The sequence below is a fragment of the Paraburkholderia guartelaensis genome (assembly GCF_004353905.1).
Classification (GTDB): domain Bacteria; phylum Pseudomonadota; class Gammaproteobacteria; order Burkholderiales; family Burkholderiaceae; genus Paraburkholderia; species Paraburkholderia guartelaensis.
The window spans coordinates 56,428-112,962 of record NZ_SMOD01000021.1 but is presented as its reverse complement, the minus strand read 5'-3'; the positions used below and the strand labels follow the sequence as shown (position 1 = coordinate 112,962).

Annotated in this window: 49 protein-coding genes and 2 riboswitches (2 of these 51 cut by a window edge); of the genes, 24 read left to right on the top strand and 25 right to left on the bottom strand. The window is 67.2% G+C overall.

Annotated features, from left to right (window positions below):
* Positions 1 to 1,267 carry the 3' portion of a sodium:solute symporter family protein gene (locus tag E1N52_RS25595; RefSeq protein ID WP_133185608.1) on the top strand. Its footprint begins 209 nt before the window's first position, so 1,267 of the gene's 1,476 nt are visible here — the last part of the coding sequence; its start codon lies beyond the left edge, outside the window; the stop codon is at positions 1,265 to 1,267.
* Between the two features lie 61 nt (positions 1,268 to 1,328).
* On the opposite strand, the gene E1N52_RS25590 is transcribed toward E1N52_RS25595, so the two are convergent.
* Together E1N52_RS25590 and E1N52_RS25585 are read right to left on the bottom strand one after the other, a co-directional pair.
* Positions 1,329 to 1,946 (bottom strand): glutathione S-transferase family protein, encoded by a 618-nt coding sequence (locus E1N52_RS25590; RefSeq protein WP_133185606.1) that lies wholly within the window; start codon positions 1,944 to 1,946, stop codon positions 1,329 to 1,331.
* 13 nt (positions 1,947 to 1,959) lie between these two features.
* A complete protein-coding gene (locus E1N52_RS25585) occupies positions 1,960 to 2,325 on the bottom strand; it encodes a YciI family protein (protein WP_069266232.1) in 366 nt (121 codons plus the stop codon).
* 102 nt (positions 2,326 to 2,427) lie between these two features.
* On the opposite strand from E1N52_RS25585, the gene E1N52_RS25580 reads away from it, so the two are divergent.
* Positions 2,428 to 2,874, top strand: a complete 447-nt coding sequence (locus E1N52_RS25580) for a MarR family winged helix-turn-helix transcriptional regulator (protein WP_133185604.1) — start codon at positions 2,428 to 2,430, stop codon at positions 2,872 to 2,874.
* Here E1N52_RS25580 and cobM read toward each other — a convergent pair.
* Genes cobM through cbiE form a run of 3 tightly spaced genes read right to left on the bottom strand, consistent with a single transcriptional unit; the run spans position 2,871 to position 5,571 of the window.
* Positions 2,871 to 3,608: a precorrin-4 C(11)-methyltransferase gene (gene cobM / locus E1N52_RS25575; RefSeq protein WP_133185603.1), complete on the bottom strand. Its 738-nt coding sequence runs from the start codon at positions 3,606 to 3,608 to the stop codon at positions 2,871 to 2,873. The genes E1N52_RS25580 and cobM overlap by 4 nt on opposite strands.
* A complete protein-coding gene (locus tag E1N52_RS25570; protein WP_133185601.1) occupies positions 3,605 to 4,348 on the bottom strand; it encodes a cobalt-precorrin-6A reductase in 744 nt (247 codons plus the stop codon). Before E1N52_RS25570 ends, cobM begins: the two co-directional genes overlap by 4 nt.
* A complete protein-coding gene (gene cbiE, locus E1N52_RS25565; protein WP_133185599.1) occupies positions 4,345 to 5,571 on the bottom strand; it encodes a precorrin-6y C5,15-methyltransferase (decarboxylating) subunit CbiE in 1,227 nt (408 codons plus the stop codon). Before cbiE ends, E1N52_RS25570 begins: the two co-directional genes overlap by 4 nt.
* Positions 5,572 to 5,695: 124 nt before the next feature.
* A riboswitch (cobalamin riboswitch) is annotated at positions 5,696 to 5,889 on the top strand.
* A gap of 96 nt (positions 5,890 to 5,985) precedes the next feature.
* Here cbiE and cobG point away from each other — a divergent pair.
* Genes cobG through cobJ form a run of 4 tightly spaced genes read left to right on the top strand, consistent with a single transcriptional unit; the run spans position 5,986 to position 10,419 of the window.
* Positions 5,986 to 7,371 carry a precorrin-3B synthase gene (gene cobG / locus E1N52_RS25560; protein WP_133185597.1) on the top strand — a complete coding sequence of 462 codons (1,386 nt, stop codon included), beginning with the start codon at positions 5,986 to 5,988 and terminating at the stop codon, positions 7,369 to 7,371.
* Positions 7,364 to 7,990 (top strand): precorrin-8X methylmutase, encoded by a 627-nt coding sequence (locus tag E1N52_RS25555; protein WP_133185595.1) that lies wholly within the window; start codon positions 7,364 to 7,366, stop codon positions 7,988 to 7,990. The genes cobG and E1N52_RS25555 overlap by 8 nt, the downstream gene beginning before the upstream one ends.
* Positions 7,991 to 8,722, top strand: a complete 732-nt coding sequence (locus E1N52_RS25550; RefSeq protein ID WP_133185593.1) for a precorrin-2 C(20)-methyltransferase — start codon at positions 7,991 to 7,993, stop codon at positions 8,720 to 8,722.
* Positions 8,710 to 10,419 carry a precorrin-3B C(17)-methyltransferase gene (cobJ, locus tag E1N52_RS25545; RefSeq protein ID WP_205965664.1) on the top strand — a complete coding sequence of 570 codons (1,710 nt, stop codon included), beginning with the start codon at positions 8,710 to 8,712 and terminating at the stop codon, positions 10,417 to 10,419. The genes E1N52_RS25550 and cobJ overlap by 13 nt, the downstream gene beginning before the upstream one ends.
* Positions 10,420 to 10,430: 11 nt before the next feature.
* On the opposite strand, the gene E1N52_RS25540 is transcribed toward cobJ, so the two are convergent.
* Entirely contained in the window at positions 10,431 to 11,981 is a 1,551-nt protein-coding gene (locus tag E1N52_RS25540; RefSeq protein ID WP_165979445.1) for a sensor domain-containing diguanylate cyclase, read from the bottom strand.
* A 191-nt stretch (positions 11,982 to 12,172) separates the two neighbouring features.
* Here E1N52_RS25540 and E1N52_RS25535 point away from each other — a divergent pair, with 191 nt between their 5' ends.
* Positions 12,173 to 13,183, top strand: coding sequence for a flagellar brake protein (locus E1N52_RS25535; protein WP_246089219.1), 1,011 nt, complete (start codon positions 12,173 to 12,175; stop codon positions 13,181 to 13,183).
* A gap of 7 nt (positions 13,184 to 13,190) precedes the next feature.
* Here the strand turns inward: E1N52_RS25535 and E1N52_RS25530 are convergent, their stop codons facing one another.
* The 4 genes from E1N52_RS25530 to cobW all read right to left on the bottom strand — a co-directional run bounded on the left by E1N52_RS25530 (position 13,191) and on the right by cobW (position 19,803).
* Positions 13,191 to 13,715, bottom strand: coding sequence for a vWA domain-containing protein (locus E1N52_RS25530; RefSeq protein ID WP_342777890.1), 525 nt, complete (start codon positions 13,713 to 13,715; stop codon positions 13,191 to 13,193).
* 140 nt (positions 13,716 to 13,855) lie between these two features.
* Positions 13,856 to 14,893 (bottom strand): magnesium chelatase ATPase subunit I, encoded by a 1,038-nt coding sequence (locus tag E1N52_RS25525; RefSeq protein ID WP_133185589.1) that lies wholly within the window; start codon positions 14,891 to 14,893, stop codon positions 13,856 to 13,858.
* A complete protein-coding gene (cobN, locus tag E1N52_RS25520; RefSeq protein ID WP_133185587.1) occupies positions 14,890 to 18,684 on the bottom strand; it encodes a cobaltochelatase subunit CobN in 3,795 nt (1,264 codons plus the stop codon). The genes E1N52_RS25525 and cobN overlap by 4 nt, the downstream gene beginning before the upstream one ends.
* 27 nt (positions 18,685 to 18,711) lie before the next feature.
* On the bottom strand, positions 18,712 to 19,803 hold the full coding sequence (gene cobW / locus E1N52_RS25515; RefSeq protein WP_133185585.1) for a cobalamin biosynthesis protein CobW: 1,092 nt from the start codon (positions 19,801 to 19,803) through the stop codon (positions 18,712 to 18,714).
* 213 nt (positions 19,804 to 20,016) lie between these two features.
* A riboswitch (cobalamin riboswitch) is annotated at positions 20,017 to 20,285 on the bottom strand.
* Between the two features lie 143 nt (positions 20,286 to 20,428).
* Here cobW and E1N52_RS25510 point away from each other — a divergent pair.
* Genes E1N52_RS25510 through bluB form a run of 4 tightly spaced genes read left to right on the top strand, consistent with a single transcriptional unit; the run spans position 20,429 to position 23,513 of the window.
* Positions 20,429 to 20,920 carry a cobalamin biosynthesis protein gene (locus E1N52_RS25510; protein ID WP_246089218.1) on the top strand — a complete coding sequence of 164 codons (492 nt, stop codon included), beginning with the start codon at positions 20,429 to 20,431 and terminating at the stop codon, positions 20,918 to 20,920.
* On the top strand, positions 20,920 to 21,522 hold the full coding sequence (gene cobO, locus E1N52_RS25505; protein ID WP_133185648.1) for a cob(I)yrinic acid a,c-diamide adenosyltransferase: 603 nt from the start codon (positions 20,920 to 20,922) through the stop codon (positions 21,520 to 21,522). The genes E1N52_RS25510 and cobO overlap by 1 nt, the downstream gene beginning before the upstream one ends.
* Positions 21,523 to 21,526: 4 nt before the next feature.
* Complete coding sequence (locus E1N52_RS25500; protein WP_133185583.1) at positions 21,527 to 22,837, top strand: cobyrinic acid a,c-diamide synthase CobB; 1,311 nt, start codon at positions 21,527 to 21,529, stop codon at positions 22,835 to 22,837.
* Positions 22,821 to 23,513 carry a 5,6-dimethylbenzimidazole synthase gene (bluB, locus tag E1N52_RS25495; RefSeq protein ID WP_133185581.1) on the top strand — a complete coding sequence of 231 codons (693 nt, stop codon included), beginning with the start codon at positions 22,821 to 22,823 and terminating at the stop codon, positions 23,511 to 23,513. Before E1N52_RS25500 ends, bluB begins: the two co-directional genes overlap by 17 nt.
* Before the next feature lie 7 nt (positions 23,514 to 23,520).
* On the opposite strand, the gene E1N52_RS25490 is transcribed toward bluB, so the two are convergent.
* The 8 genes from E1N52_RS25490 to ribA form a co-directional block, all read right to left on the bottom strand.
* Positions 23,521 to 23,901: a VOC family protein gene (locus tag E1N52_RS25490; protein WP_133185579.1), complete on the bottom strand. Its 381-nt coding sequence runs from the start codon at positions 23,899 to 23,901 to the stop codon at positions 23,521 to 23,523.
* A 99-nt stretch (positions 23,902 to 24,000) separates the two neighbouring features.
* Positions 24,001 to 24,627: a DUF4136 domain-containing protein gene (locus E1N52_RS25485; protein ID WP_165979444.1), complete on the bottom strand. Its 627-nt coding sequence runs from the start codon at positions 24,625 to 24,627 to the stop codon at positions 24,001 to 24,003.
* Positions 24,628 to 24,723: 96 nt separating this feature from the next.
* Entirely contained in the window at positions 24,724 to 27,132 is a 2,409-nt protein-coding gene (locus E1N52_RS25480; protein ID WP_133185575.1) for a CHASE2 domain-containing protein, read from the bottom strand.
* A gap of 26 nt (positions 27,133 to 27,158) precedes the next feature.
* Positions 27,159 to 28,454, bottom strand: coding sequence for a FecR family protein (locus tag E1N52_RS25475; RefSeq protein WP_246089217.1), 1,296 nt, complete (start codon positions 28,452 to 28,454; stop codon positions 27,159 to 27,161).
* 125 nt (positions 28,455 to 28,579) lie between these two features.
* On the bottom strand, positions 28,580 to 29,278 hold the full coding sequence (locus E1N52_RS25470; protein WP_133185573.1) for a response regulator transcription factor: 699 nt from the start codon (positions 29,276 to 29,278) through the stop codon (positions 28,580 to 28,582).
* 253 nt (positions 29,279 to 29,531) lie between these two features.
* Positions 29,532 to 29,918 (bottom strand): peptidase, encoded by a 387-nt coding sequence (locus E1N52_RS25465; RefSeq protein ID WP_246089216.1) that lies wholly within the window; start codon positions 29,916 to 29,918, stop codon positions 29,532 to 29,534.
* A 774-nt stretch (positions 29,919 to 30,692) separates the two neighbouring features.
* On the bottom strand, positions 30,693 to 31,640 hold the full coding sequence (locus tag E1N52_RS25460) for an SH3 domain-containing protein (protein ID WP_133185570.1): 948 nt from the start codon (positions 31,638 to 31,640) through the stop codon (positions 30,693 to 30,695).
* Between the two features lie 81 nt (positions 31,641 to 31,721).
* Positions 31,722 to 32,369: a GTP cyclohydrolase II gene (ribA, locus tag E1N52_RS25455; RefSeq protein ID WP_035513597.1), complete on the bottom strand. Its 648-nt coding sequence runs from the start codon at positions 32,367 to 32,369 to the stop codon at positions 31,722 to 31,724.
* A gap of 276 nt (positions 32,370 to 32,645) precedes the next feature.
* On the opposite strand from ribA, the gene E1N52_RS25450 reads away from it, so the two are divergent.
* Entirely contained in the window at positions 32,646 to 33,092 is a 447-nt protein-coding gene (locus tag E1N52_RS25450; protein WP_133185568.1) for a CBS domain-containing protein, read from the top strand.
* A 369-nt stretch (positions 33,093 to 33,461) separates the two neighbouring features.
* Here the strand turns inward: E1N52_RS25450 and E1N52_RS25445 are convergent, their stop codons facing one another.
* Positions 33,462 to 33,803, bottom strand: coding sequence for a DUF4148 domain-containing protein (locus E1N52_RS25445; RefSeq protein WP_028205576.1), 342 nt, complete (start codon positions 33,801 to 33,803; stop codon positions 33,462 to 33,464).
* 216 nt (positions 33,804 to 34,019) lie between these two features.
* The gene (locus tag E1N52_RS25440) at positions 34,020 to 34,640 is read right to left on the bottom strand and encodes a DNA-3-methyladenine glycosylase (protein ID WP_133185566.1); all 621 of its coding nucleotides are present in this window, start codon (positions 34,638 to 34,640) and stop codon (positions 34,020 to 34,022) included.
* Between the two features lie 163 nt (positions 34,641 to 34,803).
* On the opposite strand from E1N52_RS25440, the gene E1N52_RS25435 reads away from it, so the two are divergent.
* Positions 34,804 to 35,196, top strand: a complete 393-nt coding sequence (locus E1N52_RS25435) for a thioredoxin domain-containing protein (protein WP_133185564.1) — start codon at positions 34,804 to 34,806, stop codon at positions 35,194 to 35,196.
* Between the two features lie 7 nt (positions 35,197 to 35,203).
* On the opposite strand, the gene prpR is transcribed toward E1N52_RS25435, so the two are convergent.
* Positions 35,204 to 37,258, bottom strand: coding sequence for a propionate catabolism operon regulatory protein PrpR (prpR, locus tag E1N52_RS25430; protein WP_246089215.1), 2,055 nt, complete (start codon positions 37,256 to 37,258; stop codon positions 35,204 to 35,206).
* A gap of 215 nt (positions 37,259 to 37,473) precedes the next feature.
* Here prpR and prpB point away from each other — a divergent pair, with 215 nt between their 5' ends.
* The 4 genes from prpB (at position 37,474) to prpF (ending at position 43,511) form a co-directional block, all read left to right on the top strand.
* Complete coding sequence (gene prpB, locus E1N52_RS25425) at positions 37,474 to 38,364, top strand: methylisocitrate lyase (RefSeq protein WP_133185563.1); 891 nt, start codon at positions 37,474 to 37,476, stop codon at positions 38,362 to 38,364.
* 49 nt (positions 38,365 to 38,413) lie between these two features.
* Positions 38,414 to 39,580 carry a bifunctional 2-methylcitrate synthase/citrate synthase gene (gene prpC, locus E1N52_RS25420; RefSeq protein ID WP_133185561.1) on the top strand — a complete coding sequence of 389 codons (1,167 nt, stop codon included), beginning with the start codon at positions 38,414 to 38,416 and terminating at the stop codon, positions 39,578 to 39,580.
* A gap of 84 nt (positions 39,581 to 39,664) precedes the next feature.
* Positions 39,665 to 42,262, top strand: coding sequence for a Fe/S-dependent 2-methylisocitrate dehydratase AcnD (gene acnD / locus E1N52_RS25415; protein WP_133185645.1), 2,598 nt, complete (start codon positions 39,665 to 39,667; stop codon positions 42,260 to 42,262).
* Positions 42,263 to 42,320: 58 nt separating this feature from the next.
* On the top strand, positions 42,321 to 43,511 hold the full coding sequence (gene prpF / locus E1N52_RS25410; RefSeq protein ID WP_133185559.1) for a 2-methylaconitate cis-trans isomerase PrpF: 1,191 nt from the start codon (positions 42,321 to 42,323) through the stop codon (positions 43,509 to 43,511).
* 117 nt (positions 43,512 to 43,628) lie between these two features.
* Here prpF and E1N52_RS25405 read toward each other — a convergent pair whose 3' ends face one another.
* Complete coding sequence (locus tag E1N52_RS25405; RefSeq protein ID WP_133185557.1) at positions 43,629 to 44,492, bottom strand: peptidoglycan DD-metalloendopeptidase family protein; 864 nt, start codon at positions 44,490 to 44,492, stop codon at positions 43,629 to 43,631.
* Positions 44,493 to 45,212: 720 nt separating this feature from the next.
* Here E1N52_RS25405 and E1N52_RS25400 point away from each other — a divergent pair.
* Positions 45,213 to 46,310 (top strand): OpgC domain-containing protein, encoded by a 1,098-nt coding sequence (locus tag E1N52_RS25400; RefSeq protein WP_133185556.1) that lies wholly within the window; start codon positions 45,213 to 45,215, stop codon positions 46,308 to 46,310.
* Between the two features lie 126 nt (positions 46,311 to 46,436).
* A complete protein-coding gene (locus E1N52_RS25395; RefSeq protein ID WP_133185554.1) occupies positions 46,437 to 47,291 on the top strand; it encodes an alpha/beta hydrolase in 855 nt (284 codons plus the stop codon).
* Positions 47,292 to 47,334: 43 nt separating this feature from the next.
* Here E1N52_RS25395 and E1N52_RS25390 read toward each other — a convergent pair whose 3' ends face one another.
* A complete protein-coding gene (locus E1N52_RS25390) occupies positions 47,335 to 48,402 on the bottom strand; it encodes an AI-2E family transporter (protein WP_133185552.1) in 1,068 nt (355 codons plus the stop codon).
* Positions 48,403 to 48,785: 383 nt separating this feature from the next.
* Between E1N52_RS25390 and E1N52_RS25385 the strand changes: the two genes are divergently transcribed.
* Entirely contained in the window at positions 48,786 to 49,085 is a 300-nt protein-coding gene (locus tag E1N52_RS25385; RefSeq protein WP_069266348.1) for a DUF3331 domain-containing protein, read from the top strand.
* A gap of 25 nt (positions 49,086 to 49,110) precedes the next feature.
* Here E1N52_RS25385 and E1N52_RS25380 read toward each other — a convergent pair whose 3' ends face one another.
* Positions 49,111 to 49,602, bottom strand: coding sequence for a thioesterase family protein (locus tag E1N52_RS25380; RefSeq protein WP_133185550.1), 492 nt, complete (start codon positions 49,600 to 49,602; stop codon positions 49,111 to 49,113).
* Positions 49,603 to 49,837: 235 nt separating this feature from the next.
* Between E1N52_RS25380 and E1N52_RS25375 the strand changes: the two genes are divergently transcribed.
* Positions 49,838 to 52,390, top strand: coding sequence for an adenosylcobalamin-dependent ribonucleoside-diphosphate reductase (locus E1N52_RS25375; RefSeq protein ID WP_133185548.1), 2,553 nt, complete (start codon positions 49,838 to 49,840; stop codon positions 52,388 to 52,390).
* Positions 52,391 to 52,400: 10 nt separating this feature from the next.
* Here the strand turns inward: E1N52_RS25375 and E1N52_RS25370 are convergent, their stop codons facing one another.
* Entirely contained in the window at positions 52,401 to 53,312 is a 912-nt protein-coding gene (locus tag E1N52_RS25370; RefSeq protein WP_133185546.1) for a LysR family transcriptional regulator, read from the bottom strand.
* Positions 53,313 to 53,443: 131 nt separating this feature from the next.
* Between E1N52_RS25370 and E1N52_RS25365 the strand changes: the two genes are divergently transcribed.
* The 3 genes from E1N52_RS25365 to E1N52_RS25355 form a co-directional block, all read left to right on the top strand.
* Positions 53,444 to 55,228 (top strand): acyl-CoA dehydrogenase family protein, encoded by a 1,785-nt coding sequence (locus E1N52_RS25365; RefSeq protein ID WP_133185545.1) that lies wholly within the window; start codon positions 53,444 to 53,446, stop codon positions 55,226 to 55,228.
* Entirely contained in the window at positions 55,225 to 56,457 is a 1,233-nt protein-coding gene (locus E1N52_RS25360) for a CaiB/BaiF CoA transferase family protein (protein ID WP_133185543.1), read from the top strand. Before E1N52_RS25365 ends, E1N52_RS25360 begins: the two co-directional genes overlap by 4 nt.
* Before the next feature lie 67 nt (positions 56,458 to 56,524).
* Positions 56,525 to 56,535, top strand: the beginning of a protein-coding gene (locus E1N52_RS25355; protein WP_133185541.1) for an MFS transporter. It continues 1,306 nt past the right edge of the window; 11 of the gene's 1,317 nt are visible here — the first part of the coding sequence; the start codon lies at positions 56,525 to 56,527; its stop codon lies beyond the right edge, outside the window.

The following is a 56,535-nucleotide window of genomic DNA, read 5'->3' as shown; positions in this document are numbered from 1 at the left end:
GCCCGTCTACTACATTCTGGCTTACGGCACGCTTGCATATATCCTCTCGTACTGGATGCTGCCGCCCGTATGGCGCTTCGCCAAGCAGCACCGGCTCGTCTCCCAGCCGCACTTCTTCGCGCGCAAGTATCAGAGCCCCGCGCTGGGCGTGCTGGTGGCGTGCGTGGGCGTGCTCGCGCTCGTGCCGTATCTCGTCCTGCAGCTCAAGGGCCTCGGCATCATCGTGACGACGGCCTCGTATGGCGCGATCTCCTCCACGGCGGCGATCTGGATCGGCGCGGCCGTGGTCACGTGCTACGTGATCGTTTCGGGCGTGCGCGGCTGCGCGTGGAACTCGGTCGTGAAGGACACGATGATTCTCGCCATCGCCGTGTTCCTCGGCATTTACCTGCCGATTCACCACTATGGCAGCCTGAGCGAGATGTTCCGCGCCATCGACGCCGCCAAGCCCGGCTTCCTCACGTTCCCGGCGAAAGGCCAGAGCGTGACGTGGTTCCAGTCCACCGTGCTGCTCACGGCGCTGGGCTTCTTCATGTGGCCGCATACGTTCATGTCGGTCTACACCGCGAAAAACGAGCGCATCTTCCGCCGCAACGCGATGATCCTGCCGCTCTATCAGCTCATCTTGCTGTTCGTCTTCTTCTGCGGCTTCGCGGCCGTGCTCAAGGTACCGGGCCTCAAGGGCGGCGACATCGACCTCTCGCTCTTCCGTCTCGCGCTGCAAACGTTCGATCCGTGGTTCGTGGGCGTGATCGGCGCGGCGGGCGTGCTCACCGCACTCGTGCCGGGCTCGATGATCCTCACTACGGCTTCGACGCTGCTCGCCAACGACATCTATCGCGGCGGCCTCGCGAAGAGCGCGGACGACGCGCAAGTCGCGAAGCTCGCGCGCATTTTCGTGCCGGTGATCGCGCTCGTGGCGGTCGGCTTCACGCTCAACGGCGGTGAAACCATCGTCGCGCTGCTGCTGATGGGCTACAACTTCGTCACGCAGCTGTTTCCGGCGATGGTGTGCAGCCTCTCCGCGCGCAATCGCGTGACGAAGCAAGGCGCGTTCTGCGGTATCGTGGCGGGCGTGCTCGTGGTGATCGTCACGACACTCACACACGTAAGCGTGGCTCAGTTGATTCCGTTCGCGCCGGACTCGCTCAAGGACGTCAACATCGGCTTCCTTGCGCTGTTCGTGAACGTGATCGTGCTTGCGGTGGTGAGCACGGTGACGCAGCCGCGCACGCATGTGGATCATGAGCACGCGCGGGCGCATTGATTTGGCGTAACGCGGTAACCAGGCGGCCCAATCGGCGAGATCCGATTGGGCCGTTTTCCATTTACGCGGCCTTGCGCGCTTCGGCTATGCGCTGCGGCGCCTCGGGGCGCGCGTAGAGCCGTTCGAGATACGCCTGCAAACGCGGGAAGCCTTCCAACAGTTGCACTTCGTTGGCCCAGTCCATCAGATAAACGGTCACGCAGTCGGCGACAGAGAGCTTGTTGCCGACGATGAACTCGCGTCCTTCAAGGTGCTTTTCGAGCACCGCGGCCATGCTCCTGAAGTCCTCCCGCGCGAGTTCGATATCGGCGGGACTGCGCTTTTCCGGTGGATACAGGAACGAGTGCCGCGTGATTCTCCAGAGCGGCTGTTCCAGTTCGGTGACTGCGAACAGGGTCCAGCGATACGCCTGCGCGCGCTCGTCGAGATCCGTGGGCAACAACGCCTTCTCCGGATATTTATCCGCGAGATACAGCACGATTGCAGCCGATTCGGGAATCACGCGGTCGCCGTCGACCAGCACGGGCACCTTGCCTGCGGGATTGATGCGCAGGTATTCGGGCCGCTTGTGCTCGCCTTCGAGCAGATTGACCGAGATGAATTCGAAATCGGCGTCGACTTCCTTGAGGCCCCATAGCGCGCGCTGCGAACGCGTGCCGGCAAAACCGTAGAGTTTCATGACGCGCCTCCGTTCAGACACCGGGAATCGGCAGAACGGGCATCACTTCGACGGCCTCGCCCGGAAAAATCGAAAAGTGCGGGTGCCCTTCAAACAGCTTCGCGGCCTCTTCGTGCGATGCAGCACGGAAAACGGTATAGCCGGTTAGCGCGTTGGATGTATCTGCGATGCCATGCTCGCCAATCGATTTCGTCTTGCCGAGTGGGCCGCCCATATCGACGATCGATGCCTTGTGCTTTTCGACCCACGCGTGCCAGGCCGCAATGCCCTCCTTTTCCTTTGCGTGCCGATCGGCTTCGGAAAGCGCCGCCCAACCCTTCATGCGCGCGTTGTCTTTGGTACCGAGAAAAACAGCGAGAAACAGTTTCTGATCGCTCATGTGTCCTCCAACTGCTGTCTGGTTGCTGGTCTGAAAACGGGAGCGACGGGATGTCGCCCATCCGGCCTTGACAGCATAGGTTGATATCAACATAATTGCAACATGGCACGCGCAAAGAAATTCCCCTTCGAAACCACGCTATTGGTGCGCGATTGCTGCCTGTGTCTGCATATGCAGCGGGCGGCACGTAATCTCGCGCGCATTTTCGACGATGTACTGCGTCCGCTCGATCTCACGAACGGGCAGTTTTCGCTGCTGATGTCGCTGAACCGGCCGCAGCCGCCCGGCATGAAAGACGTGGCGTCGCTGCTGGCCATGGACCGCACCACGCTCACGGCCGCGCTCAAGCCGCTGGAGCGGCGCGGCCTCGTGATCATCGAGCAAGACCCGGAAGACAAGCGCAGCCGTTTGCTGAGCCTCACGGAAGAGGGGCATCAACTACTCAACGCGGCGTTTCCGCTGTGGCAGCAAACGCATGAGGAGATCGAAAAGGAGTTCGCCGAGGGCGAAGTGGACAAGCTGCGGGCGCACTTGCGCGCGCTTTCTTAGTCCTGGCGCTTCTGCGCCCCATACAGCGTCGAATCCGCAAACCCCTCCGCCGCGAGCACGCGCCCCACGAGAATGAGCGCGGTACGCTCGATATCGGTGGCCTGCACCTTCTGCGCGATATCCGCGAGCGTGCCCGTCACGCGTTCCTCGTCGGGCCAGCTCGCGCGATAGATCACCGCGACCGGGCAATCTTCGCCGTAGTGCGGCAGCAATTCCTCGACGATGCGCGCGATATGGCGTACGCCCAGGTGAATCGCGAGCGTCGCTTTGTGACGCGCGAGGTCGCCTAGCTGCTCGCCTTCGGGCATCGACGTTTTGGTGGCGTAGCGCGTGAGAATGAGCGTTTGCGAAATGCCGGGCAGCGTGAGTTCGCTGCCGAGCGCCGCCGCGCACGCAGCGGTCGCAGTCACACCGGGCACGACTTCATAAGGAATACCAAGCATACGCAGTCGGCGAATCTGCTCGCCGATTGCACCATAGAGCGACGGGTCACCCGAATGCACGCGCGCCACGTCGAAGCCCTGGGCATACGCGTCTTCGAGCAACGCGACGATCTCATCGAGCGTGAGCGGCGCCGTGTCCACGACCTTGTGCGCGCGGTGGCCCTCGAGCACGGCGGGGGGCACGAGCGAGCCCGCGTAGAGAATGACGGGGCAGCTGCGCACGAGGCGCTGGCCCTTCACGGTGATCAGTTCAGGATCGCCCGGACCCGCGCCGATGAAGAAAACGGTCATGCGTGGAAACTCCGCTTAATGTAGTCGTCGAGCGCGCCGATCGCCTCTTGCACCGAGGCGAATTCACGTTGCGCATCCGGCAGCGGCGGCCGCTGCATCATCACCACGGGCAAGCCCATTTCGCGCGCGACGGCGAGTTTCGCTTCAGTCGCCGCGCCGCCGCTGTTCTTGCTGACCACGACGTCGATACGCGCTTCGGTAAAGAGCGCGCGCTCGCCTTCGGATGTGAATGGCCCGCGCGCGTCGATCACGCGCGCACGGGCGTGGCCGGGATGCGCTTCGAGGCAACGGATCGTCCAATGCTGATGCTCCGGCACCTCGTTCAGATGCGCAAGCGGCTCGCGCCCGAGCGTGAAGAGCGGGCGCGAGAACGGCATGATCGCTTCGACTACGCCGCCCCAACCGCTCACCATGCGCCAGTCGTCGCCGGGCTGCGGCTGCCACGGCGCACGCCGCAGCGCCCAGTACTGCACCTGTGCCACTTCGCATGCACGCGCCGCGTTGGCGCTGATCTGTGCGGCATAGGGATGCGTAGCGTCGAAAACGAGCGCGATGTTTTCGTCGGCGAGAAAGCGCGCGAGCCCTTCTGCCCCGCCAAAGCCGCCCACACGCACCGCACAGGCGAGATCGGCGGGCACGCGGCCAAGGCCCGCGAGCGAGTACACGTGCTGCGGGCCGAGCGTGCGCGCGATCGACAGCGCATCGCCGGTGCCGCCGAGCAGCAGGATGCGCGTCGTCATGGCTTGACGGCCTCGTAAAGCGTGACGGGCAACGCCTGGCGCCAGGTATCGAAGCCGCCCAGCGGCTGCGCCTCGCCGATGCCGACGCGCGTGAGCGTGCCGCCATGCTGATCGCGCCATGCCACGAGTGTCGCTTCGCTCTGCAACGTCACCGCGTTCGCGACGAGCCGGCCGCCGCTCGCGAGCGCCGCCCAGCACGCGTCCAACACGCCGGGGACGGTCACGCCGCCGCCGATGAAGACCGCGTCGGGCGCGGCGAGCCCTGCGAGCGCGTCGGGCGCGCGGCCCGCAACGAGTTGCAAACCCGGCACGCCCAGCGCGGCGCGATTGTGCTCGATGAAGCGTTGACGCTCGGCGTTCGCCTCGATCGCGATCGCGCGGCAAGCGGCGTGCGAGCGCATCCATTCGATGCCGATCGAGCCGCTGCCCGCGCCCACGTCCCAGAGCAACGCGCCGGGCGTCGGCGCGAGACGCGCAAGCGTGAGCGCACGCACGTCGCGCTTCGTGATCTGGCCGTCGTGGCGGTAGGCGTCGTCGGGAAGGCCGGGCGTGAGCGTCCAGCCGCGCGCGGGCGTTTGCGTACCATCGCTTTCGCATTCGAACGCGACGAGATTGAGCGCCGCGGCTTCTTCGACATGCCACGCATCGGCGTGGCCTTCGATGCGGCGTTCGAGCGGGCCGCCCAGATGCTCGAACACGGCAAGACGCGTGGCGCCGAAGCCCGCTTCGGCGAGCAACGCTGCTAGCGCTGCGGGCGTGCGCCCATCCGCGCTCAACGCGATCACGCGTGAGCGCGCGTAGAGATGGCGGTGCAGCGCATCGAGCGGACGGCCGACGAGCGAGACCATCGCCGTATCCTGCAACGCCCACCCCTTGCGCGCCGCCGCGAGCGAGAGCGACGACGGCGCGGGCAGCACGCGCATTTCACCGGGCGCCACGCGGCGCGCGAGCGTCGCGCCCACGCCGAACAGCATGGGGTCGCCGCTCGCGAGCACGCAGACGGATTCATTCGACTCGCGGTACGCAAGCAGCGCCTCCACGCTGAACGGCTGCGGCCACGCCTCGCGCCGCGCACGCACGCGCGAGGGCAGCATCGCGAGATGGCGTTCGCCACCCGTCACGATGGCAGCGTCGAACAGCGCGCGCCGCGCGTCGCGCCCGAGCCCCGCGTAACCATCGTCGCCGATGCCCACCACCGTCAGCCATGCCTGCGTGCCCTGCATTCGCTCTCCCGCCGTTGCCTGTTTCGTTGCCGGTTTCTCTACACCGCCACGGGCCCGCAGCCCTGTTGTGGGGCGGAACGCGCGTGAAAACGGGCATAATACCGTGTCCGCCGGCGCCTTTAAGGCAACTTTGCATGAGACCGGAGTCAGCGCTGAAGCGCTAACTCCGGATTGCAATCAGGGAACACAGCAAGCTGTGGCCGCCCCCGCGACTGTGAGCAGCGAGACCGCATCCACCCGAGCCACTGGTTTTACCGGGAAGGCCGATGCGGTTCACGACCTGCGAGCCAGGAGACCTGCCGGCCGACTGTTCGCGCGAACCCATATCGGGCGGGGTGTACCGATATCGCTGCCGTTTCCCGCCTGCCGTGCGGGCAACGCGCCGCTCCAGCGTGATGCTTACCCGGTAATGCCTTGAAACACGAAACGAAGCCCGTCTCGCCCGCTGCCGCATTGGCCGTGCTCCGCCCCTCGGCGTGCCCGGGGCTCGTGCGCGTGGTCGCCGCGCGCGACGGCGGCCTGTGCCGCATCCGTCTGCCTGGCGGCGTGTTGAGCGCCGCGCGTGCGCGCGCCCTCGCCGACGCTGCGTTGACGCATGCGAGCGGCGTGCTCGAACTGACCAATCGCGCGAACGTGCAGATTCGCGGCGTGCGCACCGGCGAAGAAGCGGCATTGAGCGCCGCGCTGATCGACGCAGGCCTCGGCCCCGCCGGCATCGACGCCGCGAGCCCGGTCGAGCGAGCGTGCGCCGCCGACGAATTGCGCAACGTGATGCTGAGCCCGCTCGCGGGCCTCGACCCGAACGCCTCGTGCGACACGACGGAACTCGCCGCCGCGCTCATCGACATGATGCAGCGCGAGCCGCGTTTCGCGGCGCTCTCGCCCAAGTTCGCGCTGCAGCTCGACGGCGGTGAACGTGTGGCGATGCTCGAGCATCCGCACGACATCTGGCTCGCCGCGCTGCCTTATGGCGCAACTGTGCGCTTCGCGGTGGGCCTCGCAGGTTGCCCCACGGCGCAGCCAGTCGGCACGCTCGCGGCCGAAGACGTTTGCGCATCGATGCGCGCGCTGTTGCATGCGTTCCTCGATCTCGCGGGCGCGGACGCCACACGCATGCGCGACGTGCTGGCCGCTCACTCGCTCGATGCGCTGCTGCAGCGCGCGCAGCAGCGTGGTGAATTCGCGCTGATGCGTGACGACGCAGCGCTGAGCGTCTGGCGCCGCGCGGCGAGCCCCGCCGGCTTGCGCCTCGGCGCGCACGCGCTGCACGGCGACGGCAGCGGCTACGTGGGCGCACAGCCCGCGCTCGGCCGTATCGACGCGCCAACGCTGCGCGCGCTAGCCGCACTCGCGGAACACTCAGGCGACGCAACGCTGCGCGTGACACCGTGGCAGGGCGTGATGCTGCCCAACGTGCCCGCGCATGCCATGCCCGCCGCGCTAGAACGCCTGCACGCGCTCGGTCTCATCGTCTCGCGCGCCGACCCGCTCGCGCGCCTGATCGCGTGCACCGGCTCGACGGGATGCGCAAAAAGCCGCGCGGACACGAAAGCCGACGCACAGCGCCTCGCCGCCCTGCTGCCGCCCGACGTTGAAGCCCACCTGAGCGGCTGCGAGCGCTCCTGCGCGGCCGCGCATTGCGCGCCGTTCACGTTGCTCGCCAGCGCCCCGGACCACTACGACCTGTACCAGCGCGACGATACGCAAAGCGGCTTCGGCCAGCTCGTCGCGCGCAACCTGACGATCGAAGCCGCTGCACTTGCACTCGCGCAGCGGCCCCGGAGTACCCAAGATGTCTGATTACATTCGCGACGGCCAGGCGATCTATCGCGAGTCGTTCGCGACGATCCGCGCCGAAGCCGACCTCTCGCGCATTCCCGCCGACCTCGAAAAACTCGCCGTGCGCGTGATTCACGCATGCGGCATGGTCGACGTGGTCGCCGACCTCGCGTTTTCCACAGGCGCGGGCACGGCGGGCCGCAACGCGCTCGCGGTCGGCGCGACGATTCTCTGCGACGCGAAAATGGTCGCTTATGGCGTGACCCGCGCGCGCCTGCCCGCGAACAACGCCGTGATCTGCACGCTCGACGATCCCGCCGTCCCCGATCTCGCGCGCGAGATGGGCAACACGCGCTCGGCAGCCGCGCTCGAGCTGTGGCGGCCGCATCTCGCAGGCAGCGTCGTTGCGATCGGCAATGCGCCTACTGCCCTCTTTCATCTGCTCGACATGATTGCCGCCGGCGCCCCGCGCCCCGCACTCATCCTCGGCTTTCCCGTGGGCTTCGTCGGCGCGGCCGAGTCCAAGGCGCAACTCGCAGCAGAAAGTCACGGTGTGCCCTTCGTCGTCGTGCACGGCCGCCGCGGCGGCAGCGCGATGGCCGCCGCCGCTGTCAACGCACTCGCTTCGGAGACCGAATAAATGATCCGCAAAGGACGTCTGCATGGCATTGGCGTCGGCCCCGGCGACCCCGAACTGCTCACGCTCAAGGCGCTGCGCCTGCTCAAGGCCGCGCCCGTGGTCGCGTATTTCGTCGCGAAGGGCAAGAAAGGCAATGCGTTTGGCATCGTCGAAGCCCATCTCGAAGCGGAGCAGGAACGCCTGCCGCTCGTGTACCCCGTGACGACCGAAGCGCTCGAACCGCCGCTCTCGTACGAAGCGATCATCGCCGACTTCTACGACGGCGCGGCGCAAATGCTTTCGCGCCACCTCGACGCCGGACGCGACGTGGCCGTGATCTGCGAAGGCGATCCGTTCTTCTATGGCTCGTACATGTATCTGCACGACCGGCTCGCCGCGCACTACGAGGCCGAAGTCGTGCCGGGCGTGTGCTCGATGCTGGGCGGCGCGGCGGTGCTGGGCGTGCCGCTCGTCTACCGCAACCAGAGCCTCGCCGTCCTCTCGGGCGTGCTGCCCGAGGACGAATTGCGCCGGCGCCTGGCCGACGCGGACGCCGCCGTAATCATGAAACTGGGCCGCAATTTCGACAAGGTGCGCCGCGTGCTGGGCGAACTGGGTCTCGCGCATCGCGCGCTGTATGTCGAGCGCGCAACGATGGCGAACCAGCGCATCGTCCCGCTCGACGACGTCGATCCGATGGCTTCGCCCTACTTCTCGCTGCTCGTCGTGCCGGGGGTGAAATGGCAGTCGTGACGCCGCCCGCCATCGTCATTCTCGGGCCCGGCGCGCTCGCTACGGCGCGACGCGTGCAGGCGCTCTACCCAGACGCGCAGGTCCATGCGCTGCAGGGCCGCGTGGCAGGCGACGTCGCGTTCAGCGAGCTTGGCGCGCATTTGCGCGAATGCTATACGCGCGGCCTGCCCATCCTCGCGCTCTGCGCGGCGGGCATCGTGATCCGCTGCCTCGCGCCACTGCTTGCCAACAAGGGCGCGGAGCCGCCGGTACTCGCGCTCGCGGAGGACGGCAGCGCCATCGTGCCGCTGCTCGGCGGACTCACCGGCGTGAACGTCATGGCACGCGAAATCGGCGCGGCGCTCGCGGTTGCGCCCGCCATCACCACGAGCGGCGAATTGCGCTTCGGCACCTGCCTGCTCAATCCGCCCGCGGGCTATGCGCTCGCGAGCCTCGCGCAAGGCAAGCGCTTCGTCTCCGATCTGCTTGCAGGCGCAACGACACGCGTGGACGGCCAGGCACCGTGGCTGGAAAACGTCGATCTGCCGCGCGACGCCGCGGCGCGCCATGCCATCCGCGTGAGCGCGCAAGCCTGGGACGGCAGTCCCGACGACCTCGTGATTCATCCGCGTAGCATCGTCGCGGCCGTGAGCGCGCCGCAAGAGGCGCTTGCCGATAGCGTGCGCCACGCGCTCGATGCGCACGGCCTCGCGCCGCTCGCGCTCGCGGCGCTCGTCGCCCCTGCTGCGCACATGTGCGATGTATCGCTCGCGCAGGCGGCAACGCAACTCGGCGTTCCATTGCGCTTCGTCGATAGCGCGGAAAACACGCCGCAAGCCACGCTTGCCGCCCTCGACTTCGCGGCGGACGTCGAGCGCTACGCGCCGAACGAAAAAGGCGTCGCCCTTGCCTGCGCGGCCGCGCCGCTCGACCCGCTCGCGCTGGGCCGCGCGCGTGGCAAGCTCACGGTGCTGGGCCTCGGCCCCGGCCGCGCCGACCTGCTCACGCCCGCCGCGCGCGCCGCGCTCGACAGCGCCACCGATATCGTCGGCTATGCAACCTATGTCGATATGGCAGGCCCGTTTCGCGCGGACCAGCAGCGCCACGCCACCGACAACCGCGAAGAACTGCAGCGCGCCCGCCACGCGTTCGAGATGGCGAGCGAGGGCCGGCGCGTGGCCGTGGTCTCGTCGGGCGACCCCGGCGTATTCGCCATGGCGGCCGCCGTGCTCGAAGCCCTCGAAGGCTCGGATGACGCACGCTGGCATGCCGTCGAACTGGCGATCGTGCCAGGCGTTTCCGCCGCGCTCGCCACGGCGGCGCAAGTCGGCGCGCCGCTCGGCCACGACTTCTGCATGCTTTCGCTATCCGACAACCTGAAGCCGTGGGGGGTGATCGAAAAGCGCCTGCTGCACGCAGCGCAGGCCGATCTCGTGATGGCGTTCTACAACCCCATCTCTCGCGCGCGGCCCTGGCAGCTCGAGCGCGCGCTGGAAATCGTGCGCAGCGTGCGCGTGCCGCACACGCGCGTGGTGCTGGGCCGCGACGTGGGCCGCCCCGGCGAGACGCTGCGCGCCACGACCCTGGGCGAATTGCGTTCGGCGGACGTCGATATGCGCACGATGGTGATCGTTGGGTCGTCGGCCACGCGCGGGTTCGCTCGCGGTGACGGCAGCGAGTGGATTTACACGCCGCGCTGGTATCGCGAGGATGCCTAAAAGAAACGCACTCACGCCTTCAAGATAGGCAGCGCGTCGCGCGGGTCCGGTGGTGCACCCTCGAACTCGCGCGCTTTCACCTGATTGCGCCCCGCCTGCTTCGCGGCGTAAAGCTCCGCGTCGGCGGCGCGCAGCAGCGCCTGCGCGCCATCGCTCTTGTGCGGCACACAGGTGGCGCAGCCAATGCTCACGGTCAGCGTGCCATACTCGCTGTGCTCGTGCGCGATTCCTAGCGCCGCCACCTGCTGGCGCACCGCTTCCGCGATTTTCACGGCGCCGTCGGCCGGCGTGGCCGGCAGGACCGCGGCGAACTCTTCGCCGCCGTAGCGCGCAACCATGTCCGTAGCGCGGCGGCAGGCCTCGCGTATCGCGCGGGCCACAGCGGCAAGCACCTTATCGCCCTCCGCGTGTCCGTAGAAGTCGTTGAAGAGCTTGAACTTGTCGATGTCGATGAAGAGCACGGAGAGCGGTTCGCCCGCGCGTCTCGCGTGCTGCCATTCAGTTTCGATGCGCAAGTCGAGTGCGCGCCGGTTGAAGAGGCCCGTGAGCGCGTCGGTAACCGCAAGACGCTCGAATTCTTTTTGCGTGGCGAGCCGCGTGCGCATCGAATATGCAAGCAGCCACGACGAAGCCGCGATCAGCGCGCCAAAGATCAACGCCATCGGCGCGTAGATCCGCAGACGGTGGCGCCATGCGTCGAGCGCGCCGTCCACAGAAGGCGCGACCACCGCGATGAGCGTCGTGTGCGGAACGCGCTTGAACGTGTAGATGCGTTCGACCTCGTCCTCCTCGCCCGCGGCGATGAACGAGCCGGCACCGGCCTTCAGCATCGGCTGGACGTATTCCAGCTCGCCGATTTGCGCACCCACTTCGTAGTCCGAATAGGGACGGTGCGCGAGCATGGTCCCGTCGTTCAGCAGGATAAACGCGCTGCCCTTCGGGTCGACGTCGATCCGGTCGAACAGTTGCTGAAAATAAGCAAGCCGCAGCGTGAGCAGCACGACGCCGCCAAACGAGCCGTCGTACTCGGTCACGCGGCGTGACAGCGCAATCGAATATTGGCCTTCGCGCGTGCGCGAGCGAATCGGGTCCGAAATATACATGCCGACCGAGCGATCGCGCTGCACCGTGAAATAGTCGCGATCCGCGAGATTGACGCCGGGATACGCGCGGCCGTCCCGCGATTCGACGATATTGCCGCTCGCGTCGGCACAGAACGCGTCGTCGAGATACGCGCCGGTCGCCACGCGGCCGAACAGCATCTTGCGGCGGATGTCGGCCGGAAGCCCTTGCGTGCGCGGGTCGCGCGCGCTTTCGGCGGCATCGATCAGCAAAAGGTCGTAGATGCCGAAATTCGCCTCGAGGTCGTTCGACATCAGCGCAACGAGCGCGGCTGAATGGCGCTGCGTGCCGACGATGGCCTGGGTGCGCTGCTGCAACAGCCCCAACAGCACGATGGCGACGATGGCCGCGCCGACTAGCGAGCCCATCGTGCCGACAATGAACGGATGGCTGCCCACCCACTGCATGAGCGTCCGGTTCCATTGGCGGAGGATTCGCAAACATCGTGTCCAGAGCTTCATGAGGCGTTTCCTCTTGCTCCGCTCATTGGGTTGATACCGCTCGTACCGCGTGCCGGCCAATTACAGATTGCATTCAGGGGCATCATACTGCGGGTCGCGAAACGGCCTTCGAATCGCGGCACGCACTCAATTTCCCTGCCGCGGCGCCGTAAACCAGATGAACCCGCGAAGTGAATTCGCGACGCGAACCGCTCACTGCCCAGCCTGCGCCGATGACCAACCCGACCACCGAAGCTCAAGCCGAAGCCACCGACGCCGCAACCGATGCTGTAACCGAAGCCGCCCCGCTCACGCCGCAAGCCCTGCCGGTCGGCGAGCCGCTCGCCTGGCCTGTCGTCGATCGCGACGGCGCCTTGCTGCTCGATGCCGGCTCGGTGCTGATGGGCGAAGCGGAACGCGACTTTCTGTTCCTGCATTTCGCGCCGCATCGCGGCGACATGGAAAGGCTCGAGGTCACACCGGAAAGCGCAACGGCCGCGAATGCGGCTAGCATCGGCGTTACCGCCGCCACCACGCGTGACATGCACCTGACCATCGGCGCGCTGATGGGCCTGCGTCCGCAGATGGGCGCGAGCGGCGCGCCGATGCACCCGTGCCGCCTGATCGGTTTCGCGCCCAACGAGGCGCTCTTCGTGACGATGCCCTATGTCGATGGCCGCCCCATCGCCATCACGCCGGGCGAAAACGTGGAGATCGTCCCGATTGCGAGCCAGGCCGTCTATCGTTTCGTATGCACCGTGCATGCGCTCAACCAGTCGCCGCTCGACTATCTCGTGCTTTCGAAGCCCGCCAACATCCGCCGCCTGCGCGAACGCCGCTCGATTCGGGTGCGCGCGCAATTTCCCGTGCGCTACGGCATCGGCGAGGAAGGCGCGGGTTATGACGGCGTGGCGCTCGCACGCGGAATCAGCGCGCTCGGGCTTTCGGTGAGTGCCGCATGGGCGCTCGGCAAGGTTGGCGAGCGGCTGCGCGTGGCCTTCCAGCTGCGCTCGGGCGAGAACGCAACAACGATCGAAACCTGCGCGATCATCCGCAACGTGCAGGCGGAAACGGGCGACCCCGCGCACGCGACGCTCGGCCTCGAACTCGACCGCCTGACGCCCGCCGAGCAGATGGCGATGAAAGTCTACGTATTCGATCGTCAGGACGACGTGCTGTACTGGACCGGCAGCATGCGCTAACGCGCGTTCAGGCGATCAATGCCTGCGCGTTCAGGCACTCGCCGGCCCATGCCTGCGCGAGCGCCTCGCAGCGCCCCACGCGCAGCGCACCAAGTTCGCAATCGATCACCGTGACGTGATCGGCGTGGCGTGGCCGCGCGGGCCACTGCGTCGTGCGGCCGTCGCTGAACAGCCAGAGATGGCGGGTGCGCGCCGGATCGCGGCGCGCGGCAGTGTCGAGCACCTGTGCAGCCCGACCGATGCCCGCTTCGAGCGGCGTACCGCCGCCCCCGCCGATCGGCTCGATCCAGCGCTCGTTCCACCAGCGCGGCACCGCGGGCCCGAACCTCAGTTCGGCCCCGGCACCGCCGAAAGCAATCAGCGCCACTTCCACACGCTCTGCGCGGGCGCGATCGAACAGCGCGATCAGCAACCCCTTGGCGAGCGCGAGCTGGCCGCGCGCGAGCATCGAAGCCGAGCAGTCCAGCACGAAGCAATGGAGTGCGCCGGAACCCGTCTTGCGTTTGGCGAAGCGGAAATGTCGCGCCTGCAACGATCCGGCGCGTTTGGCCGCAAGCGTGGGCGGCCAGGCGATGCGCTCGCCGCGCTTCGCGATTTGTGCGAGACCGCGCCCCGGGCCTTCTCGCCGTCGAGCGCCGCCCTGTGCCGAGGCGGCGGCCTGTGCCCGACGGGTCAGCGTTTTTTTGCGGGCAGCGGGATCACGCCCTTCACGGCCTTCGCCGCGACGGGCTCGGGCGGCATCTCGCCCCAATCGGCATCCGATGATGTTTCGGTGTGCTTGTCTTCGTGCCTCGGCGCGGATGGGGGCGGCAGCGGCTCGCGGGAAGACGGCGCATCGGAGCGCTGCGGCATGGCGTGCCGCCTATGCGCGAGCACGCCATCGGCAACCTCATCGACGTGTTCCGGGCTCACCGCTTGCGCCCCTTCGAACGCGGCGAGTGCACGCGCCGCACGCAGCATCACGAGGTCGGCGCGCAAGCCGTCAACGGCGGCCTCGATGCAACGCTGCGCCGCGCGCTCGTGGACAGCATCGCTCCAGCCGAGCTTGTCGAGCGCTTCGCGGGCCGCCGCGATACGCTGGGCGAGCGCGCGCTGTTCGGTCTCGCGCACCGCACAAAACGCCTGCGGATCGGCGTCGAATGCAAGCCGCGCCTTGACGATGCGTTGCCGTTCAGCGACGTCATAAGGCGTGCCGAGTTCGACCATCAAGCCGAAGCGATCGAGCAATTGCGGACGCAACTCGCCTTCTTCGGGATTCATCGTGCCAACCAGCACGAAGTGCGCGTCGTGCGTGTGCGAAACCCCATCGCGCTCGATGGTGTTCACGCCGCTCGCTGCCGCGTCGAGCAGCACGTCGACGAGCGCATCGGGCAGCAGGTTCACTTCGTCCACGTAGAGCACGCCGCCATGCGCGCGCGCGAGCAGCCCTGGCGCGAAGCGCACCGCGCTCTCGCGCAACGCCGCTTCGAGGTCGAGCGTGCCGATCAGCTTGTCCTCGCTCGCACCGAGCGGCAGCGTGACGAACGCGCCTTCCGGCAAGAGCGCCGCGAGCGCACGCGCCGCCGTGGATTTCGCTGTGCCGCGCGGCCCGCTCACCAGCACGCCGCCTATCGCGGGATCAATGGCCGCGAGCAGCAGCGCGCGCTGTAGCGGCGCCTGGCCAACCAGCGCGGTAAAGGGAAACGCGGGACGCGAGGCCGCTGCGCTCATGGTCCTGATCCTTCCAGATGCTGCCCGGCTTCGAGCAGACGGTGTTCAAGTTGTGCGCGATGCTCGCCCGGCTCCTGCCAGAGCCCGCGCTGGATCGCTTCGAGCAAGCGCTCGCACACGGCATGCAGCGCGTGCGGATTGTGGCGCTGCATGAATTCGCGCGTGTCGTCGTCGTGCACGTAGGCGTTCGCGACGAGCGCGTACTGATGATCGCCCACCACGCGCGCGGTCGCGTCATAGCCGAACAGATAGTCCACGGTCGCCGCCATTTCCGCCGCGCCCTTGTACCCGTGGCGCTTCACGCCGTCGATCCACTTCGGGTTCACCACGCGCGAGCGGATCACGCGCGCAATCTCTTCGTGCAGCGGACGAATGCGCGGCGCAGCGGGGTTGCTGTGGTCCGCGTGATAGAGCGCGGGCTGCGCCTGCGAAAAATGCCGCGCCGCCGCGGCCATGCCGCCCTGGAACTGGTAGTAGTCGTTCGAGTCGAGCAGGTCGTGTTCGCGGTTGTCCTGGTTCTGCAGGACCACGTCGAGCGACGCGAGACGCGCGCGGAACGCCTCGCCCGCCTCGTCGCCCGCGCTCTTTTGTGCGTAGGCGTAGCCGCCCCACGCCTGGTACGCGTTCGCGAGATCGGCGTCGGTCTGCCACTGGCGATGGTCGATCATCGACTGCAAACCCGCACCGTAGGCGCCGGGGCGCGCGCTGAACACACGCCAGCCCGCGCGGCGGCGTGCCTCGTCGGCGGCCATGCCGTTCGCGACCAACGCGTCGCGCTCGCGCAGCACGCGTGCGCGCAGCGGGTTCTGGTGTTCCGGCTCGTCGAGATCGGCCACCGCCTGCACGGCGGCGTCGAACAGATGCATGACGTTGGGAAACGCGTCGCGGAAGAATCCCGATACGCGCATCGTCACGTCGATGCGCGGCCGGTCCAGCGCCTCGACCGGCATGATCTCGAAGTCGGTCACGCGCTGGCTGCCGGCGGCCCACTTCGGCCGCACGCCAATCAGCGCGAACGCCTGGGCGATGTCGTCGCCGCCGGTGCGCATCGTCGCCGTGCCCCAGACCGAAAGCCCCACAGCGCGCGGGTAGTCGCCGTGCTCTTGCAGATGACGCTCGATGAGTTGATGCGCCGATTTCATGCCGAGCGCCCACGCCGCTTGCGTCGGAATGGCGCGCGTATCGACGGAGTAGAAGTTGCGGCCCGTGGGCAGCACATCGGGGCGGCCGCGCGAGGGCGAACCACTCGGGCCTGGCGGCACGAAGCGGCCTTCTAAGCCACGGCGCAGTTGGCGCAACTCTTCGGGGCCGCAGGCGTCGAGACGGGGAAGCACGTCGTCGCGCAGGCGCGCGAGCGCCTGGGTCGCGTGGGGCAGCGACGCAGTATCCACATCGCTTCGTTGACCTGAGCAAATGTCTTCAATCAGCGTGGACGCGAGCATTTCCAGGCGTTCGCGCGTGTCGCCCGCATGACGCCATGGCGTATCGCTCACCGCTGCGAGCAGCGGTGGACGCGGACCCTGCCACGGCGCAGCCCAATCGACCGTGGCCGGATCGACGAGATGATCGATGCACAAGTCTCGCGCGAGCGCGTCGATGAGGCCCGCGTTCGCGCCCTGCCCGTCGCCGCACGCATAGCGCCCGAGCGCGAGCAGCGTGTCGCGCCGCTGCTGGCCTTGCGGCGATTCGCCGAACGTATGCAGGCCGTCGCGAATCTGCGCTTCCTTCAGTTCGCACAGGTAAGCGTCGGCGCGCGTGAGCAATTCGTCTTCGCCGGCCTGATCCTGCGGCGCGGAAACGCTCAATTCCTCGTGCAGCCGATGCTCGATGATGGTCGCGAGTATGGTCTTGCGCAGCAGCTTCGCGCGGCGCGGGTCCACCATCAATGCTTCGTAATACTCATCGACCTGACGCTCCAGGTCTTGCAGCGGCCCGTAGTTTTCGGCGCGCGTGAGCGGCGGCATCAGGTGGTCGATGATCACGGCCTGGGCGCGGCGTTTGGCCTGGCTCCCCTCGCCCGGATCGTTGACGATGAACGGGTACAGATGCGGCAGCGGCCCGAGCGCCATGTCGGGCCAGCAGGTGTCGGCGAGCGCCACGCTTTTTCCCGGCAGCCACTCCAGGTTGCCGTGCTTGCCCACGTGCGCGATGGCGTCGATGCCGAAGGTCTCGCGAAGCCAGAAGTAAAACGCGAGATACGCATGCGGCGGCACGAGTTCGGCGTCGTGGTAGTTCGCGTAGGTGTCGTCGCCGCGCGAGCGGGAAGGCTGGATGCCCACGAACACCTGGCCACAGCGCCAGCCCGCAATCATGAAGCGGCCGCGGCGCACCGTGGGGTCATCCTCCGGTACGCCCCAGCGCGCGATCAGCGCGTTTTGTGCCTCGGCGGGCAACTGCGAGAAGCGCGCGCGGTAGTCATCGAGGGAAAGACTCTGCCACGCGGGGCGCAGCGCGCGCGTGTCCGGATCGTTCGTCACGCCCTGCGTGAGGATGCGCATGAGCGCGTCGCCGTCTTCGGGAAGATCGGCCACGCGATAGCCTTCGTCACGCAGCATGCGCAGGATGCCGACCACCGAGGCCGGTGTGTCGAGCCCCACGCCGTTGCCGATACGCCCTTCGCTCATCGGATAGTTCGCGAGCACGAGCGCGAGTTTCTTCTCTTCGTTCGGCAGGCTGCGCAAGCGACACCACCGGCGCGCAAGTTCGGCGACGAACGCCACGCGCTCGACATCGGGCTGATAGCGCACGACATCGACCTGCGTCTCCTTGCAGTGGTACGCGAGGCCCTTGAAGCTGATCGCGCGCGTAATCACCCGGCCGTCCACTTCGGGCAGCGCGATATGCATGGCGATATCCCGCGAATTCAGGCCGTGATTGTCCTTCACCCAGTCTTCGCGATTGCCGCCGCTCAGGATCACCTGGAGCACAGGCGCGTCGCCGGCGAGCGCGATCGGTTCGGGGTCGTCCAGCGACGAAGCTGCAAATGCCGTGGTATTCAGCACAAGCGAGACATCGTGCTCGGCCGCCAGTTGATCGAGCACGTCGCGGCTCAAGGTGTCCTTGAGCGACGTGATCGCAAGCGGGAGCGGATTCATGCCGCGCGCCAGCAGCGCGGCGATGAGGGCATCGAAAGCGGCGGTGTTCGCTGCCTGCAAATGCGCCTTGTAAAACAGCAGTGCGACAACCGGCGCGCCGGGTTGCCAGCGCGCGCGCCATTCGTCGATGGTCGCGACGTCGCGCTGCGGGCAATAGAGCGCGGCGGCCGGCAGCGCAACGGGCGGCGCAGGCTCGCTACCCCAGTCGAATGCGCGCCACGCGAGCGCACGCAGGAACGATTCGGCGTTGGCTGCGCCGCCTTCGCGCAGATAGCGCCACAGCAAGCGGCAAAACTCGGGCTCGGCGCGGCTCTTGGCGATGAGATTGGGGTCTTCCTGCAAGTCGCCCGAAAACATCGCGAGCAGTTGCCCGCGGCGCTCGGCGAGCGAGACGACCTGCTCGATGCCATACGGCCAGTACGTTTCGCCGCCCAGATGATCGACCACCACCACGCGCGCGTGCTGCAAGACGTCTTCGACGTAGAAGTCCACCGACGCGGGCTGGCGCAGATACGTGACGTTCGCGAGCCGCACGCTCGGAAAACCTGCGGGCAGGCGCGGCACGACGCTCGCCAGCAGCGCGAGCGTCGTGTCTGCCGAACTGAGCACGACGATCTCGGCGGGCTGCTGGTCGATACGGATAACGCCCTGCGTGTCGTCGACGAAACCGCCCGGCGTAGTGCGCAGCAAATGCATGTGACGGCCTCGTCTAGCTCAGCGCGTTCACTTCGCGCCCGCGGTCTGCACGTTCGCCAATGCGGTATCGAAGGCCGCTTGCAGCGTCGCGCCGTCGAGGTCTTCGCCGATCAGCACGAAGCGGCTCGCCAGCGGCTGCGCCGCGCTTTCCTGCGCGTTCCAGCGGCGATCGAAATAGCTGTCGAAGCGGCGGCCCACGCCTTGAATCACGAGGCGCATGGGCGCGCCCGGCAACGCGGCAAAGCCCTTCACGCGATAGATCGTGTGCGCATCGACGAGTTGTTGCAGCGCCTCGATCACGGTCTCGCGCGAAGCGGCAGCGCCTGACACCACGACCGAATCGAACTCGTCATGGTGATGATCGGGATCGTCGGCGGAACCGTGATGGTCGTGCCGCAGATGAATGCTCTCCTCCGAGGCCGCCTCGAGCCCGAGCAGCGTATGCAGATCGAGCTTGCCGTGCTGCGCGCGCACGATCTTCACTTGCGACGGCAGCTCTTCGCGCAGTTCGGCGATGAGCGCTTCCTGGCCCGCAACGTCCAGCAGATCGGTCTTGTTGAGAATGACGAGGTCGGCGGCCGAAAGCTGGTCTTCGAACAGCTCGTGCAGCGGCGATTCGTGATCGAGATTCGGATCGGCGCGGCGCTGCGCGTCCACGGCCTGCGGATTTTCGGCGAACTGGCCGCTCGCGGCGGCGGGGCCGTCCACCACGGTCACGACCGCATCGACGGTGAACGCGTTGCGGATCGACGGCCAGTTGAAAGCCTGCACGAGCGGCTTGGGCAGCGCGAGACCCGAGGTTTCGATCAGCACGTGATCGACATCGCCGCGGCGTTCGAGCAGTTTCTCCATCACGGGGAAAAACTCTTCCTGCACGGTGCAGCAGAGGCAGCCGTTCGCGAGCTCGTAGAGCTGGCCTCCCGTTTCGTTGCCGTTCTCGTCGCAGCCGATACCGCAGCCACGCAGAATTTCGCCGTCGATGCCGAGTTCGCCGAATTCGTTGACGATGACCGCGACGCGCAGGCCGCCCGCGTGCTGAAGAATGTGACGCAGCAGCGTGGTTTTACCGCTGCCGAGAAAGCCCGTCACGATCGTGACCGGAATCTTGCGCATTTGCATGAAGTGCTCCTTCGGCGCCAGGCCGTATCGAGGGGCATAGTGCGTCGCGCTTGCCGTTCGTGCGGGTGTCGTGTTGCGCTCACACGTATCCATGGAGACGCTGTCACGCGCAACGATTCAACAACCTGCAGGGGACGAACGGCCAGAAACGCACCCAGGCCTCGCCCGGCTGACGCATGAAAATCACGGACCCGGCGCCGCATCCCCGCAGCGCGAATCCCACGTATCTGGCCGGTATCCGGACTGACGAAACACCGCTTCGCCTTCCCGCGCGAGCGGCCTTGCGGCCGGCTTGCACAGTGGCGTGAACTGCGTAAAGCATGGAAGCGGTTTGCGGCATTCGTGCGAACGCCGCGCTCGTTGTACCGTTGCGGGTGCAGTTCAGGTTGGCCATGCCCGAGGCGGGATGGCTCCCTGATTCCCGTTTAACTGCGCGCGCATTATGGATCGCGCGCGCGAGCACCAGAGTGCGTGCGAGTGTAGGCGCGGGGGGCCTGCGCGTCAAGGAAGGCGTGGGAAGCCGCAAAAGCGTGTGCTATCGTAGCGCGCATCCGGCGCCGGCCGGAACGCGACACGCTTTGCTCGTTTTGCCTCTGCGGTCACGCCTTCGATCGACGCTCTTGCCGTGAATCTTGCCGAAAAAAGCGCCTCGCGCGCAGCCTCATTCGAAGCCACGCTGGAACCCACGCAGCGCGTGCCGCCGCTTGCGCTCGGCATCGGCTGCCGGCGCGGCGTGACGCTCGATCAGGTCGAGGCCGCTGTGCGCGCTGCGCTCGGCGCATGGCCGCTCGACAGCGTAACGGCTGTGGCAACGATCGACGCCAAATCCGGCGAACCCGCATTGCAAGCGTTCTGCACAGCCCATGCGCTGCCGTTGCACACGTACACGCGCGAGCAACTCGCCGCGACGCCCACCATTGCGCCGCCCTCCGCCGCCGCGCAAGCGCAATTCGGCGTGGACGGCGTGTGCGAGCCCTGCGCGCGTCTTGCGGCGGGCGGCGCCCCGCTCGTGCGCGGCAAGCTGGCGCTCGACGGTGTGACAGTCGCAATCGCAGGCTTTCTGCCAAATCACGCAAACGCGGACGCGAAAGCGCCGCAACCAACCCAGTCCCGATGATGAAAACCGATCCCGAATCGCACCAACGCATGACGCAACGCCGCCGCGAGGGCCACGAGAAGAAGCAGGCCGCCGCGACGCATGAAAAGGGCCTGCTGATCGTCAACACCGGCAACGGCAAGGGCAAGAGCACGGCCGCGTTCGGCATGGCGGTGCGCATGCTCGGCCACGGCATGAAGCTCGGCGTCGTGCAGTTCATCAAGGGCGCGCTGCACACGGCCGAACGCGATTTTCTCGGCAGCGTTGCGCACTGCGATTTCGTGACGATGGGCGACGGCTACACCTGGAACACGCAGAATCGCGACGGCGACATCGCCACCGCCCGCAAGGGTTGGGACGAAGCGAAGCGCATGATCGAAAGCGGCGACTACGCCATGGTGATCCTCGACGAACTCAACACGGTGCTCAAATACGAGTACCTGCCGCTCGACGAAGTGCTCGGCGTGATTGCGTCGCGCGCGCCGCACGTGCACGTGGTCGTGACGGGCCGCCACGCGCCCGACGCCCTGATCGAAGCCGCCGACCTCGTCACCGAAATGCGCCTCGTGAAGCATCCGTATCGCGAGCAAGGCGTGAAGGCGCAAAAGGGCGTGGAGTTTTAAGCGCATGAGCGCAACGGTTGCCTGCCCCGCGCTCTTCATCAGCGCGCCCGCTTCGGGCCAGGGCAAGACCACGCTCACGGCCGGCCTCGCGCGCCTGCACCGGCGCGCGGGCCGACGCGTGCGCGTCTTCAAGACGGGGCCGGATTTTCTCGACCCCATGATCCTCGCACGCGCGAGCGGCGCGCCCGTACTCTCGCTCGACTTGTGGATGGTGGGTAAAGAAGCGTGCCGCGCCCTGCTCGCGCAGGCCGCGCGCGAAGCCGACCTGATCCTCATCGAAGGCGTGATGGGCCTGTTCGACGGCACGCCGAGCAGCGCCGATCTCGCGACTGAGTTTGGCGTGCCGGTGGCCGCCATCGTCAGCGCGAAGTCGATGGCGCAGACCTTCGGCGCGATCGCGTTTGGTCTCGCGCGTTTTCGGCCGGAAGTGCCGTTTCACGGCGTGCTGGCGAACCGCGTGGGCTCGCCGCGCCACGCGCAGATGCTGCAGGAGGCATTGCCCGCCGACGTGCGCTGGCTCGGGCACGTCCCGAGCGAGGCGGCGATGGAGTTGCCCGATCGCCATCTCGGCCTGCATCAGGCCGCGGAAATCGACGACCTCGACGCGCGCATCGAACGCGCCGCCGACGCGCTCGCGCAAACCGCGCTCGCCGAATTGCCGCCTGCGGTGGAATTCACCAATCCTTCGCATGACGAAGCGATTGAACGCGGGCTCGAAGGCCGTCATATCGCCATTGCGCGCGACGCCGCGTTCTCCTTTCTCTATCCGGCGAACATTGCGTTGCTCGAAACGCTGGGCGCGAGTGTGAGTTACTTCTCGCCGCTCGCAAACGAGCCCGCGCCCGCCAGCGCCGACGCGATCTTTCTGCCAGGCGGCTATCCCGAGCTGCACGCTTCGACGCTCGCGCAAAATAGGCAGAGCGCGAATTCGTTGCGCGCACATGTATCCGCGGGAAAGCCGCTCGTCGCCGAATGCGGGGGCATGCTCTATCTGCTCGATACACTGACCGACGTGGGAGGCACGCGCACGCCGATGCTCGGCCTGCTGCCCGGCGAGGCAGTCATGCAAAGGCGCTTCGCGGCGCTCGGCATGCAGCAGCTCGACGGCGCGCATGGCACGCTGCGCGGCCACACGTTTCACTATTCGCGCGTCACCACGCCGCTTGCGCCCGCGCTGACGGCGCGCCACGTACAAACTGGCGCGCCCGGCGAGGCGCTGTACCGGCACGGCTCGATCACGGCCACCTATATGCACGCTTACTGGCCCTCCAACCCGGCTTTCGCGGCCGCACTCTTCCATGGCACAGCCCTTTGACGAAGCCGAACGCGCGGCGGTCTACCGTGCGATTTACGAGCGCCGCGACATGCGGCACTTCGCGCCGGGCCCGATCGATCCCGCGACGCTCGCGCGCCTGCTCGACGCCGCGCATCACGCGCCGAGCGTGGGCTTCATGCAGCCGTGGCGGATTGTGCGCATCACGGACCATTCGTTGCGCGAGCAGCTGCACGCGACGGTCGAGCGCGAACGCGTCGCGACCGCCGACGCGCTGGGCAAACGCCGCGACGAGTTCATGAAGCTCAAGGTCGAAGGCATGCGCGATTGCGCCGAGGTGCTGGTGGTCGCCCTGATGGACCGGCGCGAGGCCCACGTCTTCGGCCGGCGCACGCTGCCTGAGATGGACCTCGCCTCGGTGGCGTGCGCGATCCAGAACATGTGGCTCGCGGCGCGCGCCGAAGGGCTCGGCATGGGCTGGGTGTCGATCTTCGACGTCGACGAGGTGCGCGCCCTGCTGGCCATGCCGCCCGGCGCCAAACCGGTGGCGATACTCTGCGTGGGTCAGGTCGACGCGTTCTACCCGCAACCGATGCTCGAAATGGAGAAGTGGGCCGAACGCAAGCCGCTTGGCGAATGCGTGTTCGAAAACCGCTGGCCGCAGGATGAGGCAGCCAGCGTGCCCGAAGCGGCGCCGGATACAGCACCCGGCACCTGACACCCGATCACGCTTCGGGCGCGTAGCAGACGGCCTCGACGTTGTTGCCGTCGGGATCGATCAGGAATGCTGCGTAATAGTCGGGGCTGTAGTCGGCACGCACGCCGGGTTCGCCATTGTCTTTCGCGCCTGCGCGCAGGCCCGCTTCATAGAACCCTTTGACGGCCGCGCGGTTCGCCGCCGCGAATGCCACATGCACGCCGCGTGGCGCCAGCGCGGCGTCGGCGGATACGGCGTGCAGCCAGAGTTTGGGCTCGCCCGGCTGGCCGAGCCCTGCGTAGGTGTCGTCGCTCATGCACACCACGACGCCTAGCGGCGCAAGCAGCGCCTCGTAAAAACGCACGCTGCGTGCGAGATCCTGCACGCGCAATCCAATGTGATCGAACATGAGCGACTCCCGTAATGTCTGCGCGCAACCGTTGCGCCAGATTCTGGAGTCAGCATAGCGCCATCGCGTTCGGCGCGGCCTGGGAAAAGTTGCCCTGAACTACTGCGGATTGACGGGCGAGACGGAGAGCACTTCCGGCATGCCCGGCGCTTGATCCGCCGTGCCGGCGTTGGCCGGACTCTTCAACTTGACGCGCCATTGCGGCGCGCCCGCGTACGGCAGCCGCGCCAGTGCGCCCGCCACGAGGTAGGGCACGGCCTCGCGGGCGTCGGCGTTGCGGTCGCGCTTCACGGCGCTTACTTTGTAGACCTCGTTACCATCGGGCAACGCGAAAAAACGCAGCGTCAGTGTATGCACGTAGGGCCGCCCGAACCACGGCAACGACAGCCCCTCGGCCGGCGCGCAGCCGGCGCCGCAGCCGCTGTCCACGACTTTCACCTCGGCGGGATGCGTGTCCCACGCCACCGAGACAAGAAAGCGCGCCGCCTCGGGCGCGCCTGCCTTGAAGCCGCGCTGCGCGAGACCGTCGCTCAGCAACGCCTGGTACGGGAGGATCTCGCCCGCATCGGCCTGGGCGGGCGTCGGCGCAAAACGGTAGGTCGCGGGTTGGCTTCCCGCAGCCGCAGCGGGCAGCGCGCCCGTGGCCGCGACGTCGGTCGTCACGCCCGCACATCCGGCGAGGGCGACGAGCATCGGCAGGAGACAGATCGACAGCAAGGTTTTCACGAAACACTCCATCGGGTTGCCGCCGGCATGCGGCCAGCGGCATTCGGGTTATTCATGCGCGGCTGGAACGGCCCGGCGCGACACTTCCCGTGCGGCTCAAACCGGCGCGTCGAATGCGGGCAGCGACATCGTCAGGACGGTGCCCTTGCCTGGTCCGCTTTGCAGCTGGACGTCGCCGCCGTGACGCGTCACGACTGTTTTCACGAACGCCATGCCGAGCCCCGCGCCGCTCACCTCGGGCCGCTGTTCCGCATGAAAGCGCTGGAACGGCTGGAAGAGCCTCGCCTGATCTTCGTGCGCGATGCCGTAGCCCTGATCGCGAATCGAGCAGACCACGCGCGGCGGCGTGTGGTTGTCCAGCGCGACGGTGCAGACGATGCGCGTATCCGCAGGACTGTACTTCACCGCGTTGTTCAGCACGTTCACGAGCGCGCGTGTCATGAGCGAGCGGTCGGCGTTGATCCAGCCCATCTGCTCGTCTTCGAACACGGTGTCGATCTGGATGCGCTTCGCGTGCGCCTGCGGCCAGACTTCGTCGCTCGCGTCGATCACCAGCTCCGCGAGGCTCGTGGGCTCGAGCGCATACACCTGCGACTCGGCGCGCGCGAGCTGCACGAAGTCGTCGGCGAGCTTGAGCGAGCGGCGCGCGTAGCGCTCGATCCGCTCCATCACGCCGCGCACGGGCTCGGAGCCGAGCGTGCCGCGCTCGCGCTCCGTCTCGACGAGCGCGACGATCGACGCCTGCGGCGAGCGCATGTCGTGCGATAGCAGGCGCAGTGCGTCCTCACGCTGGCGTTCGGCGTCGTGCAGCTCTGTCACGTCGACGAGACCCGCGATCCAGCCCACCGCCTGCCCCTGCGCGTTCGTGCAGCGCGCGTAGCGCAGCAGGTAGTCGCTGCCGTCGCGCGCGCGCACTTCCACGCCGCGCTCCATCAGCTCCGCGAACTCGTCGCGCGCCGGGTCGAGCGGCGCGGGCCAATGCGCGTGCGCGAACGCCATCGCGTCGGGCGCCGGGTCGATCGGCTTGACGAGCGCGAGGTCGCCGAACACGTCCTGCATCCGGCGCCCTTCCGCGGCGCTCACCTTCAGGCGCTCGAGATACGCACGCGAAGCATGATTCGCGATCAGCACGACTCCGCGCAGATCGGCCACGAGAAGCGGCTCCGGCACGGAATCGAGGCTGTCCCACACGAAGCGCCGCATGTCCTGCAGCCGCTGCGCAGCCTGCGCCATTAGCGCCATTTGCTGGGCGAGCGCGTCGCCGGCGAATTCGCGGCGCGGCGTGGGCGCTTCGGGCAGCAGGTAGGGTTCGTCGGCAAGCTGGCGCAGTTCCTTGCGCAGGTAAGCCATCGTCATTTCGAGGCGGCGCCAGCCCCACACCGGATAGACGATGAGCAGCGCGACGATCGCGGGCACGGGCGTGAGCCAGAGGCGCGCGTGCAGCATGCCTGCGCTAGCCCCGAGCGACGCGGCGATCAGGAACGCCAGCAGCAGCAGCGTGCGCAGCGGCGAGAGCACGAGGAAGCCCGCCAGCAGCACCACGAGCGGCACGAGCGAGGCAAGCACGAGCATGATCGGCGGCGCGGGCTGGATGGCGCTGCCGTTGAGCAGCGTGTCGAGCACGATGGCGTGGATGTACACGCCGGGCAGCGGCCCGAGGGTACCCGAGAGCGGCGTGGCGAAGCGGTCGTAGAGCCCCGAGGCCGTGACGCCGACGATCGCCACGCGCCCGCGCAACTGCTCGGGCGGCACGCGGCCATCGAGCACGTCGGCGAACGAGACCTTGTGGTAGGTCAGCGAATTCGCGCCGAACGGAATCAGGAAACGCGACTCGGTGCCGGGCGCCCCCGCATGCAGCACGTCATCGCGCTGCGCGGCGGCGGGCGTGCCATGCGCGAGCTTCACGGCGCCGTCGCGCACCGCGCGCCAGAGCGGCACCATCAACTGCGGCCAGCGCTGCTGGGCGTCGCCTTCGAAGAGCGCGACGCTGCGCACGATGCCGTCGCTATCGACTTCGAGGTTGATATGGCCCATGCCGGCGACCGCCTGCGCGAGCGGCGCGACCGGGCGCACGGCCTCGCGGTGACCGGTGTCGTCGGCGGGTGTGAGCAGGATGGGGAGGAACGCCGGGCGCGCGCGCAGCGCCTGCGCAAAGTGCGCGTCGTCGGGCGACGATTCGGTGAACAGCACATCGTAGACGACAGCCGCCGCGCCCGCTTTCGCGAGTTGATCGACGAGCCGCGCATGCAACTCGCGCGGCCAGGGCCAGCGCCCGAGCGCGGCGACGCTCGCATTGTCGATCTCCACGAGCACGATATCGGGCGACACCGGCAACGCGCGCGCGGAGAGCAGGCGGTCATAGACCAGATGGTCCGCGCCGCTCGTGAGCCGCCAGAGCACGCAGAGCACGACCACGGCCACGCCCGCGCAGCCCACTCCGGCCCATTCGAACAGGAAGCGTCGCCCGACGGAGCGACCGAGGCGTGCGGGCGGGCTCACGCTCATGCGGGGCTCCACCTCGTCCGGCCGAGTCACCAGTCGAGCCTGAACGACTGGACTGGGCTGGCCTTCTGGTAATAGTGGCCGTTGTCGAACTGCTCGGCGATCACCGTCCAGTAGTAGACGCCCTTCGGCAGATCACGCACGACCGCGTCGCCCGTCGTGATGTCGGTACGGTCGATGAGCGGCGCGCGCAGATCGGACGTCGTGCCGAGCACGAAGCGAAAGCGCGTGTTTTGCGCGTTGCGGTCGATAAACCAGCGGAACGCGAAGTCGCGCGAGCCTTCGATGGGGCCGGCGCTCGTGCCGAGCGCGACGCGCCGGCGCTCGAACGCATACGACGCCGGCATGCCTTCGAGACCGCGGGCGTCGATGGCTGAGATGCGTACGAAGTAGGTGCCGTCTTCGAGGTTGGCAAACGACACGCGCGGCTCGGCGCTGCGCGTGTCGCGAATCATGTCGAGCAGGCCCGCGTCGCGGCCGACCTGGACGCGCCAGGCGCTCGCACCCGCCGAGGGCGCGATTTCGAAGACGACATCTTCGTCGTCCTGCACTTTGGATGGATGCAGCAGTTCGGGCGCGTCGAGCAGCGTGACGGGCGCGCCCGCCGGCTGGCCCGCCAGCGTGAGATTGCCGTGGTGCGCGGCGACGAGTTGCTCCGAGGCGGAAAGCGGCGTGCCCGGCGCCGGTGGCTGTGCGTGAGCGCCGGGGCGCTTACGGCCCTGCGCGTCGGCGTCTACGCCCACTGCGCCGTCCAGCACTTCGACCGCCGTTGCGGCTCTATCGCCGTCGTAGCTCACGCGAAACTGCGTGCCACGCACGCCGGCCACGACGGAAGGCGAGCGGATCTGGAAGCGATCGTCCTTCTTCGTGGCATGCGTGACTTCGCTGCTCACCTCGCCGCGATGGAGATCGACGATGCGGTCGGTCGCGCCCGTGAGCGCCGTTTGACGCAGCGTGGCAAGGTCGAGCGAGGTATCGGGCGGCAGCGCGATATGCGAGCCATCGGCCAGTTCGAGCGTGGCGAAGCCGTTGTGGCCGGTCTGCACCCGGTCGCCTTCAACGAGGGTCGAGCCGACCGTGAGCGGCAGGAGCTGCCCGGAGCGGAACGCATGCTGCACGGGACCGTTCGCGGCGATCACCTTCGCGCTCAGGCCATCCTGGCGCAGCAGCGCGACCGGCACACGCAGCGTCGTGCCCGGCCGAAGGTGGTGCGGCTCGCTCACGTGATTGAGGCTCGCGAGCTTCTTCCAGTCGGCGGGATTGCGCAGGTAACGCGTGGCGATGTCGTAGAGCGAGTCGCCGGAGCGCGTGACGTAGGTGGTCATCTCGGGCGGCTGCGCCGGAGCGTGCGGAGCGTTCTCGCGCGCCTCGGCGCCGCGGGGAAGTGAAGAGAAAGCGATCGCGAAGGCAAAGAACGGCGCCGCAGAGGCGCGCACCGCACGCATGCCCCTCACGCGTTGTCCCCCTCGATACGCTCGAGCCGGTAACCGTAGCCGTAGATCGGCGTGAGGCGATAGCCGTTCTCGGGACGCAGGCCGAGCTTCGAGCGCAGCATGGAGACGTGCGTATCCATCGTGCGCGACGGAATGTCGTCGGACTGCTTCCAGATCACGTCGAGAATGTGCGCGCGCGACAGCGGACGGCTCAGATGCTGAAACAGCAGCAGCGCGAGATCGAACTCCTTCTGCGTGAGCGCGACGCTGCGGCCGCTCACCGAAGCCTGGCGCGACTTCAGGTCGAACTCGTACTCGCCGAAGGTTTCCTTGAGCGCGGGCGCGTGCAGCTGATACGCGCGGCGCAGCAGCGAGTTGACGCGGGCGCTCAGCACCGGCGCAGAGACGGGCTTGACGACGTAGTCGTCGGCGCCGGCGTTGAGCATTTGCGCGATGTCGACCTCGCGGCTGCGGCTCGTCATGAAGAGCACCGGCAGGCGCGTGGAGAGGCTCTGCCGCACCCAGTGCAGCACTTCGTCGCCCGCCATGTCGGGCACGTTCCAGTCGAGCACGAGCAGATCGAACGTCTGCCGCCGAAGCTGCCTGACGAGTTCGCCGCCCTTGGCGAACGCGTGGCAGGCGTGGCCCGCCGCGCTCAAGGCCTGGCAGACGAACTCCGTCTGCGCCGCATCGTCATCCAGTACCGCAATTCTCATAGCACCCCGCAACCAGGTTTGTTATTCATCGTCTCAGGATGGACTGCCTGCCGGCCGCACCGCGCTGCGGCCGGAAGCATCGTCTGGCGAGGTCTGGCTCGCGAACCGGCGCCGGGTCGCGGGCCAACCACTCTGGATCTGTCGGCACGCGGGACCCGCCGTGCGCCAAAGCCCGCAACTTTCGCCGCGTCTCGAAAAAAATAGGAGCGCGAGGCCGCGCTCGACTTCGGTGAACAGATCGCTCTCATGTTAATCACTCATGGTAGTCGAATTTACCTTCGTTCGAACCGGGTTTGGCCGCCTCGCCCGCGGGCGACGGCAATCCCGAGAGCAGCGCGGTCAGATGGGAGCGCACGTGCTCCCATGCCGCGTGCGCATAGTCGGGCTGCGCGGCCGCCCGCGACTGCGCCATGACGAACACACGTAGCACCGTAGACGAACACTGTGTCAGGCGCTCGGCCGCGACGAAGCGCGAAAGGTGCAGTGCTTCGCTGAGCCAGGGAAGTTCGGCCGCGCAAGAATCGGCGTAGGCCTCCATCGCGGCGCGCGCATGACGGTCGCGCGCGAGGTCGAGCTCGATGCGGTCGAACTCGCGGCCACCGTCGGGGCCGTCCACGCGCGAGCCCGGTGGAAAACGCATACGGCCGGATCGGAAAAACATGTAGCCCCCGTGAAGACAAGCAGGCAGAACGGCAGAAGTGAAGCGGCCAGGTGTTGATCCGCGGACGCAACAGCGTCGAGCCGCTCGCAATGCGCGAAGCGGCGAAAAGAATGCGTTCAGAAGTGCGGAAAAAATGTGGCGACGGCCGCGTGCTACGCACTGCGTGGTCTCCGGATTCCGCCCCCGGAGTCGGACCGCCAGCGCAGTCATCGTCGTACGCGGCGCGAGCCCCGCTGCCAGCGTCACCGCCCGACGCTGTCAGCGGGCCGCAGCCGCCTCCCTGCACGACGAGGCACGTGCCGCCATCGCCACGTCCACCTCAAAGCACTGGTTTTCCCAGCGTTATCCGGCGAACTCGGGTTCGCTCTGACTTCCTCTTGCTGACCACGTCGCCAAGTCCCCCGAGCGAGCCAGCCCCCGTAGCAGATATCCGTTGCCAGCGGCGCACGCGCGAAGCTCGCGTGGCGCTGGCGGCACGCGGCTGTGCTTGCACTTGCCGCGTCGACGTATTCTCACCTGGGCGCTACGAATTTACTGTCAGGGATTGTTAAATCTGTCAGGGCGGCCGATAAGCGGTAATAAACCAGGCGGATGGCATGCCTTGGGCGCTCGCTCCAGCGAGCCAGCGTAACGCGGCGCATAACCGTCAAGCGCCTTAATTGATTGGCAATCCTAATTCATGACCGGCAGACAGCAGCGGCGGGATGCTCGCCGTGGAGGTCCCGCCGCTGCAGAAAAGTGACGCTGTATGCGTTAGTGCTCGGGTTGCCGGTCGTTGCCCCGTTCGCCACCCTGGCTGGGAGCATGACCGCCCTGACCACCCTGAGGCGGCGGGGCCGGCCGCCCCTGCGGCTGCTGAGGTGCGGGCCCGGGCGGCCGCATGCCGCCCTGCGGCTGGGGTGCAGGCGGACGAGCGTAGCCCTGCGCGGGCGCGCCAGCTGGCGGCCGGCCGCCGAACTGCTGCTGCTCGGGCGGATGCCCCGCCTCGTGGGGACGCATTGTGCCCGGCTGCTCTACGTTGCCCGGCGCGCGAGGCGGTTCTGCATTGGCGGGCGGCCGTACCTGGCCCTGCGGCGGCATGTAGGCCGGCGCACGCGGCGCTTCAGGGTTGCCCGGCGGGCGTTGCGCCCCGGGCGGCGGTGCGCCGTGCATCGGCTCGTTGGGCGCCGGCGGGCGCTCGCCACCGCCAGGCTGCCGCACGGCGGGCGGACGACCCGGCGCACCATGCCATGCCGGCGCTGCCGGCGGGTGGCCGCGTTCAGGCGGCGGCACGTGCTCCCATCGCTGCTGTTCGCCGTACCACGGCCGGTCGCGATAGAAACTGCCCCAGTAAGCACCGAGCGAGAACGTCACGATCGGCAGGCCGAGCGCCGCGCCATAGTTGGTGAGCGGCACGTAGCTGCCCTGATACGGATAACTGAGATAACCGCCGTAAACCCAGCCACGCAGACCGGGCACCGAGACGTCACACCACGAATAGTCGCCCACGCAGCCCATCACGGTGACGGGCTGGCCAGGTCCCAGTTCGGCAACGACGGGATAGTCGCCTGAAGGCCCCGCGTACAGATCCACCGGTTCGCTCGTGTAGGCCGCGGTTTGCGCGCTGGCGTCGGACGACGCGAGCACAAGACCGGTCGCGAGGCACGCGCTGGCGAGCGCAGGTGCGAGCGCGCGCAGGCGCGTGTTGAGGCGCTTGGACATCGTTTCTCCCTGTTCCAGCTAATTTGTTTTTCCGCTGCGCAATTACCGTGCCCGGCCCTCGCTACGGCGCTGGCTGGGGAGTTATTCGTTTTCCTCGAAGTAATGCCCGAACTTGACCTGCTTGGTGCGGATATAACGTTCGTTCTCTTCGCGCATCGGGATCGCCAGCGCCACGCGCTCGATCACCGGGAGACCGTGCTGCCTGAGCGTGTCGAACTTCTTCGGATTGTTGCTCATGAGCTTCACCGAGGACACTTTCAGCAGGCGCAGGATCGCCGCCGCCGAATCGTATTCGCGCGCGTCATCGGGCAGACCGAGATCGAGGTTCGCCTCGACGGTGTCGCGGCCCTGCTGCTGCAACTGGTACGCGCGAATCTTGTTCGACAGGCCGATGCCCCGCCCTTCGTGGCCACGCAGATAGAGCAGCACGCCACGGCCTTCGGCCGCGATGTAGCGCAGCGCGAGGTCGAGCTGCTCGCCGCAGTCGCAGCGGTAGGAGCCGAACACATCACCGGTCAGGCACTCGGAGTGAAGGCGCGTCAGCGTGGGCTCGCCGCTGCCCACGTCGCCCATGACGAGCGCGAGATGCTCGGCGCCGCCGTCCTTCACCCGGTAGACATAGGACTCGAACGTGCCGTAGCGGGTCGGCAGCGTGGCGGTCGCGTCAAGCACGACGCATTCGTTGGCGTTGTCGCCGTCCGCACAGGACGACTCAGGAAGCGTAGGCATGATTCTCGAGCAAAAACTGGCAAAAACCGGCAAGGGGCCGGGTTGAGGTTCGGAACCGGAGTTTACCGCCATTTGCTCCGCCCCGCCGCGCAGCCCCGTAGGAGGCGCGCCGCATGCCCCCGGCATAAATGGTGCGACCCCGCGCATACCCCGACGACGCACGGCACGCCAGCCGCCTATACTGAAATGGCTTTCCAATGGCTTGACGGGCAATACACCCGGCTTGCCGCACCGCGCAATGACTGGACAACCAGAAGGACGAAGAGGGGTCGCCCTATGACAAGCGTTGCACAGGTACTCAAATCGAAGCCGGAACAGGTGGTGTACACGATCGAAGCCTCCGATTCCGTCTACAACGCAATCCGCCTGATGGCCGATAAGCAGATCGGCGCGCTGCTCGTGACCGACGGTCCGGCGATCGCCGGCATCGTCACGGAGCGTGACTACGCGCGCAAGGTCGTGCTGATGGACCGATCTTCGAAAACGACCGCCGTACGCGACATCATGAGCACGCACGTGCGCTTCGTCCAACCGGAGCAGACCACCTTCGACTGCATGGCGCTGATGACCGAGCGGCGCATGCGCCACCTGCCCGTCATGGACGGCGGCAAGCTCGTGGGGATGGTGTCGATCGGCGACCTGGTGAAGGAAATCATCGCCGAGCAGAAGTTCACGATCGAGCAGCTCGAGCACTACATCACCGGCGGGCCTGGCGCGACGTAAGGCGCCGGCCTCTCCAAACCGCCAGACGCGAAAAAACGCCCAATCCCGACGGGGTTGGGCGAAGCCACCTTTCGGCGGCGGAGGTTCCACGCATGAAAAATCGCGCGATGGTTTGCGCGGGCGGCGTGCGACAAAGGCGGAACGATGTCCGCCTTCGCCGGTATCGGTTGGGAGCTTTGCTGGGTGGGGGCACTGCCGAGCGCCCCGGCACCGGGCTGCGCGGGAACGGCCAGCCGATGACCGATCGATGTCGCTTGCGCCGGAGTCCGGGCGACTGCCGTTCGTGGCGTTCGCTTTCACCGGGCATTGGCGCCCTGCGACGGCGCGCCCCGCCCGGTTATTCGCTCAACTGCCCGCTCACTTCCCGGCTTAGTTGCCGAAGTACACCGACTGCGACGGGCGCACCGTGGCCGGCTGGCCCGACTGCGCCGAACCCGAAGTCGAGGGGCCATAGCCGCTCGTTTCGGCTGCCGGCGCTTGCGCCAGGCCTTGCTGCTGGCTCACGCGGGCTTCGGCAGCCTGGATGTCGCTCGGGTACGTGGCGTCGTTAGCGGTAGCCGGGTTGTAGCCGGCCTTCTCGAGCTGGATCAATTCGGACTTCACTTCGGCGCGCGTCACCGGGCCGTTGCCTTGCACCTGGGCAAACGAAAGGGCCGGAGCGGCGACGAGGGCGGCGACGAATGCAGCTTGAATCAGGGTACGGGACTTCATGATCATTACCTCCATCACTTGTTTTATGCCGGCGGCGGTGTCTGCTTGCACCGCCGAACCAGTGATTTCAGTTTATTGAGACAAGAGACCAGGGGAAACCCTTAATTTGGGAAAATACACTTTCAACCAAAGCAACAATGCCGCGCGCATGGGATGCCCCGCGAGCGCCTTGCAGCGCGGCACTTCCCGCGGATTCCGCCGAAGCGCTCGAGCCAGTCACACCGGGGCGACGCTGCCGTCCAGCAGCTTGCGCGGGCCGCTCACGAACCGGCTGCCCAGTTCGTAGAAACGCAGCGGCCGGTCCATCTCCCGCGAGAGCCCGATGCGCGTCGTCACGCCCACGGGCCGCTCGGGTTCGTCCACGCGGCCGATCCAGAGTCCGTGTCCGCGACACAGGTCCACGCCGTCAAAGGGCGCCGCAATGCCGAACGCCTGTGAGAGACGACCCGGCCCACGCGCGAGATCGCGCAGCGGGACACCGGGGCGCAGGGCCTCCATCGCGCCGATGCCTTCGAGCGGCTCCAGCGCGCGAAACAGGATGCCCGCGCCCACATCCACGGCTTCGCTCGACATGTTGAACATCCAGGCGCTACCGTAGGTCAGCCGCACATGGGCATGACCGCGCTCGAGGAACATCGCGGCGTTATAGGGACGACGTCCGATGTAGGCGTAGCTCGTGGAGTCGCCCACGGGATACGCTTCGACTTCGACGAGCCGCCCCACCATGCGCCCGCGCGCCATGTCGCGCACGATATATTTGCCGACCATGAAGCGCGCCAGCTCGGCGGTGTCGAGCGGCAGGTCGTCGCGGTGCAGTGGCAGGATCGTCATCGTCATCGAAGCGTTCTCGGGGTGGTCGGCGTGGGCATCGCGGTTTCGCGGTCCGGCAGAGTGTAGCGCCGCAGCGCCCAGCTACCGCTTACCCGCGTGCGGCCGGCCATTGCGCTAACATCGTCCGCATATCCGCGCGAACCGTTCGCGCTACCCAAGGAGCCGCACGATGAACGAACAAAGCGCGATTGAATTCCTCTCGACCGTGCGCAAGCCCCTGCTCACGCTGCACAAGGCGATTCTCGACCACGAGCGCAGGGACTACGAACGCGAGTTCGGACCGGTCACGCCGGCGGCCTTCCTGCAGGTGCTCATCAACGGCTCGGGGTTTCGCTGGCTCATGCCGCTCTCGACGGTGATCGCCAACGTCGACGAAACGCTCGACGCCAAGGACGCAACTCCCGACGATCGCATCGGTGCGGCGCAGGGTGTGGCCGCGCTCTTTTCCGGCGAGGAATCGGCGGAGTTCTACGAGCGATATCAGGCGTTGTTGCAGGCGAGCCCCGAAATCCTGCACTTGCACGGGACGGTGGCGCCGCTGCTCAACGCCCTTAAGAACTAGGCGCGATTCAGGCTCGCGGCGTCTTACGAGGCGTGGCCACGGTTCCCTCACCTACCGCGCCGCCGCGCTTGCCCTTTGCGGCGGAAAGACGCCGCCACAGCGTCGTCTTGCTGATGCCGAGCATCTCGCACGCACGGTCGCGATCGCCGTTGCAGGCGTCGAGCGCGGCACGGATTTCATCGGCTTCGGTGTTGAGGCTGCGCTCGCGCAAGGTGAGCGCGCCTTCACCTGCCGTCGCTGCGGCGCCACTCGCAGCGCGGCGCGACTCGAACACCTCCGGTGCGATGGAGCGCAGCACGTCCGGCGTCAGCACGTCCTCTTCCGAATCGGCCAGCTCCACCACCATCCGCTCGACCACGTTCTGCAGCTCGCGCACGTTGCCGGGCCATGCGTGCCGCGCGAGCGCGCCGCTGACCAGTGCGAGCGTGCGCGCCGCATCTTCGGGCGTGCGGATGCGCACGGCCACGCGCGGCTCGCGGCGCGAGGCCTGGAACAACAGCTCTGCCGCCAGCAGCGCGATATCGGCGCCGCGCTCGCGCAACGGCGGAATGGCGAGATTGAGAATATTGAGGCGATAGAAGAGATCCGCGCGAAACTCGCCCGCTTCGATCTGCTCGGTGAGTGCGCGGTGCGTGGCGGCAACCACACGCACGTCCACGCGCGTGGGCTCCGTGGCGCCGAGGCGCACCACCTCGCGCTCCTGCAGCACGCGCAGCAGGCGGCTCTGCAACGGCAGCGGCATCTCGCCGATTTCATCGAGAAACAGCGTGCCGCGGTGCGCGGCCTCGATGAGCCCCACCTTGCCGCCGCGCCGCGCCCCCGTGAATGCGCCCTCCTCGTAGCCGAACAGTTCGCTCTCCAGCAGCGCCTCGGGAAACGCGCCGCAATTCATGGCGACGAACGGAAAGTCGCGCCGCGGGCTTTCGCGATGAATGCCCTGCGCGATCATCTCCTTTCCGGTGCCGCTTTCGCCGCGGATCAGCACGGTGGCGTCCGACTTCGCATAGCGCCGCGCGAGCTGACGCACGCGCTCGATGCCAGGCGTCGCGCCGCTCAGGTCGTCCAGCCGGTAGCGCGCGACGAACTGCTGCGTGCGCTGACGCGAGCGCAGCGTGCGGTCGAGCCGTTCCACCGCGCGCGACTCCTGGAACGTGAGCACAGCGCCCGTCGTCACGCCGTTGTCGACGAGCGGACCGCGGTGCACGACATAGCTCACGCCGCGCACCGTCTCGAGCGATTCGCCGTCGGCCTCGGGCAGCGCGAACGCGATGTCGGGCGCGAGTGCCGCGAGCGACTGGCCCGCGGCCGCCGCCGGATCGATGCCGAGCACGGCGGCGAGGCGCTGATTGATGGCCTCCACGCGGCCGCGTGCGTCGAGCGCGACCACGCCATCGCGCAGATGTTGCAGCACGCTGTCGAGGCGCTGGCGGCGCTGCGTTTCGCGCCAGGTGGCTTGCACGAGATCCAGCGCATTGTCGAAAGCCGCGCGCACCGAAGGCCGCGAGTAGACGAAAAACGGCACGAGCCCGAGCCGGGCCGCGAGATCGTTGACGAGGCCCGGCCCCACGACCGCGCCCACGCCGCGGTCGCGCAGGTCGAGCACGCAGGCCTCGGCGTCCTGGACCGTGCGGTACTGGCCGAACACCACGTCGATGCCATAGGCGCTCGCAAAGCGCCTCACCTCCACGGGCGTCTCGCCGTAGGTGACGAGCGCGACGAGATCGGCCTCGCGCCGCGCGCGGGCGAGCGCCTGCATCACGTCGAAGCCGGTGGGCTGCACGAGCACCACGGGCAGGTCGATACGCGCTTTCAGATAGGTGCCGTTCGAGCCCGCCGCCACCACCACATCGGGCCGCTGGTTGGGCCCCGCAGCGGCGATTTCGGCCACCGCCTCCTCGAAGCCGCGCGGCACCACGCGCAGGTCCGCGAGTTCGTCGTATTCGCGGGCAATGTCGCGAAACAGATCGCGCAGGCGGCTGATGCCCATGGCCCACACACGCGGGCGCATGGCGGAGGAAGCGGGAGCGGGAAAGCGGTTCATGATGTCCAACGATACGGTCATGACGTCGAGGGCCGGAGCAGCCGAAAGCCGGCCGTCAGCCCGATGTCGCATTATCGCGCGCCGATTTCATTTTTGAAATCGTGATTTCACCATGGAAATCAGGGTCCGTAACCGGCACATGCGATTCCGGCGCAAAATCAACGCGTTAGTCTCGTTGCGCGGAGCTGGCACGCTATCTGCAATATGAGGCGGCGATTCAATTGGAGACATCCCGCATGAACAACAAAACCCCCGCAAGCGCCGGCGCGAAATTCCGCGCCGCCGTGGCCGCCGAACAACCGCTGCAAGTCGTCGGCGCCATCACCGCGTATGCGGCCAAGCTCGCACAGGCGACCGGCTTCAAGGCCGTCTATCTTTCGGGCGGCGGCGTGGCCGCCAACTCGCTCGGCGTACCGGACCTCGGCATCAGCACCATGGACGACGTGCTGATCGACGCCCGCCGCATCACCGACGCCGTGGACATTCCGCTGATGGTCGACATCGACACCGGCTGGGGCGGCGCATTCAATATCGCGCGCACGATCAAGTCGTTCATCAAGGCGGGCGTGGCAGCCGTCCACCTCGAGGACCAGGTGGGTCAGAAGCGCTGCGGCCATCGCCCGAACAAGGAAGTCGTGGGAACCGACGAGATGGTGGACCGCGTGAAGGCCGCCGTGGACGCGCGCACCGACGACGGCTTCGTCATCATGGCCCGCACCGACGCGGCCGCCGTGGAAGGCATCGACGCCGCGATCGAGCGCGCCGTGGCCTACGTGGAAGCGGGCGCGGACATGATCTTCCCCGAAGCGATGAAGTCGCTCGACGACTACCGCCGTTTCCGCGCCGCCGTGAAGGTGCCGATTCTCGCCAACCTCACGGAGTTCGGCTCGACGCCGTTCTTCACGACCGAAGAACTGAAAAGCGCGAACGTGGATATCGCGCTCTACTGCTGCGGCGCGTATCGTGCGATGAACGCCGCCGCGCTGAACTTCTACGAGACCGTCAAGCGCGACGGTACGCAAAAGGCCGCCGTCTCGACGATGCAGTCGCGCGAAGACCTCTACCGCTACCTCGGTTACCACGCTTACGAAGACAAGCTCGACGCGCTCTTTGCCGCGAAGAAGTAAATCCGCCCACTACATATAGTTCACAGATACCTGGAGAGAGGAAGACACCATGAGCGAAGCAGAAAACACCACGCCGGCCGCAGGCGGTTTCAAGCCGAAGAAGTCCGTTGCGCTTTCGGGCGTAGCAGCGGGCAACACGGCGCTGTGCACCGTGGGCCGCACCGGCAACGACCTGCACTATCGCGGCTATGACATTCTCGACCTCGCCACCGCGTGCGAATTCGAAGAAGTCGCGTACCTGCTCGTGCACGGCAAGCTGCCGAACACCGCCGAACTGGCCGGCTACAAGGCGAAGCTCAAGGCGCTGCGCGGCCTGCCCGCCAACGTGAAGACGGCCCTCGAAGCCGTGCCCGCCTCGGCGCACCCGATGGACGTGATGCGCACCGGCGTCTCGATTCTCGGCACCGTGCTGCCCGAGAAGGACGACCACAACCTGCCGGGCGCGCGCGATATCGCCGACCGCCTGATGGCCTCGCTCGGCTCGATGCTGCTGTACTGGTATCACTTTTCGCACAACGGCAAGCGCATCGAAGTCGAAACGGACGACGACTCGATCGGCGGCCACTTCCTGCACCTGCTGCACGGCCGCGCGCCGTCGAAGTCGTGGGTGGACGCGATGCACGTGTCGCTCAACCTGTACGCCGAGCACGAGTTCAACGCCTCGACGTTTACCGGCCGCGTGATCGCGGGCACGGGCTCGGACATCTACTCGGCCATCACGGGCGCGATCGGCGCGCTGCGCGGTCCGAAGCACGGCGGCGCGAATGAAGTCGCGTTCGAGATCCAGTCGCGCTACGAAAACGCCGACGACGCAGAAGCCGATATCCGCGCGCGCGTGGAGAAAAAGGAAGTCGTGATCGGCTTCGGCCACCCGGTGTACACGATCTCGGACCCGCGCAACAAGGTCATCAAGGAAATCGCGAAGAAGCTCTCGAAGGAGCAGTCGAACATGAAGCTGTTCGACATCGCCGAGCGCCTCGAATCGACGATGTGGGAAGTGAAGAAGATGTTCCCGAACCTCGACTGGTTCAGCGCCGTGTCGTATCACATGATGGGCGTGCCGACCGCCATGTTCACGCCGATCTTCGTGATCGCGCGCACGGCAGGCTGGAGCGCGCACATCATCGAGCAGCGCATCGACAACAAGATCATCCGCCCGAGCGCGAATTACACGGGTCCGGAGAATCTGAAGTTCACGCCGATCAGCAAGCGCTAATCGCCGGAGGCGATGCGTCGTAGCGTGACGACATCGCCTTCGATCCCGCGCACCGCCGCTTACAACACATTTGGTCCCCAAGCCGTGAATACCGCCTACCGCAAGTCCCTCCCGGGCACCCGGCTCGATTACTTCGACGCGCGCGAAGCCGTCGAGGCCATCCAGCCCGGCGCCTACGCCACGCTGCCGTACACCTCGCGCGTGCTCGCCGAAAACCTCGTGCGCCGCTGCGACTCGGCCACGCTCACCGCATCGCTTACGCAGCTCATCGAACGCAAGCGCGACCTCGACTTTCCGTGGTTCCCGGCGCGCGTGGTGTGCCACGACATCCTCGGGCAAACGGCGCTCGTCGATCTCGCCGGCCTGCGCGACGCCATTGCCGACCAGGGCGGCGATCCCGCCAAGGTGAATCCGGTCGTGCCGGTGCAGTTGATCGTCGACCACTCGCTCGCCGTGGAATGCGGCGGCTTCGATCCGGACGCGTTCAAGAAGAACCGCGCGATCGAAGACCGCCGTAACGAAGACCGCTTCGACTTCATCAACTGGACGAAGAAAGCGTTCAAGAACGTCGACGTGATCCCTCCGGGCAACGGCATCATGCACCAGATCAATCTGGAGAAAATGTCGCCCGTGATCCAGGCGCGCGACGGCGTGGCGTTCCCCGACACCTGCGTCGGCACCGACAGCCACACGCCGCACGTTGACGCGCTCGGCGTGATCGCCATCGGCGTGGGCGGCCTCGAAGCCGAGAACGTCATGCTCGGCCGCGCCTCGTGGATGCGCCTGCCCGATATCGTCGGCGTGGAGCTGACTGGCAAGCGCCAGCCCGGCATTACCGCGACCGACATCGTGCTCGCCCTCACCGAATTCCTGCGCAAGGAAAAGGTGGTGGGCGCGTATCTGGAGTTCCGTGGAGAAGGCGCATCGAGCCTCACGCTCGGCGACCGCGCCACGATCTCGAACATGGCGCCCGAGTATGGCGCCACGGCCGCGATGTTCTTCATCGACAACCAGACGCTCGACTATCTGCGCCTCACGGGCCGCGAGGAAGAGCAGGTCAAACTCGTCGAAACGTACGCGAAGACCGCCGGCCTGTGGGCCGATACGCTCGCCAACGCGCAGTACGAACGCACGCTGACGTTCGATCTTTCGAGCGTCGTGCGCAACATGGCCGGCCCGTCGAATCCTCACAAGCGTCTGCCCACGTCCGCTCTCGCCGAGCGCGGCATCGCGGGCAAGTGGGAAGAGACGCCGGGCCAGATGCCCGACGGCGCGGTCATCATCGCCGCCATCACGAGTTGCACGAACACGAGCAACCCGCGCAACGTGATCGCCGCCGCGCTGCTCGCACGCAACGCGAACGCACGCGGCCTCACGCGCAAGCCGTGGGTGAAAAGCTCGCTGGCTCCGGGCTCGAAGGCCGTGGAGCTTTACCTCGAAGAAGCCGACCTGCTGCCGGATCTGGAAAAACTGGGCTTCGGCATCGTCGCGTTTGCATGCACCACGTGTAACGGCATGTCGGGCGCGCTCGACCCGAAGATCCAGCAGGAAATCATCGATCGCGACCTGTACGCGACCGCCGTGCTCTCGGGCAACCGCAACTTCGACGGCCGCATTCACCCGTATGCAAAGCAGGCGTTCCTCGCCTCGCCGCCGCTCGTCGTGGCCTATGCGATTGCCGGCACGATCCGCTTCGACATCGAACAGGACTCGCTCGGCACGGACAATGACGGCAAGCCCGTGTACCTCAAGGACCTCTGGCCGACCGACGAAGAGATCGACGCCATCGTCGCGAAGAGCGTGAAACCCGAGCAGTTCCGCAAGGTGTACGAACCGATGTTCGCGGCCACCGCGGCTAGCGGCGAGACGACCGATCCGCTCTACGACTGGCGCGCGCAAAGCACCTACATCCGCCGCCCGCCGTACTGGGAAGGCGCGCTGGCAGGCGAGCGCACGCTCAAGGGCATGCGCCCGCTCGCGGTGCTCGGCGACAACATCACGACCGACCACCTCTCGCCCTCCAACGCAATCCTGCTGGACAGCGCAGCGGGCGAGTACCTCGCGAAAATGGGCCTGCCCGAAGAGGACTTCAACTCGTACGCCACGCACCGCGGCGACCACCTCACGGCGCAGCGCGCAACCTTCGCGAACCCCACGCTCATCAACGAGATGGCCGTGGTGGACGGCGCCGTGAAGAAGGGCTCGCTGGCGCGCGTCGAGCCGGAAGGCAAGGTCACGCGCATGTGGGAAGCCATCGAAACCTACATGGAACGCAAGCAGCCGCTCATCATCATCGCGGGTGCGGACTACGGCCAGGGTTCGTCGCGCGACTGGGCGGCCAAGGGCGTGCGTCTCGCGGGTGTGGAAGTGATCGTAGCGGAAGGCTTCGAGCGCATTCACCGCACGAACCTGATCGGCATGGGCGTGCTGCCGCTGGAGTTCAAGGCGGGCACGAACCGCACGACGCTCGGCATCGACGGCACGGAAACCTATGACGTGATCGGCGAGCGCACGCCGCGCGCCGACCTCACGCTCGTGATTCAGCGCCGCAACGGCGAGCGCGTGGAAGTGCCGGTCACCTGCCGACTCGATACGGCCGAGGAAGTGTCGATCTACGAAGCAGGCGGCGTGCTGCAGCGTTTCGCGCAGGACTTCCTCGAATCATCACAGGCAGCGGCATAAACGGGAAACGGGCGGCGCAGCGGTTACACGCGCGCCGCCCTTCGTTTCAGGACAACACATGGCACACGTACCTCAGATCAAGATCCCCGCCACTTACATTCGCGGCGGCACCAGCAAAGGCGTGTTCTTCCGCCTCCAGGATCTGCCCGCTTCGGCGCAGCAGCCGGGCGTTGCGCGCGACAAGCTGCTCATGCGCGTGATCGGCAGCCCCGACCCGTACGGCAAGCAGATCGACGGCATGGGCGGGGCGACGTCGAGCACGAGCAAGACCGTGATTCTGGCCAAAAGCAGCAAGCCCGACCACGACGTCGACTACCTGTTCGGCCAGGTCGCCATCGACAAGGCCTTCGTAGACTGGAGCGGCAACTGCGGCAATCTCTCCGCCGCCGTGGGTCCGTTCGCGATCAGCGGCGGCCTCGTCGACCCGAGCCGCGTGCCCGACAACGGCGTGGCGACCGTGCGCATCTGGCAAGCCAACATCGGCAAGACCATCATCGCGCACGTGCCGATGACGAACGGCCACGTCCAGGAGACGGGCGATTTCGAACTGGATGGCGTGACCTTCCCCGCCGCCGAAGTGCAGCTCGAATTCCTCGACCCGGCCGCCGAGGAAGAAGGCGCAGGCGGCTCGATGTTCCCCACTGGCAACCTCGTGGACGACCTCGAAGTGCCGGGCGTGGGCACGCTCAAGGCCACGATGATCAACGCGGGCATCCCGACGATCTTCGTGAACGCCGAGGCCATCGGCTACACGGGCACGGAATTGCAGGACGCGATCAACGGCGACGAGCAGGCGCTCAAGAAGTTCGAGACGATTCGCGCGCACGGTGCGCTGCGCATGGGACTCATCAAGAACCTCGACGAGATCGCCACGCGCCAGCACACGCCGAAAATCGCCTTCGTGGCGAAGCCCGCGGGCTATACGGCGTCGAGCGGCAAGCGGGTGGAAGCGGGCGACGTGGACCTGCTGGTGCGCGCCATGTCGATGGGCAAGCTCCATCACGCCATGATGGGCACGGCGGCCGTGGCGATCGGCACCGCGGCGGCCATTCCGGGCACGCTCGTGAATCTCGCGGCGGGCGGCGGCGAACGCAGCGCGGTGCGCTTCGGGCATCCTTCGGGCACGCTGCGCGTGGGCGCCGAGGCGCGTCAGGAAAACGGCGAATGGACGGTCACGAAGGCGATCATGAGCCGCAGCGCGCGCGTGCTGATGGAAGGCTGGGTGCGGGTGCCGGGCGACGCGTTCTAAGGAGCGGTTTTAAGAAGTACGCGGTTTGCAGTAGTGAAAAAACCGCCCTGACGCTGCGATGCGTCAGGGCGGTTTTGTTTTTCTCACCGAGCAGTTTGAACGCTGGAAACGCGACGCTCAGCCCTGCGGCGACGACGGCAAGTACGGCATCGGGTCCACCGGCTTCCCATCGCGGCGCACCTCGAACAGCACCGCCACGCGGTCGTTGTTCTCGCTGCCCATCTCGGCGATCTGCTGGCCCTGATGCACCGTGTCACCGGTCTTCACGAGCAGACGGCGGTTGTGCGAATAGGCCGTGAGGAAGTCCTTGTTGTGCTGGACGATGATCAGGCTGCCGTATTCGTTCAGGCCCGTGCCCGCGTACATGACCTTGCCGTCGGCTGCGGCGAGCACGGGGTCGCCGGCCTTGCCCGCGATCTCGATGCCGCGCGTCGTGCCCGGCGCGAACGGTTCGACCACACGGCCATGCGCCGGCCACACGAGTGCGACGCTGTTCGAATGGCGTGCCACTTCCGCGGCAACCTGGCGGTTTCCGGCTGCGTTCGGGTTGGCGTTCGCCGTCGCTCCGCCAGCTTGCGGCGCGGCCACCTGCACGGTGATCGTCTGCTTCGAAACCAGCTTGATCGACTGGCCTGCGCGCAGGTGACCGTTCGGCTTCAGGTGATTCCAGGCGGCCAGATCCTTGACCGACACACTGTGCTTTTGCGCGATGCGCTGAAGCGTGTCGCCGCGGCGCACGCGCACGTAGGTCGTTTTGGTGACGACGCGCGTGACGGGCGCACTCGCCGCCGGTTGTGCGCTGCTGGCATCGGCGCTCGCTGCATCGGAGGCCGGGGTAGCCGCTGCCGCCGTGTCGGGCTGCGGTTGCTCTTGCGGTTGCTGCGGGTTCATGTTGGCGCAGCCGCCCAGCAGGGCCGCCAGTCCCAACGCGGCCCAGAACCCCTTGAGACTGCGCTGACCAATACGATCGTCTTCAAACATAACTCTCTCTCCTGCGGTGCTTGCAGCCGTGCGATGCAGCGAGTGGATGCCCTGGACGGTCTGCTGCGTATGCCGCGCTCCCGTTCCTCATGGCGTGCCGGCTCGCTTGCGCCGGGCTGCTTCGATCTGCGTCTAAACCGACGGCATCTCGAACCATAAACATTCAACGCACGCGATCGCCGCATTAACGAACGAGCGTGCCATCTCAAATTCGCTCCGGCATTGTAAAGCGCAACTCCATGAAATCAGCCCAGGGAGAACACTTTGAAACAAATGTTAATTAGCCGAATTCTTGCCCATTGAAGCATCGACAAAGGGCCAGAAGAAACGGCTCGCCCCCCGGCCCAACCCCGCGTCAGAGCGGCATTCGCCGCGACAGCATGATCGTGCCCCTTCCCCTGCCTTATCGGCACAGGCCCCGGAAACTTGAACGGCGCGCTGGCGACGTCCAATGAAAGGTATTTGAAACTACGCTAATATCGGCGTCAACGTAAACCCGCATCCGGCGGGAACCCTCGCGTATTCTTCAGGTCTTTTTCCTGCGTTTATCGTGCGGCCGCCCTGGTGGCCGCTTCATGGTTCCCGGCGCGCCGCGAACCCCGCCCGAATTCCTGATTTCCTGATTTTCCAGCCAGGTACTTCCAGCATCTGCCCGCCCGGCCCGTTTCGCATCATCGGCTGCTTCATGCGCCCCACGCCGGCCCGGCCTGCTGCCACAACATGTCAAAACCATCCAACCGTCTAGTCGAACTCGATTTCTTCCGCGGCCTCGTCCTGCTCATTATCGTCGTCGATCACATTGGCGGCAGCATCGTCTCGCGCGTCACGCTGCACGCCTACGCGCTGTGCGACGCAGCCGAGGTCTTCGTCTTCCTCGGCGGCTTCGCCACGGCCACCGCCTGGGCCACGCTGTGCGTACGCCGCACCGAGGCTGCGGCGCGGCAGCGCTTCATCAAGCGCGCGTTCGAGATCTACCGCGCGTTCGTCGTGACGGCGCTCCTGATGCTGCTCGTCACCGCGATTCTCGTTGCGTGCAACGTGGATGCGCCCAACCTCGCCACGACCGATCTCGACGATCTCACGCTCGCGCCTGCCGCGGCATTGCGCGACATCGTGCTGTTGCGCCGCCAGCCGTATCTGGCCGGCGTGCTGCCGATGTACGCCTGCTTCGCCCTCGCCGCCCCGCTCGCGTTGCCGCTCGCGCGCACGCGGCCGTGGCTGCTGCTGGCCGTGAGCCTCGTGCTCTGGGGCGTCGCGCCGCACCTGGCGCCGTGGCTGCCGCACGTCGAAGACGTGCAATGGGACTTCAACCCGTTCGGCTGGCAGCTGATGTTCGTGCTCGGCGTGATCGCGCAGGCGCAACCCGTGTTCCAGCGCGTGAGCGCGCACCGTTTCGGCACGCTCGTGACCCTCGCCGCACTCGCCGTCGTGGCGGGCGCCGCGATCTATCGCCTGCAGCTCGGCAACGTCGCGCTCGACGGCGACTTCAAGCGCAACCTCGCATGGTTTCGCGTGCTCAACTTCCTTGGCATCGCGTGGCTTACGGCGCATGTCATCCGCCTCGGCTGGGCGAAGCGCCTGGCGCTTGCGCTGCCGTGGGTGGGCCTCGTCGGCCGCAAGGGGATGCTCTCGTTCGTGGCCGGCGCCGTGATTTCGCTCACCGTCGACTCGGTGCTCTACTGGTACACCGACGGCTATCTGAACGTGCCGCTCGGCCTGTGCGCAGACGCCGTCGCGATCACCGCGCTGCTGCTCGTCGCGCGTGCGTCCGACCCGCTCAAGCGGCTGCTGCCTTCGCGCGCCAAAGCTTCCGCCTGAAACGACGCGGCGCGCAGGCCATGAACCGCGCGCCGGCTCACCGATCACGGCTTCCGGCGCGCACGAGCGGCTGCTAGCATGATGACCCCGCGCCGCCGGCGCGCCACCGCCCTCGATGTCCCTGCCATGCGCAGACTTCTTCGCACCGCGCTGCTCCCGCTCGCTCTCTCTTGCGCGGCGTTCGTCACGCCCGCGGCGCCAGCCGCGGCGAGCACGGTCGTGGCCCGCACGTTCCACGCCGAGGCGCTCAACCGCGACTGGCCTTACGTGGTGTACCTGCCGAACGGCTATCGCGCCGACCAGCGCCGCTACCCGGTGCTCTATCTCCTGCATGGCAACAACGGCGAGCCCATGGACTGGGTCACGCAAGGCCAGCTCCAGACCACCGCCGACACGCTGATCGCCCGCCACGAAATCCCGCCCGTGGTGATCGTGATGCCGCAGGGCGGCACCGACTGGTACGTCGACCGCAAGGAGAGGATGGAGACGGCGTTCTTCCAGGATCTGCTGCCCGAGATCGAGGCGCACTTCGCGGTGGAGGACGCGCGCGACGGCCGCGCGATCGGCGGTGTCTCGATGGGCGGGTTCGGCGCGCTGCGCTACACGCTGGAGCACCCCGACATGTTCTGCGGCACGTTGCTGCTTTCCCCGGCGGTCTATGCGGGCGACCCGCCGCCCAGTTCGGCGGCGCGTCACGTGGGCGTGTTCGGTGATCATCAGTTCGATGCGCAGATCTGGCGCACACTCAACTATCCGGCGCTCTGGAAGCCGTATTTCGCGCAGCCCCGGCGCGTGCCGTTCTTCATCGCCGCCGGCGACGACGACCTCGTGATCCAGGCCGAGTCGTCGCTGCTCTACACGCGGCTGCGCGAGGCCGGCAATACGGCGGCGCTGCGCATCGTGGACGGCGGCCACGTGTGGCCTGTGTGGCGCGAGCTGCTGCCCGCCGCGCTCAAGTACACGCTCGCCTGCTTCCGTTGAGCGAGGCACGAGGCGCGCGGCGCGCCTCGCCGCGAACTAAGCGTTACTCCGCCCAGTTCACCCAAAGCACCATCAGCACGGTCATGAGCGCCGGGCCGATGAAGATGCCGATGAGCCCGAAGGTCGTCGCCCCGCCCAGAATGCCAAACAGCACGAGCAGAAACGGCAGACGCGTGGAGTTGCCGATCAGCACGGGCCGCACGAAATGCTCGGCGACGAACACCACCACGAATCCCCATACCGCGAGCGCAGCCGCCGCGATCAGCGAACCCTGGATGACGAGCCACAGCGCCGCGGCGCAGAACACAATGGGCGCGCAAAACGGCAGCATGGCCGCGATGGCTGTGACGGTGCCGAGCAGCGCTGCATGCGGCACGCCGGTCGCGATATAGGCGGCGGCCAGCAGCACGCCCTCGCCCAGCCCGACGACCACGAGGCCCGTGACCGTCGCGCGCACGGCGGCGGCCATGCGCTGCAGGAGCTGCGCGCCGTCGGCGCCGAAGGCGCGGCGCGCACCGCGCATCACCGTAGCCGAAAGACGCGGGCCCGCCCGCAAGATCACGAACAGCGTGACGAGCATGAAGCCGAACGTCATCGTGGCGTGGGCGGCGCGCGCACCGAAGTGGCGGCCGAACGAGGCGATGGTGTCGCCGTGCAGGCTCTTCATCGCCGGGGAAGCCTTGAGCGGCTGGGCGAGATTGGCCTGCCACCAGTCGCTCACCTGACGGCTGCCGACCGGCAGATGCGCAACGAAATCGGGCACCGGCACGCCGTTCTCCTGGGCGGCGTGCATCCAGAGGTAAAGCTCGTGGGCCTCGCCGCCGGCCTGAATGGCCGTGACGGCGATCGGCAGTACCACGAGCAGGCCGATCGCAGCAGTGAGCAGCGTGGCGATCAGCGTCTTGCGGCCCTTGAACGGGGCGCGGCGCTCGATCGCCTGATAGGTGGGCCACAGGACGATGGCAAAGACGCTCGCCCAGGCCACGGCGGGCACGAACTCGCGCACGATCCACAGCGCCAGCAGGACGAGCGTGGCGTACAGCACCGCGGAGGCGGCGCGCTGGATTTTCTGCTCGTTTGCGGAGTTCGGAGCAGGCGGACGATGAATCATGTAACCTCGTGAAAATTCAAAAACAGAAGCCCGGTTTCGTGGCTGCGCAGGTGCGGTGCCACCAGCCAGCGCGGTGCAGCAAATCAATCCAGCCGGGCCAGTCTTTCCTCAGATCCAGATCCGCCCCAGCCGTTCCGTCCCCACCCTGAAACGCCCTCCAGGCGCCCGTTTTCGCGCCGCTCGATGTCGCGCCACGTACAACAGTGCGTTGCACAAATTCGAGATGTCGACCCCAAATCAGCCGCAAACCCCCATTCCTTCGTGAATCGCAACGTGTCGCAGGCAGATTGTTGCTGATAATGGAATGGTGTTTCAACGGCGACAGAATGGCACTTGTCAGCGCGCAGGACTACATTCGCGGCACCACACTTACGGAGCCGACAATGAAGAAAAAAGCGTGCCTCTCGCTTGACGGAGCCAACGGTGAGCGTATCGAAATACTCGAGCAGACGGATACGGCGCTGGTGATCCGCTGGGTCGAACCCGGTCGCTGCCATTATGGCGAACAGCGCTGGCGCCGCCGCTCGGCGCACTCTTCGGGTACCTGCGCGGTGTCGCGCCGCAAGATCCGCCGCGGCGACGCCGTGTTCAAGCCGGCCGAACGTCCCGCGCCGCTGAACGCCTCCGTCATGATCGCAGCCGAAGTGTTCGGCGCCCTCATCGGCGCAGAACTGCCGAAATAAGCACAGCGACGTCGCCCAAGCAGCCTCAACGAGGCGCGAGCGAAATAGCCCGCGCGGCATGGCGCGGCGCAAAGCCCGCCGAGGCGGCGCGCAACGCCGCCACGCGCGCGAGCACATCGGCGTCGAAGGCCGCCGCCCGCGGGCCCGAGCGGTCCACGTGCAGGAGCAACTGCTCGCTCGCCGAGACGGGCGAGCCGCCCGCATCGTCGCTATCGCCCGCGAACATCTCCAGATACAGGCGCACGCGTTTCGCGTCGTGCTCGATCACCCGGACGTCGACGCGCACCCGCGCGCCCTCCTTGATCTCGTGGAGATAGTTCAGGTGCGCCTCCAGCGTGTACATCGACCGCCCGCGCGCCTCGCGCGCCGCCGCATCGAGCCCGATGGCATCGAGCAGCGCATCGGTCGCATAGCTGTAGATCAGCATGTAGAACGCGTCGCGCAGGTGGCCGTTGTAATCGACCCACTCTGCGCGCACCGTGTCGCGGTAGACCACGGGCGCCGTTTCGTTCGTCATCCAGTCTCCTCTCCCGTCTCCACATTCAGTGCCCGCGTGCAGGCGGGAGCAGTGTAACCGCAGACCCGCCCTGAGCGCCGCGACGCCGGCATGCTCCGGCGCGGCCACATGCGCGCTCGCGCCGCCGTGCACGCCGCCCGCCGCTGGGGTAAGGTTGAACGGTCGCGGCCCAGCCGCCGCCCTTCGAACGCCCTTCAACCGCCGCCTTCCGTGCGGCGCTTCGCGAGGCCCGGTCATGGCAGAAAACACGCCCCCGCTTCCGTTTCCCCCGCAGCAATTCTCGCTCGACGTGATGCTCGAGAAGTACGCCAAAGGCGACGAGCAGACCGCCGACGACATCTACCGCCGCGTCGCGCGCGGCGTCGCGCAGGTCGAGCCGCCTGCGCTGCGCGCCGAGGTCGAGGCGCGTTTCGTCGACAACCTGCGCAACGGCGCGCTGGGTGCGGGGCGGATCATGAGCGCGGCGGGCGCCGGCATCGAAGCCACGTTGATCAACTGCTTCGTGCAGCCGGTCGGCGACAGCATCCAGGGCGTGGACGACGAAGGCCGCCCCGGCATCTACGTCGCCCTGCTCCAGGCCGCCGAAACCATGCGGCGCGGCGGCGGCGTGGGCTACAACTTCTCGGCGATCCGGCCGCACGGCGCACACGTGAAGTCGACGGGATCGAGCGCATCAGGCCCGTGCAGCTACATCGACGTGTTCGACGCCTCGTGCCGCACCGTGGAAAGCGCGGGCGCACGGCGCGGCGCGCAAATGGCCGTGCTCGACTGCGATCACCCAGACCTGCCCGAATTCATCGAGGCCAAGCATTCGAAGGGGCGCTGGAACAACTTCAACGTCTCGGTCGCGGTGACCGACGAATTCATGCGCGCCGTGGAAAACGACGCGCCCTGGCAGCTCGTGCATCGCGCCGAGCCCTCGCCCGCGCTGCGCGCCTCGGGCGACCTGCAGCGCCGCGACGACGGCCTGTGGGTCTACGCCGAAACGCGCGCCCGCGCGCTGTGGGACGCGATCATGCGCTCGACCTACGACGTGGCCGAGCCGGGCGTGGTGTTCATCTCGCGCATGAACGAGGACAACAACCTGCGCGCGCTCGAATCCATCCGCGCGACCAACCCGTGCGGCGAGCAGCCGCTGCCCGCGTACGGCTGCTGCAACCTCGGACCGCTCGACCTCACCCGCTTCGTGACCGAGCCGTTCGCACAAGTGCGCGGCGGCAAGGCAAGTTTCGACTGGAATCAGCTCGCCGAACGCACGGGCACCCAGGTACGCTTTCTGGACAACGTGCTCGACGCCACGCTCTGGCCGCTCCCTGAGCAGCAGGCGGAGGCGGCGGCCAAGCGGCGTATCGGCGTGGGCTTCACGGGACTCGGCGACACGCTCGTGATGCTCGGCATCCGCTACAACTCGCCCGAAGGCTGCGAATTCGGCGCGCGCGTAGGACGCACGATGCGTGACGCCGCCTATCGCGCCTCCGTCGAGCTTGCGCGCGAGCGCGGCGCGTTTCCGCTGTTCGACGCGCGGACGTACCTCGAAGAAGGCACCTTCGCCTCGCGCCTGCCCGACGACCTCAAGTCCGAGATCCGTACGCACGGCATCCGCAACAGCCATCTGCTTTCCATCGCGCCCACGGGGACGGTGAGCCTCGCGTTCGCCGACAACGTCTCGAACGGCATCGAGCCCGCGTTCTCGTGGACCTATCAGCGAACGCGCCGCATGGCCGACGGCAGCCGCGAAACGTTCAACGTCGAAGACCACGCGTGGCGTATGTACCGCGAACTGGGCGGTGACGTGAGCGCATTGCCGGCGTACTTCGTGAGCGCGCTGGAAATGAGCGCACAGGAACACGTGGCGATGATGGCGGCCGTGCAGCCGTACGTCGACACGTCGATCTCGAAGACCGTCAACGTGCCCGCCGACTATCCGTTCGAAGACTTCGAAAACCTCTATCTCGACGCATGGCGACGCGGCCTCAAGGGACTCGCAACTTACCGGCCGAACGAGACGCTCGGTGCGGTGCTGCAAACGCTGCCCCCCGAAACGGCGGCAAGCACCGACGACGCGCTCGGCGACGCCCTGCTCGACCCGCTACGCGTGGCGATCGACCACCGGCCCAAGGGCGAGTTGCCCGCGGTAATCGAAAAGATCGAGTACATCACGCAGACGGGCAAGGTGTCGCTCTACGTGGCGGTGTCGTTTCTCGAAGTGACGGGCCATGTGGGCGGCGAAGCCGTGACGATCGAGCGGCCTATCGAATTCTTCATCCCCGTGGGCCAGCGCGACGAGCAGCAGCAATGGATCACGGCGACCATGCGTTCGCTCTCGCTCGCGGCGCGAGGCGGGTTCGTCGCGCGCAATCTGCAGGATTTGCGCAAGGTGTCGTGGGATCGCGGCCAGGTGCGCTACGGCGAGACGCAACGTCTGGACGGCCGGCGCATTCCGCTGTGGCACGACTCCGAGGTCGCGGCCATCGCCTACGCAATCCAGCAGATCCTGCATCGGCGCGGCTTTCTCGATGCCGAGGGGCGGCAAGTGCCGTCACGGCTGCTCGCGCAGCGACGCGCCGGTGCGTTGCCCGCGCAATTCACCGGCAACGCGCGGGCCGGTGCGGAACATCCCGGCGAACAGGTGCTGGACGGCGACAACGCGCTGCCCGCCGATACCCAGCACGCGTTTGCTCACGCGATGCTCGGCCGCAAGTGCGGATCGTGCGGGGCGAATGCAGTGATCCGCAAAGACGGATGCGACTTCTGCACGGCGTGCGGAGAGATCGGCACTTGCGGTTGAGGTCTGGCGCTCAACTCCGGGGCGGCATGGTGTCCGCCCTGCTTTCCTTTCGCCCGCCAAGATACCCCGCGAACCCTTGCGCCAGCGCATTCGCCTCACCACTGCGCCCGAGCCTTAGTACCTGCGATTCGTAAGGATTGCTAGCCAACGGGCGAAATACGACACGCCCGCCGCCCGTGGCTCCCAGCGCGGCGGGTACGAGCGCGACGCCCATGCCGAACTCCACCATCGTCACGACGGTTTGCCAGAGCCGCGCTTCGTGACGAATCTGCGGACTGAAACCGGCCTCCACGCAAGTCGCGATGATCTGGTCGTGATAGTGCGGCGACACCGAGCGCGGGAACAGGATGAACGGTTCGCGAGCAAGCGCGCCAAGTTCTATCCGACGCCTGCGCGCGAGCTTATGCCCTTCGGGCAGACAGCAGAGAAACGGCTCGGCAAACAGCACCTCCGATTGCACTTCGGCCGGAAAGCGCCCCCAATGCGCGAAGCCGAGATCGATCTGCAAGCGTTGCAGCGCCTGCACCTGCTCTGCCGTGTTCATTTCGCGCAGCACCACTTCCACGGCGGGATGATCGGCCTCGAAACCCCGCACCGCCTCCGGCAGCCCGCGATAGAGCATCGAATTGACGAAGCCGATGCGCAGCCGCCCCGCCAGCCCGTGCGCGGAGCGCGCCGCGATGCGCCGCACTTCGTCGGCCTGCTCCAGCAGCCGCCGCGCCTCTTCGAGCAGCACGTTGCCCGCGTTGGTCAGCGCGACGGCCTTGTTGGTGCGTTCGAGCAGTTGCACGCCTAGCTGTTCCTCGAACTTGCGGATGTCGAAGCTCAGCGCCGGCTGCGAAATGAAGAGCCGGCGCGCCGCGCGCCCGAAGTGCAGTTCTTCGGCTACCGCCACGAAATAGCGCAGTTGCTTGAGTTCCATGGCAGCCTCCTTCGGCGCTCCATCGATAGATGGCGCTTATCGTACATGACATCGGTTGTATTGGACCGTTATCGAAGCCGCGCCTAAGCTACGCCGAATCACAGAGCAAAACAGCATGGAGACAGCACACGATGAGCGATCGCCCCGCCTTCGCCACGCAGCCCGCACAGGTCAGCGGCTCGGCCAACATTCCCGATAGCCGTGGCATCAACTTCTATACGAGCGACCCCGGCTTCGCGCCCCTTTTACGCAGCTATCTCGGCGATGCCGCATTCGGCGCGATCGAAGCGCGCCTCATCGCGCTCGGTCAGCGCGCCTCCGATGAACTCGACGCGTTCGCGCTCGTCGCCGACAAGCATCCGCCTACGCTCGAACAACGCACGCGCAGCGGCGAAGCGATCCAGCGCATCGACAAGCATCCCGACTACGTGGCGCTCGAACGCGTCGCCTACGCGGAGCTTGGCCTCGCGGCCATGAGCCATCGCGAGAATGCGCCCGCACCGCTCGTCAAATACGCGCTCACCTATTTGTTCGTGCAGGCCGAGTTCGGCCTGTGCTGCCCGGTGAGCATGACCGACTCGCTCACGCGCACGCTGCGCCGCTTCGGCTCGCCCGAACTCGTTGCGCGCTACTTGCCGATGCTCGCCTCGCAGGACTTCGACACGCTCTACCAGGGCGCGATGTTCATGACCGAACAGGCAGCGGGCTCGGACGTGGCACGTATCGCCACACGCGCCACGCGTGAGCGCGATGCAAATGGCGAGGACGTATGGCGTCTTCATGGCGACAAGTGGTTCTGCTCGAACGCCGACGCCGATCTCGCGATGGTGCTGGCGCGCCCCGACGACGCGCCGCCCGGCATCAAGGGCCTCGCGCTTTTCCTGCTGCCGAAGACGCTCCCCGACGGCACGCGCAACGCCTATCGCATCGTGCGCCTGAAGGACAAGCTCGGCAGCCGCTCGATGGCGAGCGGTGAGATCGTGCTGGAAGGCGCGCAGGCGTACCTGATCGGCGAGGTGGGCCGCGGCTTTCATCAGATGGCGGACATGATCAACATGTCGCGACTGTCGAACGGCGTGCGCGCGGCGGGCCTCATGCGCCGCGCCGTGACCGAGGCGCTTCACGTGGCGCGCAACCGCGAGGCGTTCGGCCGCAAGCTCATCGAAATGCCGCTCATGCAGCGTCAATTGCTCAAGATGATCCTGCCCGCCGAACAGGCGCGCTCGATGTTCATGCGCATCGCCACGCTGCTCGCGCGTGCCGATGCCGGAGACGAACTCGCGGCGAAGTGCGTGCGCATTCTCACGCCGCTCATCAAGTTTCGCGCCTGCCGCGACGCGCGCCGCGTCACCGGCGACGCCATGGAAGTGCGCGGCGGCGTGGGCTATATCGAGGAGTGGAGCGACCCGCGGCTCGTGCGCGACGCGCATCTCGGCTCGATCTGGGAAGGCACGAGCAATATCGTCGCGCTCGACGTGGCGCGCGCGGCGAAGCGCGAAGGCGCGCTCGAAGCGCTGACCCAGCACGTGCATGCGGAGCTTGCGCAAAGCGGCCTGCCCGAAGCAAGTACCGCGCTGCTGCGCGACGTGTTCGACCGCGCGGGCGCGGCGCTCGTGAGCGTGGCCGAATGCGGCCGCGACGAGTCGGTGCGCCAGGCCGCGAGCGCGCTCTATCACGCCACGACAGCTGCCCTCATGGCCTGCGAAGCCGCGCAGATTTCGCACGACGCCCCGGATTACCGGCGCCTCGCGTTCGCGCACCTGCTCGTGCGCCACAAGCTGCTGCCGCGCGACCCGCTCGCGCTCGACGAACGCGACAAAAACGCCGCAACGCTGCGTGCGCTCGTGGACGAACGCGCGCTGACGCTCGAGCAAGCCGTGCAACTGATTCCGGCACACCGGGGCGGCGCGCGATGACTACAACAAAGGCATCCGAAGCAACTACGGTGAACGGCGCACTGCATGGACTGCGCGTGATCGATCTGAGCCGCGTGCTGGGCGGTCCGTACTGCACCCAGGCGCTCGCCGATCACGGCGCGGAAGTCATCAAGCTCGAACCGCCCGACGGCGACGAAACGCGCGGCTGGGGCCCACCCTTCGTCGGCGATACGGCGTCGTATTACGTTGGCGTGAACCGCAACAAGCAGGGCATCGCCGTCGATCTCTCGCGCGAAAAAGGTCGCGCGATCCTGTGGCAGTTGCTCGAAGGCGCGGACGTGCTGGTCGAAAACTTCAAGCCGGGAACGCTCGCGCGCTGGGGCATGGACTACGAGCGCGATCTGCGTCCTCGTTTTCCTCGCCTGATTCACTGCGCAATTTCGGGCTTCGGTCCGGACGGCCCGCTCGGCGGCCTGCCCGGCTACGACGCCGCGATTCAGGCGATGACGGGCCTGATGAGCGTGAACGGCGAGCACGACGGCCCCGCACTGCGCGTCGGCCTGCCGATCGTGGACATGGTCACGGGCCTGAACGCGCTCGCCGGCATTCTGCTCGCACTGGCCGAGCGCGAAAAGAGCGGCCTCGGGCAGTCGGTGGATATCGCGCTCTACGATTGCGGCGTGTCGCTCCTGCATCCGCATTTGCCGAACTATTTCGGCAATGGCCGCACGCCGCAGCGCAGCGGCAACGCGCACCCGAACATCGCGCCGTACGACAGCTACGCAACGGGAAGCGCACCTATCTTCCTGGCCGTGGGCAACGACCGCCAGTTCGCGAAGCTCTGCGCGCACCTGGGTGTGCCCGATCTCGCCGACGACCCGCGCTTCGCCGACAACCGCAGCCGCTGCGCGCATCGGCCGGAACTCAAGGCGGCGCTCGAAGCGCGGCTTACTGCGCACGACTGCGACCCGCTCGCGCGCGACCTGATTCGGGCCGGTGTGCCGTGCGGCCCGGTGCAGACCGTCGACACGGTGGCCGCGCATCCGCACACGCAGCACCGCCGCATGATCGTCGAGATGGATGGCTATCGCGGCACGGGTGCGCCCGTGAAGCTCTCGCGCACGCCGCCGACCTATCGCACGCGGCCGCCCGCGCTCGGCGCCGACACACGCGCCGTGATGGACGCGCTCGGCATCGACGCCGACACCCAGCAGCGGCTCTTCGAAGCCGGCATTCTCAAGGAGCCCGAAACGACGGTAAGCGCCTAGCGTTCCATCCCACCCCAACGGAATACAGACCGGCCCAAGCCGGCTCACCCCGATCAAGGAGACATGCATGACCCGCCC

Excerpts from the sequence above, each read along its gene's own strand:
- E1N52_RS25590 (WP_133185606.1), bottom strand. The coding sequence starts at position 1,946 with ATGAAACTCTACGGTTTTGCCGGCACGCGTTCGCAGCGCGCGCTATGG.
- E1N52_RS25585 (WP_069266232.1), bottom strand. The coding sequence starts at position 2,325 with ATGAGCGATCAGAAACTGTTTCTCGCTGTTTTTCTCGGTACCAAAGAC.
- E1N52_RS25580 (WP_133185604.1), top strand. The coding sequence starts at position 2,428 with ATGGCACGCGCAAAGAAATTCCCCTTCGAAACCACGCTATTGGTGCGC.
- cobM (WP_133185603.1), bottom strand. The coding sequence starts at position 3,608 with ATGACCGTTTTCTTCATCGGCGCGGGTCCGGGCGATCCTGAACTGATC.
- E1N52_RS25570 (WP_133185601.1), bottom strand. The coding sequence starts at position 4,348 with ATGACGACGCGCATCCTGCTGCTCGGCGGCACCGGCGATGCGCTGTCG.
- cbiE (WP_133185599.1), bottom strand. The coding sequence starts at position 5,571 with ATGCAGGGCACGCAGGCATGGCTGACGGTGGTGGGCATCGGCGACGAT.
- E1N52_RS25555 (WP_133185595.1), top strand. The coding sequence starts at position 7,364 with ATGTCTGATTACATTCGCGACGGCCAGGCGATCTATCGCGAGTCGTTC.
- E1N52_RS25550 (WP_133185593.1), top strand. The coding sequence starts at position 7,991 with ATGATCCGCAAAGGACGTCTGCATGGCATTGGCGTCGGCCCCGGCGAC.
- cobJ (WP_205965664.1), top strand. The coding sequence starts at position 8,710 with ATGGCAGTCGTGACGCCGCCCGCCATCGTCATTCTCGGGCCCGGCGCG.
- E1N52_RS25525 (WP_133185589.1), bottom strand. The coding sequence starts at position 14,893 with ATGAGCGCAGCGGCCTCGCGTCCCGCGTTTCCCTTTACCGCGCTGGTT.
- cobN (WP_133185587.1), bottom strand. The coding sequence starts at position 18,684 with ATGCATTTGCTGCGCACTACGCCGGGCGGTTTCGTCGACGACACGCAG.
- cobW (WP_133185585.1), bottom strand. The coding sequence starts at position 19,803 with ATGCAAATGCGCAAGATTCCGGTCACGATCGTGACGGGCTTTCTCGGC.
- cobO (WP_133185648.1), top strand. The coding sequence starts at position 20,920 with ATGAAAACCGATCCCGAATCGCACCAACGCATGACGCAACGCCGCCGC.
- E1N52_RS25500 (WP_133185583.1), top strand. The coding sequence starts at position 21,527 with ATGAGCGCAACGGTTGCCTGCCCCGCGCTCTTCATCAGCGCGCCCGCT.
- bluB (WP_133185581.1), top strand. The coding sequence starts at position 22,821 with ATGGCACAGCCCTTTGACGAAGCCGAACGCGCGGCGGTCTACCGTGCG.
- E1N52_RS25490 (WP_133185579.1), bottom strand. The coding sequence starts at position 23,901 with ATGTTCGATCACATTGGATTGCGCGTGCAGGATCTCGCACGCAGCGTG.
- E1N52_RS25480 (WP_133185575.1), bottom strand. The coding sequence starts at position 27,132 with ATGAGCGTGAGCCCGCCCGCACGCCTCGGTCGCTCCGTCGGGCGACGC.
- E1N52_RS25475 (WP_246089217.1), bottom strand. The coding sequence starts at position 28,454 with ATGACCACCTACGTCACGCGCTCCGGCGACTCGCTCTACGACATCGCC.
- E1N52_RS25470 (WP_133185573.1), bottom strand. The coding sequence starts at position 29,278 with ATGAGAATTGCGGTACTGGATGACGATGCGGCGCAGACGGAGTTCGTC.
- E1N52_RS25465 (WP_246089216.1), bottom strand. The coding sequence starts at position 29,918 with ATGCGTTTTCCACCGGGCTCGCGCGTGGACGGCCCCGACGGTGGCCGC.
- E1N52_RS25460 (WP_133185570.1), bottom strand. The coding sequence starts at position 31,640 with ATGTCCAAGCGCCTCAACACGCGCCTGCGCGCGCTCGCACCTGCGCTC.
- ribA (WP_035513597.1), bottom strand. The coding sequence starts at position 32,369 with ATGCCTACGCTTCCTGAGTCGTCCTGTGCGGACGGCGACAACGCCAAC.
- E1N52_RS25450 (WP_133185568.1), top strand. The coding sequence starts at position 32,646 with ATGACAAGCGTTGCACAGGTACTCAAATCGAAGCCGGAACAGGTGGTG.
- E1N52_RS25445 (WP_028205576.1), bottom strand. The coding sequence starts at position 33,803 with ATGAAGTCCCGTACCCTGATTCAAGCTGCATTCGTCGCCGCCCTCGTC.
- E1N52_RS25440 (WP_133185566.1), bottom strand. The coding sequence starts at position 34,640 with ATGACGATGACGATCCTGCCACTGCACCGCGACGACCTGCCGCTCGAC.
- E1N52_RS25435 (WP_133185564.1), top strand. The coding sequence starts at position 34,804 with ATGAACGAACAAAGCGCGATTGAATTCCTCTCGACCGTGCGCAAGCCC.
- prpR (WP_246089215.1), bottom strand. The coding sequence starts at position 37,258 with ATGACCGTATCGTTGGACATCATGAACCGCTTTCCCGCTCCCGCTTCC.
- prpB (WP_133185563.1), top strand. The coding sequence starts at position 37,474 with ATGAACAACAAAACCCCCGCAAGCGCCGGCGCGAAATTCCGCGCCGCC.
- prpC (WP_133185561.1), top strand. The coding sequence starts at position 38,414 with ATGAGCGAAGCAGAAAACACCACGCCGGCCGCAGGCGGTTTCAAGCCG.
- prpF (WP_133185559.1), top strand. The coding sequence starts at position 42,321 with ATGGCACACGTACCTCAGATCAAGATCCCCGCCACTTACATTCGCGGC.
- E1N52_RS25405 (WP_133185557.1), bottom strand. The coding sequence starts at position 44,492 with ATGTTTGAAGACGATCGTATTGGTCAGCGCAGTCTCAAGGGGTTCTGG.
- E1N52_RS25400 (WP_133185556.1), top strand. The coding sequence starts at position 45,213 with ATGTCAAAACCATCCAACCGTCTAGTCGAACTCGATTTCTTCCGCGGC.
- E1N52_RS25395 (WP_133185554.1), top strand. The coding sequence starts at position 46,437 with ATGCGCAGACTTCTTCGCACCGCGCTGCTCCCGCTCGCTCTCTCTTGC.
- E1N52_RS25390 (WP_133185552.1), bottom strand. The coding sequence starts at position 48,402 with ATGATTCATCGTCCGCCTGCTCCGAACTCCGCAAACGAGCAGAAAATC.
- E1N52_RS25385 (WP_069266348.1), top strand. The coding sequence starts at position 48,786 with ATGAAGAAAAAAGCGTGCCTCTCGCTTGACGGAGCCAACGGTGAGCGT.
- E1N52_RS25380 (WP_133185550.1), bottom strand. The coding sequence starts at position 49,602 with ATGACGAACGAAACGGCGCCCGTGGTCTACCGCGACACGGTGCGCGCA.
- E1N52_RS25375 (WP_133185548.1), top strand. The coding sequence starts at position 49,838 with ATGGCAGAAAACACGCCCCCGCTTCCGTTTCCCCCGCAGCAATTCTCG.
- E1N52_RS25370 (WP_133185546.1), bottom strand. The coding sequence starts at position 53,312 with ATGGAACTCAAGCAACTGCGCTATTTCGTGGCGGTAGCCGAAGAACTG.
- E1N52_RS25365 (WP_133185545.1), top strand. The coding sequence starts at position 53,444 with ATGAGCGATCGCCCCGCCTTCGCCACGCAGCCCGCACAGGTCAGCGGC.
- E1N52_RS25360 (WP_133185543.1), top strand. The coding sequence starts at position 55,225 with ATGACTACAACAAAGGCATCCGAAGCAACTACGGTGAACGGCGCACTG.